The organism is Thalassospira tepidiphila MCCC 1A03514, from assembly GCF_001662875.1.
In the GTDB taxonomy this organism is placed as follows: Bacteria; Pseudomonadota; Alphaproteobacteria; order Rhodospirillales; family Thalassospiraceae; genus Thalassospira; species Thalassospira tepidiphila.
On sequence record NZ_JPVZ01000001.1, the window covers coordinates 230,686 to 288,356 of the forward strand.

45 protein-coding genes (2 of these 45 only partly in view) are annotated in these 57,671 nt (G+C 54.9%); 25 read left to right on the top strand and 20 right to left on the bottom strand.

Features of this window, described 5'->3' with window-relative positions; genetic code table 11:
- From TH4_RS01075 to TH4_RS01115, 9 genes are all read left to right on the top strand, one after another.
- Window positions 1–657, top strand: partial view of a cell division protein FtsQ/DivIB gene (locus tag TH4_RS01075; RefSeq protein WP_083996921.1) — the 3' portion only. It extends 207 nt beyond the left edge of the window; 657 of the gene's 864 nt are visible here — the last part of the coding sequence; its start codon lies beyond the left edge, outside the window; the stop codon is at window positions 655–657.
- Between the two features lie 272 nt (window positions 658–929).
- On the top strand, window positions 930–2,141 hold the full coding sequence (gene ftsA, locus TH4_RS01080; RefSeq protein WP_231959745.1) for a cell division protein FtsA: 1,212 nt from the start codon (window positions 930–932) through the stop codon (window positions 2,139–2,141).
- A 189-nt stretch (window positions 2,142–2,330) separates the two neighbouring features.
- Window positions 2,331–3,986, top strand: coding sequence for a cell division protein FtsZ (ftsZ, locus tag TH4_RS01085; RefSeq protein ID WP_064779601.1), 1,656 nt, complete (start codon window positions 2,331–2,333; stop codon window positions 3,984–3,986).
- 335 nt (window positions 3,987–4,321) lie between these two features.
- Entirely contained in the window at window positions 4,322–5,290 is a 969-nt protein-coding gene (lpxC, locus tag TH4_RS01090; protein ID WP_083996922.1) for a UDP-3-O-acyl-N-acetylglucosamine deacetylase, read from the top strand.
- A 223-nt stretch (window positions 5,291–5,513) separates the two neighbouring features.
- Window positions 5,514–6,338: an outer membrane protein assembly factor BamD gene (locus TH4_RS01095; protein WP_083996923.1), complete on the top strand. Its 825-nt coding sequence runs from the start codon at window positions 5,514–5,516 to the stop codon at window positions 6,336–6,338.
- Between the two features lie 260 nt (window positions 6,339–6,598).
- Window positions 6,599–8,269: a DNA repair protein RecN gene (gene recN, locus TH4_RS01100; RefSeq protein ID WP_064779603.1), complete on the top strand. Its 1,671-nt coding sequence runs from the start codon at window positions 6,599–6,601 to the stop codon at window positions 8,267–8,269.
- 49 nt (window positions 8,270–8,318) lie between these two features.
- Window positions 8,319–10,418 carry an NAD-dependent DNA ligase LigA gene (gene ligA, locus TH4_RS01105; protein WP_064779604.1) on the top strand — a complete coding sequence of 700 codons (2,100 nt, stop codon included), beginning with the start codon at window positions 8,319–8,321 and terminating at the stop codon, window positions 10,416–10,418.
- Between the two features lie 28 nt (window positions 10,419–10,446).
- Window positions 10,447–10,839, top strand: a complete 393-nt coding sequence (locus TH4_RS01110) for a hypothetical protein (protein ID WP_063088828.1) — start codon at window positions 10,447–10,449, stop codon at window positions 10,837–10,839.
- Window positions 10,840–10,846: 7 nt separating this feature from the next.
- On the top strand, window positions 10,847–11,398 hold the full coding sequence (locus tag TH4_RS01115) for a thermonuclease family protein (RefSeq protein ID WP_245227663.1): 552 nt from the start codon (window positions 10,847–10,849) through the stop codon (window positions 11,396–11,398).
- A gap of 12 nt (window positions 11,399–11,410) precedes the next feature.
- On the opposite strand, the gene TH4_RS01120 is transcribed toward TH4_RS01115, so the two are convergent.
- Complete coding sequence (locus TH4_RS01120) at window positions 11,411–12,418, bottom strand: DMT family transporter (RefSeq protein ID WP_064779606.1); 1,008 nt, start codon at window positions 12,416–12,418, stop codon at window positions 11,411–11,413.
- Window positions 12,419–12,558: 140 nt separating this feature from the next.
- Between TH4_RS01120 and TH4_RS01125 the strand changes: the two genes are divergently transcribed.
- Entirely contained in the window at window positions 12,559–13,467 is a 909-nt protein-coding gene (locus TH4_RS01125) for a LysR family transcriptional regulator (RefSeq protein ID WP_008889580.1), read from the top strand.
- 81 nt (window positions 13,468–13,548) lie between these two features.
- On the opposite strand, the gene mgrA is transcribed toward TH4_RS01125, so the two are convergent.
- Together mgrA and TH4_RS01135 are read right to left on the bottom strand one after the other, a co-directional pair.
- Window positions 13,549–14,601 (bottom strand): L-glyceraldehyde 3-phosphate reductase, encoded by a 1,053-nt coding sequence (gene mgrA / locus TH4_RS01130; RefSeq protein ID WP_064779607.1) that lies wholly within the window; start codon window positions 14,599–14,601, stop codon window positions 13,549–13,551.
- 109 nt (window positions 14,602–14,710) lie between these two features.
- Complete coding sequence (locus tag TH4_RS01135) at window positions 14,711–16,735, bottom strand: aminopeptidase P family protein (protein ID WP_064779608.1); 2,025 nt, start codon at window positions 16,733–16,735, stop codon at window positions 14,711–14,713.
- A 256-nt stretch (window positions 16,736–16,991) separates the two neighbouring features.
- On the opposite strand from TH4_RS01135, the gene TH4_RS20585 reads away from it, so the two are divergent.
- Both TH4_RS20585 and TH4_RS01145 read left to right on the top strand, forming a co-directional pair.
- Entirely contained in the window at window positions 16,992–17,186 is a 195-nt protein-coding gene (locus TH4_RS20585) for a hypothetical protein (RefSeq protein WP_143588658.1), read from the top strand.
- 198 nt (window positions 17,187–17,384) lie between these two features.
- Window positions 17,385–18,122 (top strand): SDR family oxidoreductase, encoded by a 738-nt coding sequence (locus TH4_RS01145; RefSeq protein WP_064779610.1) that lies wholly within the window; start codon window positions 17,385–17,387, stop codon window positions 18,120–18,122.
- A 49-nt stretch (window positions 18,123–18,171) separates the two neighbouring features.
- Here the strand turns inward: TH4_RS01145 and TH4_RS01150 are convergent, their stop codons facing one another.
- Both TH4_RS01150 and TH4_RS01155 read right to left on the bottom strand, forming a co-directional pair.
- Complete coding sequence (locus TH4_RS01150; RefSeq protein WP_083996924.1) at window positions 18,172–21,759, bottom strand: PAS domain S-box protein; 3,588 nt, start codon at window positions 21,757–21,759, stop codon at window positions 18,172–18,174.
- Window positions 21,760–21,778: 19 nt separating this feature from the next.
- Window positions 21,779–22,864, bottom strand: a complete 1,086-nt coding sequence (locus TH4_RS01155) for an HD domain-containing phosphohydrolase (protein WP_063088820.1) — start codon at window positions 22,862–22,864, stop codon at window positions 21,779–21,781.
- A 514-nt stretch (window positions 22,865–23,378) separates the two neighbouring features.
- On the opposite strand from TH4_RS01155, the gene TH4_RS01160 reads away from it, so the two are divergent.
- The gene (locus TH4_RS01160) at window positions 23,379–24,134 is read left to right on the top strand and encodes a sulfite exporter TauE/SafE family protein (RefSeq protein ID WP_063088819.1); all 756 of its coding nucleotides are present in this window, start codon (window positions 23,379–23,381) and stop codon (window positions 24,132–24,134) included.
- On the opposite strand, the gene TH4_RS01165 is transcribed toward TH4_RS01160, so the two are convergent.
- The 3 genes from TH4_RS01165 to wecB all read right to left on the bottom strand — a co-directional run bounded on the left by TH4_RS01165 (window position 24,131) and on the right by wecB (window position 28,677).
- The gene (locus TH4_RS01165; RefSeq protein ID WP_064779612.1) at window positions 24,131–25,012 is read right to left on the bottom strand and encodes a 50S ribosomal protein L11 methyltransferase; all 882 of its coding nucleotides are present in this window, start codon (window positions 25,010–25,012) and stop codon (window positions 24,131–24,133) included. The two genes, TH4_RS01160 and TH4_RS01165, sit on opposite strands and share 4 nt — an antisense overlap.
- A 75-nt stretch (window positions 25,013–25,087) precedes the next feature.
- On the bottom strand, window positions 25,088–27,448 hold the full coding sequence (locus TH4_RS01170) for an ATP-dependent helicase (RefSeq protein ID WP_064779984.1): 2,361 nt from the start codon (window positions 27,446–27,448) through the stop codon (window positions 25,088–25,090).
- Window positions 27,449–27,570: 122 nt separating this feature from the next.
- The gene (wecB, locus tag TH4_RS01175) at window positions 27,571–28,677 is read right to left on the bottom strand and encodes a non-hydrolyzing UDP-N-acetylglucosamine 2-epimerase (RefSeq protein ID WP_167351175.1); all 1,107 of its coding nucleotides are present in this window, start codon (window positions 28,675–28,677) and stop codon (window positions 27,571–27,573) included.
- A gap of 314 nt (window positions 28,678–28,991) precedes the next feature.
- On the opposite strand from wecB, the gene TH4_RS01180 reads away from it, so the two are divergent.
- Complete coding sequence (locus tag TH4_RS01180; RefSeq protein ID WP_064779614.1) at window positions 28,992–29,579, top strand: hypothetical protein; 588 nt, start codon at window positions 28,992–28,994, stop codon at window positions 29,577–29,579.
- A gap of 69 nt (window positions 29,580–29,648) precedes the next feature.
- On the opposite strand, the gene TH4_RS01185 is transcribed toward TH4_RS01180, so the two are convergent.
- A complete protein-coding gene (locus TH4_RS01185; protein ID WP_064779615.1) occupies window positions 29,649–31,442 on the bottom strand; it encodes a chloride channel protein in 1,794 nt (597 codons plus the stop codon).
- Window positions 31,443–31,738: 296 nt separating this feature from the next.
- Between TH4_RS01185 and TH4_RS01190 the strand changes: the two genes are divergently transcribed.
- Complete coding sequence (locus TH4_RS01190) at window positions 31,739–32,983, top strand: multidrug effflux MFS transporter (protein WP_064779616.1); 1,245 nt, start codon at window positions 31,739–31,741, stop codon at window positions 32,981–32,983.
- Between the two features lie 76 nt (window positions 32,984–33,059).
- Here the strand turns inward: TH4_RS01190 and metH are convergent, their stop codons facing one another.
- The 4 genes from metH to TH4_RS01205 all read right to left on the bottom strand — a co-directional run bounded on the left by metH (window position 33,060) and on the right by TH4_RS01205 (window position 38,828).
- A complete protein-coding gene (metH, locus tag TH4_RS01195; protein WP_083996926.1) occupies window positions 33,060–35,711 on the bottom strand; it encodes a methionine synthase in 2,652 nt (883 codons plus the stop codon).
- Window positions 35,712–35,749: 38 nt separating this feature from the next.
- Window positions 35,750–36,814, bottom strand: coding sequence for a homocysteine S-methyltransferase family protein (locus tag TH4_RS20430; protein ID WP_040822979.1), 1,065 nt, complete (start codon window positions 36,812–36,814; stop codon window positions 35,750–35,752).
- A 53-nt stretch (window positions 36,815–36,867) separates the two neighbouring features.
- A complete protein-coding gene (gene metF / locus TH4_RS01200; protein ID WP_008889564.1) occupies window positions 36,868–37,761 on the bottom strand; it encodes a methylenetetrahydrofolate reductase in 894 nt (297 codons plus the stop codon).
- 89 nt (window positions 37,762–37,850) lie between these two features.
- The gene (locus TH4_RS01205; protein ID WP_008889563.1) at window positions 37,851–38,828 is read right to left on the bottom strand and encodes an ArsR/SmtB family transcription factor; all 978 of its coding nucleotides are present in this window, start codon (window positions 38,826–38,828) and stop codon (window positions 37,851–37,853) included.
- A 300-nt stretch (window positions 38,829–39,128) separates the two neighbouring features.
- Here TH4_RS01205 and TH4_RS01210 point away from each other — a divergent pair, with 300 nt between their 5' ends.
- Together TH4_RS01210 and TH4_RS01215 are read left to right on the top strand one after the other, a co-directional pair.
- Complete coding sequence (locus TH4_RS01210; protein WP_245227664.1) at window positions 39,129–39,914, top strand: MlaA family lipoprotein; 786 nt, start codon at window positions 39,129–39,131, stop codon at window positions 39,912–39,914.
- Window positions 39,915–39,923: 9 nt separating this feature from the next.
- Window positions 39,924–40,562, top strand: a complete 639-nt coding sequence (locus TH4_RS01215; RefSeq protein ID WP_064779617.1) for an MlaC/ttg2D family ABC transporter substrate-binding protein — start codon at window positions 39,924–39,926, stop codon at window positions 40,560–40,562.
- Between the two features lie 129 nt (window positions 40,563–40,691).
- Here TH4_RS01215 and ettA read toward each other — a convergent pair whose 3' ends face one another.
- Window positions 40,692–42,371 carry an energy-dependent translational throttle protein EttA gene (gene ettA, locus TH4_RS01220; protein WP_064779618.1) on the bottom strand — a complete coding sequence of 560 codons (1,680 nt, stop codon included), beginning with the start codon at window positions 42,369–42,371 and terminating at the stop codon, window positions 40,692–40,694.
- A gap of 594 nt (window positions 42,372–42,965) precedes the next feature.
- On the opposite strand from ettA, the gene TH4_RS01225 reads away from it, so the two are divergent.
- From TH4_RS01225 to modC, 8 genes are all read left to right on the top strand, one after another.
- Window positions 42,966–43,223 (top strand): DUF4212 domain-containing protein, encoded by a 258-nt coding sequence (locus TH4_RS01225; RefSeq protein WP_008889559.1) that lies wholly within the window; start codon window positions 42,966–42,968, stop codon window positions 43,221–43,223.
- A gap of 24 nt (window positions 43,224–43,247) precedes the next feature.
- A complete protein-coding gene (locus TH4_RS01230) occupies window positions 43,248–45,014 on the top strand; it encodes a sodium:solute symporter family protein (protein WP_064779619.1) in 1,767 nt (588 codons plus the stop codon).
- 122 nt (window positions 45,015–45,136) lie between these two features.
- Complete coding sequence (locus TH4_RS01235; RefSeq protein WP_064779620.1) at window positions 45,137–47,005, top strand: DUF294 nucleotidyltransferase-like domain-containing protein; 1,869 nt, start codon at window positions 45,137–45,139, stop codon at window positions 47,003–47,005.
- A 5-nt stretch (window positions 47,006–47,010) separates the two neighbouring features.
- On the top strand, window positions 47,011–47,700 hold the full coding sequence (locus TH4_RS01240) for an exonuclease domain-containing protein (protein WP_063088810.1): 690 nt from the start codon (window positions 47,011–47,013) through the stop codon (window positions 47,698–47,700).
- 63 nt (window positions 47,701–47,763) lie between these two features.
- Window positions 47,764–48,282: a hypothetical protein gene (locus TH4_RS01245; protein WP_008889555.1), complete on the top strand. Its 519-nt coding sequence runs from the start codon at window positions 47,764–47,766 to the stop codon at window positions 48,280–48,282.
- Window positions 48,283–48,432: 150 nt separating this feature from the next.
- Entirely contained in the window at window positions 48,433–49,233 is an 801-nt protein-coding gene (gene modA / locus TH4_RS01250; protein ID WP_245227665.1) for a molybdate ABC transporter substrate-binding protein, read from the top strand.
- Window positions 49,230–49,922: a molybdate ABC transporter permease subunit gene (modB, locus tag TH4_RS01255; RefSeq protein WP_083952665.1), complete on the top strand. Its 693-nt coding sequence runs from the start codon at window positions 49,230–49,232 to the stop codon at window positions 49,920–49,922. Before modA ends, modB begins: the two co-directional genes overlap by 4 nt.
- Window positions 49,919–51,049 carry a molybdenum ABC transporter ATP-binding protein gene (modC, locus tag TH4_RS01260; RefSeq protein ID WP_008889552.1) on the top strand — a complete coding sequence of 377 codons (1,131 nt, stop codon included), beginning with the start codon at window positions 49,919–49,921 and terminating at the stop codon, window positions 51,047–51,049. The genes modB and modC overlap by 4 nt, the downstream gene beginning before the upstream one ends.
- A 63-nt stretch (window positions 51,050–51,112) precedes the next feature.
- On the opposite strand, the gene TH4_RS01265 is transcribed toward modC, so the two are convergent.
- The 6 genes from TH4_RS01265 to TH4_RS01290 form a co-directional block, all read right to left on the bottom strand.
- Entirely contained in the window at window positions 51,113–51,964 is an 852-nt protein-coding gene (locus tag TH4_RS01265) for an urea carboxylase-associated family protein (protein WP_008889551.1), read from the bottom strand.
- Between the two features lie 104 nt (window positions 51,965–52,068).
- Window positions 52,069–53,007, bottom strand: a complete 939-nt coding sequence (locus TH4_RS01270; RefSeq protein ID WP_008889550.1) for a 2-hydroxyacid dehydrogenase — start codon at window positions 53,005–53,007, stop codon at window positions 52,069–52,071.
- Between the two features lie 170 nt (window positions 53,008–53,177).
- On the bottom strand, window positions 53,178–53,729 hold the full coding sequence (locus TH4_RS01275; protein ID WP_008889549.1) for a sarcosine oxidase subunit gamma: 552 nt from the start codon (window positions 53,727–53,729) through the stop codon (window positions 53,178–53,180).
- 15 nt (window positions 53,730–53,744) lie between these two features.
- Window positions 53,745–56,738: a sarcosine oxidase subunit alpha gene (locus tag TH4_RS01280; RefSeq protein WP_008889548.1), complete on the bottom strand. Its 2,994-nt coding sequence runs from the start codon at window positions 56,736–56,738 to the stop codon at window positions 53,745–53,747.
- Window positions 56,735–57,037: a sarcosine oxidase subunit delta gene (locus tag TH4_RS01285; RefSeq protein ID WP_008889547.1), complete on the bottom strand. Its 303-nt coding sequence runs from the start codon at window positions 57,035–57,037 to the stop codon at window positions 56,735–56,737. Before TH4_RS01285 ends, TH4_RS01280 begins: the two co-directional genes overlap by 4 nt.
- 11 nt (window positions 57,038–57,048) lie before the next feature.
- Window positions 57,049–57,671: the end of a sarcosine oxidase subunit beta family protein gene (locus TH4_RS01290; protein ID WP_008889546.1), read on the bottom strand. The gene runs 631 nt beyond the window's last position; 623 of the gene's 1,254 nt are visible here — the last part of the coding sequence; its start codon lies beyond the right edge, outside the window; its stop codon occupies window positions 57,049–57,051.

Below are 57,671 nucleotides of genomic sequence, written 5' to 3' on the forward strand. Positions count from 1 at the left end.
GCCGCGTTTGGCATGACGGTCCAGAATATCGAAGTTTCTGGTCGGGAAAAAACCGATCCGAATGCCCTTTTGGCGGCCATCGGACAGAAACCAGGCACGCCGATCATTACATTTGATGTCGACGCCGCCCGCGAACGGATCGAAGAGCTTTCGTGGATCCGAAGTGCGACCGTCGAACGCCAGTTGCCCGACACCCTCATCGTTTCGGTTGTTGAGCGCAAACCACTGGCGATCTGGCAAACCGAGGGCCGCGACCATGTGTTGATCGATGGCGATGGCGAGCAACTTCAGAATTACGAACTTGGTGATTACCTTGATCTGCCGGTTCTTGTCGGTGACGATGCACCGAAAAGTGCGGCGGAGATGCTGACCACCCTGCAATCTATCCCGCACCTTTATGAACAAATCACCGGTGCCCAGCGCATCGGGCATCGTCGCTGGAACATCCAGTTGGCCAACGGCATGTTCATTCGCCTGCCCGAAGAAAACATGGAAAAGGCGTGGCAGCGCCTTGAAGTCCTTGATCGCGAACACAGTATCCTTGATCGCGATGTTCTGATTGTTGATTTGCGCCTGCCCGACCGGACATTTGTCCGCCTGACACCCGGTGCCGCGGAACAAAGGCGCAATCCACCAAAGAAGGAGGGCGCGGTCTGAACTGACCGCCCCGAAACCCTCCCCATCCTGCGCCCCGTTTCAGACGCATAAAGCACTGACTTGCGCAATATCATGATTGTTTTTCCACCTTCTTTGCGTAGTTTCGCATGAAGATGCGTTATGCGACGGTCTGCCTTAACCAAATTGCAACCGCTTTTGGTCGAAAACAGGCTTAATAAGGTACGGTCAAAAAAAGTCCGACCACATAACCCATAAAAATTCAGAGCATTCAATTGGCACGCGGCAAAACCAGATCAGGATTGATTGCGGCTTTGGACATTGGAACGTCCAAGGTCTGCTGCTTTATTGCACGACGTGAAAAGGACCAACCGCCGAAAATCATCGGCATTGGTCACAACATGTCCAAGGGCCTGCAAAGTGGATCAATTTCCAATCTTGATGCTGCACAGGAAGTCGTGCTTGCCGCGGTCAACGCCGCCGAAAAAATGGCGGGTCAGACCATCGACTCAGTCATTGTCAATCTGTCTGGCGGTCGACCGGAATCCGAAACCCACACGGTCGAGCTTCCACTTGGCTCCCGTCCGATTGGCAATCTTGAGATCCGCAAACTCAATGACCAGAAGGAAGCCCTTCTGCGTCAGGCCGGCGATGAGTTGATCCATACTGTCCCGTTGGGGTTCCGCCTTGACGGTGCGAACACGATGAATGATCCGCGCGGCATGTATGGATCGACCCTTGGTCTTGATCTGCATTTTGTCCGAACGCAAACCGCACCGCTGCGCAATCTTGGCACCCTTCTGGCACGTTGCCACCTTGCGATTGAGGAAACAGTCGTCACCCCGCTGGCATCGGGTCTTTCGGCCCTGACAGCCGATCAGCGCGATCTGGGCGCGACCGTGATTGATATGGGCGCAGGCACCACAAGCGTGGCGGTCTTTAATGCCGGTCAGGTGGTCTACACCACCTCGATCCCGGTCGGTGGCGCGCATGTCACGCGCGATATCGCCTATGGGCTCAATACATCGCTTAATCATGCCGAACGCATGAAAACCCTGCATGGCAGTGCTCTGACCTCGCCGTCCGATGATCAGGAAATCCTTGCGGTTCCGACCATTGGCGATGAGGACGAAAACAATTTCAACCATGTGCCGCGCTCGATGCTGATCAACATCATCAAGCCGCGTCTTGAAGAAACGTTCGAATTGATCCGCGATCAGCTGGAAGAACACGGCTTGTCGCAAATCGGTGGACGCAGCATCGTTCTGACCGGTGGTGCCAGCCAATTGAACGCGATTGCCGATCTGGCCAGTCAGATGTTTGAACGTCCGGCCACGATTGCCCTGCCGCACGGTGTTTCGGGCCTTGCCGAAGCCACCGCCGGACCAGCCTTTTCGGCCTGTTCGGGGCTCTTGTTGCGCGCTGTTGCCCAACAGAACGATCCGCTGAGCGAAGCCATGGCGCAAATCCGTCAATCGGGTGGGCGTTGGGGCCGTTTGGGTGCCTGGTTCAAAGAGAACTTCTAGTTCGCACGCCCAAACGCACTTTTTTATCCATTTTCCCGAAAACTTTTAGGCGCATTAAGAAGGCAATAACTCTTTGCCAGCTAAAACGGACTCGGAGGTCTTTGTGCCCGAAGCATTTCTGGCACGCACAGGCAAAGGGAAGGCCTGTGTGATCTTTAAGCTCTAAAGCGCGGAGAGGAAGAGCAAACAATGAGTACAATCAGTTTTTCCGTTCCTGAAACGGAAGAAAACCTAAAACCAAAGATCACCGTTATCGGTGTCGGTGGTGCCGGCGGCAACGCCGTTAACAACATGATCGCATCCGAACTTGAAGGATGTGACTTTGTTGTTGCCAACACCGATTCTCAGGCCCTGACCCAGGCAAAAGCAACACGCAAGATGCAGCTTGGTCGCAAGATTACCCAGGGGCTGGGTGCAGGCGCACGTCCGGATGCGGGTAGTGCCGCCGCCGAAGAATCCATTGAAGAAATTCAGGCGCAGCTTGAAGGCAGCCACATGGTATTCATCACCGCCGGTATGGGCGGTGGTACAGGTACCGGTGCAGCCCCGGTCATTGCACGTGCGGCCAAAGAAGCCGGCATTCTGACCGTTGGTGTTGTTACCAAGCCGTTCCATTTCGAAGGCACGCGCCGCATGCGCACCGCCGAACAGGGTATCGAACAGCTTCAACAGTATGTCGACACCCTGATTATCATTCCGAACCAGAACCTGTTCCGGGTCGCGAATGAAAAAACAACCTTCGCAGATGCCTTCCAGATGGCAGATGACGTTCTGCGCAACGGCGTGCGTTCGATTACCGACCTTATGATGGTCCCGGGTCTTGTGAACCTTGACTTTGCCGATATCCGCACTGTCATGAGCGAGATGGGCAAAGCCATGATGGGCACCGGCGAAGCATCGGGTGAAAAACGTGCACTTGAGGCTGCCGAAGCCGCAATAGCCAATCCGCTTCTTGAAGATGCATCCATGAAAGGTGCCCGTGCGGTCCTGATCAACATCACCGGCGGCATGGATATGGCGCTGTATGAAGTTGACGAAGCCGCCAACCGCATCCGCGAGGAAGTTGCATCCGAAGCCAACATCATCTTCGGTTCGACCTTCGACCCGACCATCGAAGGTGCGCTTCGCGTTTCTGTTGTTGCAACCGGTATAGACGCCGAAGAAGTTCGCCGTCCGCAGCCGACCACTGTTTCTGTTGCACAGCCTGTTTCCCAGAAACCGGCAGAACAGCCTGCCGCGGCACCGTCCTTCGCACAACATGGCGCAGGCAACGCAGCAGCCGCTGCTGCCCACAACACGGGTGCTGGTGACTATGCGGGTGGTGCGTCGGTTGATCACATTCCTGCTGATCGCTTTGCTGCAACCGGTAGCGCACAGCAGCCGGAAATCAGCCATCAGGCCGAAGCACAGGAAACCGGGTCGATTGAAATGGGCCAGACGGTCCTGAAACCGAAACCCGTTCTGCGTGCAGACAAGCCGGTCCAGAAACCCACCAGCAACGGCGACATGGCTTTCATTCCGCCACGTGCTGTAACGCCAAGCGAAGCTGAGCACGCTCAGCACAGCCCGGACGTATTCGAAGCAGCCGATGCCCAGAATGCAACCTCGCCGCGTTCGGTTCTGAGCAGCCTGTTTGGCAAAAACAAGACCGCCAAGGAACCGCACAACTATGCGGAGCCGAAAGTCTCGCAGCCGCAGGCACCTGCACCACGCCAGACCGAGATGCCACTTGGCGAGGACAGCGAACATGTCATGAAGAAGGAGCCTGCTTCCCGGGGCAAGACGCAAGGCGCGTCTGACGACCTTCTTGAAATTCCGGCCTTCCTTCGTCGTCAGGCCAACTGACGACGATCTCCGCGCGAAGATGGGGAAGGCTTAATGCCTTCCCCTTTTTTTTGGACGCACCAGCTTGGATGACGCTGCAAGTCGGTAATTGTGACCAAAGTCCGTAAGCCAAACGGTTACAACCGGCGCAAAATGCCCAGCAAAAATGCATTTTATCCATTAACTTCAAAGTACTACGAAGTTTACAAAGCGTAACAAAGAGTGATTTGAGTGATTGTTCGATCAACAGTAGTGTTCCAAACTAACAAAGCAGGGGCCATCTAATTTGAAGGTGGCTTTGAACATGCTTTGACGTTGATTGATGACAAACTGACTGACCTGATTTGGGGGTTCCCGTGAACAATATTGCCGATCTTGGTTCTGCTATCACGCAGACTGGCTTTTCCGGCGACGGTTATGTGCTCCAGCGCACGCTCAAAGCCTCTATCGGCTGTGCCGGTGTTGGTTTGCATTCCGGTCAGAAGATCCGCATTACCCTTCACCCTGCCCCTGCCGATCATGGCATTGTATTCCGCCGCACGGACCTGGATGACCAGCCGCTGTTTCCGGCACGTTACGATGGCGTGATCGATACCCGTCTTTGCACCTGCCTTGGTGATGCAGCCCGGGGCATCAAGATCGGGACCATCGAACATCTGATGGCTGCTCTTGCCGGTACGCGCATCGATAACGTCCTTATCGATATTGATGCCGACGAAGTTCCGGTCATGGATGGCAGCTCCGCCCCGTTTAACTTCCTGATTGATTGCGTTGGCATCGAAGAACTTGATGCCCCGCGTCAGGTCATCGAAGTCCTGAAACCGGTTGAAGTCGAATATAACGGCTGCACCGCACGGGTTGAACCGGCCAACGGGTTCGAGATCGATTTCGAGATTGATTTTGCCAGCAAGGCCATTGCCAACCAGCGCATGTCCGTAAAGTTCGATGACGGTGTGTTTGTTGCCGACATCGCACGTGCGCGCACCTTTGGCTTCCTGCATGAAGTTGAAGCCATGCGTTCTGCCGGTCTTGCCCGTGGTGGTTCGCTTGATAACGCGGTTGTTCTTTCCGGTGACGAAGTCATGAACGAGGAAGGCCTGCGTTACGAAGACGAATTCGTCCGCCACAAGATCCTTGATGCACTTGGCGATCTTTATACCGCCGGCAACCAGTTGCAAGGCAAGGTCACCGCGTACAAATCCGGTCACCATGTCAACAATCTGCTGCTGCAGGCGTTGCTGGCCGACGAGGACGCCTATCGTGTTGTTCCGCTGACCAAGGCGGCCTTGCGCGGCGTTTCTGAACCGATGCTTGCCACCGCCTGAAATCAGGTGTCACTGGCATCCAAATTATGAAAATGGCGGCCCACGTGGTCGCCTTTTTTGTTTTCGGTGTTGGTTTTCAGTCTTCTGATCCCTGTCACAGCATTTAACATGGAATAAAAGTCGGCATTTGACGACACAACTACTTGCCCAAGCACGCCCTTCGCATGATATAGTCCGGCGGATTTTACGGTGAGTGCGTCAAAAATTTCGAGGATACGTCACAGTGCTAAGTACCGTTCGCGCCAAACACGTCATTGCAACTCTCGGCCTGTCGCTGATGCTTGCGGCATGTTCAAGCAATGATGCGCCGGAATATGTCGAACGTCCGGTTTCCGAACTGTATAACGGCGCGCAGGATCTGCTTGACGCCAAGGAATACCAACAGGCTGCCGAGGCATTTGACGAAGTCGAACGTCAGCACCCCTATTCGGTCTGGGCGACCAAGGCGACCCTGATGTCGGCTTATGCCTATTATCAGGACAACAAATACGATGACGCGATCAACGCACTGGATCGCTTTATCTCGTTGCATCCGGCCAACCCGGATGTGCCATATGCCTATTACCTCAAGGCGCTGTCCTATTACGAACAGATTTCCGACGTCGGCCGCGATCAGCAGATGACCCAGCACGCGATGGATGCGCTTGACGACGTTATCCGCCGCTTCCCTGACAGCAAATATGCCCGCGATGCCAAGCTGAAAAAGGACCTGACGGTCGATCACCTTGCGGGCAAGGAAATGGATGTCGGGCGCTATTATCAGGACCGCAGCGAATATCTGGCGGCAATCAACCGTTTCAAAGCGGTGATCGAGAATTATCAGACCACCACCCACGTGCCAGAGGCCCTTGCACGCCTTACCGAATGCTATCTCGCGCTTGGTCTTGAAGGTGAAGCCAAACGGACCGCGGCCGTGCTTGGCCACAACTTCCCGGGCAGTGAATATTACAGCGAGTCTTATAGTCTCATGCTTGGTGAAGACGCACCGGAGCGCGAAGACAGCAGTTGGTGGGATGACACGACCAACGCCATCTCCAGCCTGTTCTGATTTCGATTAAGCAAACCCTCGCAAGACCAAGGGTTTGCTTGACAATCCGCCTTGCGATAATATAGAACAAAAAAAGAACAACTTGCGGTTAACGTCTGATATCACTGCATTTTGATCAAACGCCCTTCGGACGACAGGATTGAATGTCGTTTCGCCTTCGCAAGGCTTGCAAGGTAGGGCGGGATTGGGCACTCTGCACATTCACAAACAAGTTTGGCTGTACCTGTCTGCTGCTCCGTTAACAACATCAGTACCCAGCAATGCTTCGACGCCTCAGCATTCGGAATGTAGTCCTTATCGACAAACTGGATCTCGATTTTCACGACGGGCTTAGCGTGCTCACTGGTGAAACGGGTGCCGGTAAATCGATCCTGCTTGATTCCCTTGGCCTCGCCCTGGGTGCGCGCGCCGATAGCGGCCTTGTCCGCCATGGCTGCGACAAGTGCAGTGTCACCGCAACCTTCAATCTGCCGCAGGGCCACCCGGTTTTCGGACTGCTGTCAGATCAGGATATTGATCTTGAGGGCGAAGACCTTGTCGTGCGCCGTGTTGTCACGTCAGATGGCCGGTCTCGCGCCTATGTGAATGATCAGTCCGTCTCGGTCGGGCTGCTGCGCGATGTTGGCGATTACTGCGTCGAAATTCAGGGCCAGTTTGATCAGCACGGCCTTCTTGATCCCACCACGCATCGCGCAACGCTTGATGCCCACGGCAATCTTGGTACCCTTGCCATGACCGTGCGTGATCACTGGCGCGCCTGGCGTGAAACCCAAAAGGAACTCAATGCTGCCCGCGCCCGAATTGACAAAGCGCGTGAGGAAGAAGAATGGCTGCGCCACGCCGTCGATGAGCTTGAAAAGCTTGCCCCCGAAGAAGGCGAAGAAGAACGCCTTGCCGAGGAACGCCAGTTCTTGATGCATGGTGAAAAGCTGGTTGCCGCCCTGAATGATGCCGGCACGGAACTTTCGCGTGGCAAGGGTGCCGAAAGTGCCCTTCGCAGTGCACAGCGGTGCCTTGAGCGTGAACTTGAAAAGGCCGATGGCCGGTTTGAACCGATTATCGAGGCCCTTGATCGTGCCGCGATCGAGCTTGAAGAAGCCAACCGGGCGATCTCGGCCACCTTGGCCGATCTTAATCTTGATACCGGTCATCAGGAAAATGTCGAGGAACGCCTGTTTGCCCTGCGCGCAGCCGCCCGAAAATACAATGTTCCGGTCGATGGGCTGAATGCGCTGATGAAGGATTTCCGGTCCCAAATCGATCAGCTTGAATTCGGCGAGAAGGAACTGAGCCGCCTGACCGCCGCCGTAAGCGAATATCGCAAAGCCTATATCGAAGCCGGCGAGAAGCTTCATGCCGCGCGCAAGGAAGCCGCCGCCAAACTTGATGGCGCGATCAATGCCGAATTGCCGCCGCTTCGCATGGAAAAGGCGCGCTTTGTTACCGACATTGCCGAACTTGAAGAATCTGAATGGGGTCAGGACGGCATTGACCGGGTGCAGTTCACGGTTGCCACCAACCCCGGCAGTCCCCCGGGGGCGCTCAACAAGATCGCATCGGGGGGCGAGCTTTCGCGCTTCCTTCTGGCACTCAAGGTCGTTCTGGCGCGTGTTTCTGCCGTGCCAAGCCTGGTCTTTGACGAGGTCGACAGTGGTGTCGGCGGCGCGACGGCAGCGGCCATTGGTCAGCGCCTGCATCTTCTGGCTCAGGAACGCCAGATCCTTGTCATTACCCATAGCCCACAGGTCGCCGCCCGTGGTCGCACGCATTTCTATATTGCCAAGCGCGAGGCAGAAGGCACCATGGTGACCCGCGTCGATGCCCTTGTCGATGGTGCGCGGCGCGAAGAAATCGCCCGTATGCTGGCCGGTCATTCCGTGACGGCCGAGGCGCGTGCCGCTGCCGACAGCCTGCTTGAACAACCCAATTGATCCCGGCGCCAACACGTCGGCCCAACCTTGAATACGGAACAAAAAGAATATGAGCGCCGAACACGCGTCAAACATGTCCGAACTTCCCGAATTGCCCTCTTCGAGCACGGAGGCGCGCAAACAGCATGCCGAAATTTCGGAACGTATCCGGTCTTATAACGAGGCCTATCACGTTAATGACGACCCGCTGGTTTCGGATGCGACATATGATGCGCTGTTCAATCGCCTGATCGAACTTGAATCCCACTATCCGACGCTTAAGAAAAACAGCCCGACACAGGAAGTCGGTGCCGCTCCGGCCGACGGCTTTGCCAAGGTCAAGCATGCCCGCCCGATGCTGTCACTTGGCAATGCGTTTTCGCGCGAAGACATTGTTGATTTTCTTGCCCGCATTCGTCGCTTCCTGAACCTGACGGCACACAGCCCGGTCGAAGTGGTGGGCGAACCCAAGATCGATGGTCTTTCGCTTTCGCTGCGTTACGAAAACCGCGAACTGGTCACTGCCGCCACCCGTGGGGATGGATCGGAGGGCGAAGACGTTACCGCCAATGTCGCCCATATTGACGACATCCCCAAGACGCTTCCCGATGATGCGCCCGATGTGGTCGAAATCCGGGGCGAGGTTTATATGGCGCGCTCTGCATTTCAGAAACTGAACGCGACACAGGCCGAAACCGGCGGCAAAACCTTTGCCAATCCGCGCAACGCAGCGGCAGGATCGCTTCGCCAGCTTGATCCGTCGATCAGCGCCAAACGCCCGCTTCGTTTCTTTGCCTATAGCTTTGGCGAACTGTCCGAAAGCCTGGCCCAGACGCAGTGGAATTTCCTGCAAAAGGTTGAAGGATGGGGCTTTGTCACCAATCCGCTGACCCGGTTGCTTCATAATGCCGATGACATCATGGCGTTCTATGACGAACTGGCAACCCAGCGCCCGGACCTTGATTACGACATTGATGGTATTGTTTATAAGGTCAATGACTTCGAACTGCAGCTGCGCCTCGGCTTCGTCAGCCGGTCACCGCGCTGGGCGATTGCGCACAAATTCCCGGCCGAAAAGGCCCGCACCCGCGTCAATGCCATCGAAGTACAGGTTGGTCGCACCGGCGCACTGACCCCGGTTGCACGATTGGAGCCGGTCACCGTCGGCGGTGTGGTGGTATCCAACGCCACCCTGCATAACCGTGACGAGATCGAACGTCTTGGCGTTCGGGTTGGCGACATGGTGGTCATTCAGCGTGCCGGCGATGTCATCCCGCAGGTGGTTGAAGTCATCCTTGATGAGCGCCCGGAAGAGACCAGCGAATATCAGTTCCCTGACACTTGCCCAAAATGCGGCAGCCACGCCATGCGCGAAGAAGGCGAAGCCGTCACCCGGTGCACTGGCGGGCTGATCTGCCCGGCGCAGGCGGTTGAACGCCTTAAGCACTTCGTATCGCGCACGGCCTTTGATATCGATGGCCTGGGCGCAAAGAATGTCGAGGCGTTCTTTGAACTGGGTTGGCTGAAGTCGCCTGGCGATATTTTCCGCCTTGAAAGCGATCATGGCGATGCCATCCGCAAGCTTGAAGGTTGGGGCGAGAAATCCGCAACCAAGCTGTTTGACGGCATCAATGAACGGCGCACCATCGGGCTCGACAAGTTTATCTATGCACTTGGCATTCGCCAGATCGGTCAGGCAACCGCAAAGCTTCTGGCACGCCATTATGGATCGCTTGCCGAATGGCGTAGCGCCATGGTTGCCGCCAATGAAGCCGACAGCGAAGCCCTTCGCGAACTGATCAACATTGATCAGATCGGCCCAGGTGTCGCCAAGGACCTGATCGAATTCATGGCCGAAGATCACAACCGAGAGGTTCTGGATGATCTGCAAGGACTTTTGAACATCACCGATGTCGAAGCCCCGCAAGTCAGCGACAATCCGGTCAATGGCAAAACCGTTGTCTTTACTGGCAAGTTGGAGCTGTTTTCACGCAACGAGGCCAAAGTCAAAGCCGAAAGTCTTGGTGCAAAGGTCGCCGGATCCGTATCGGCAAAAACCGACTATCTGGTTGCAGGACCGGGTGCGGGCTCCAAATTAAAGAAAGCAGAAGAATTAGGTGTTACAGTGCTTGATGAACAGGGATGGCTTGATCTGATTGCCACGGAATAAAAATGATCTAATCGGGGAGTGTGTGCTGATGGAAGACCTTGGAAGTTTTTTTCGCCGTTATGTCGATGCCCATCTGAAGCTTGAAGAAAACGCACTTGATGATTTCTTCCACTTCCCGTGCCTGATCAATGATCTGTCCGGCGTGCAGGCCATTGGCAGTTCAGACGATCTGCACAAATACCATCACTCATTCTTTGATGAACTGAAAAATGCTGATCTTGCCATGGCAAAATCCATGGTGATTGAACAACACTCCGCCCTTCCCGGTGGGGCGCGTGCAATTGTTTCGTTCCGCTTTGGCAATTCGGAAAACAACCTGATCTTTGATTGCGACTATGCCTTCGCGCTGCTCAAGCAGGATGAAAAGTGGAAAGTCATCTTTGCCCAGCTTGATGAAATCAGATACAGCGACCTGTATTGAGGCCCGCATGGTGCCCGCCATCCCCCACCGCCTGATCACACTTGGTTTCACCCTGATGCTGGGATGCTTTCCAGTGGCATCACAGGCCGATCCGGACTTTGATACCCTGTCGGGCCCGGCACGTGCGGTTGATGCTGATACGCTTGAGTTCGGCTTCAAACGTGTTGATCTGTGGGGGGCGGATGCCATGAACCGTTTTCAGGAGTGTCTGATTAACGGTCAAAGCACGGCCTGCGGGGCAGAGGCATGGCAGGTGACCACCAACCTTCTGGTCGCAACACCGATCACCTGCGAAGTGCGTGGGAAAAACCGGTATCATCGCAACATGGCCGTTTGCCGAAATGCCAACGGGGTTGATATCGGACAAAGCCTGATTGTTCGGGGCATGGCGGTTGCCCGCCCCGATCAGATGCCGGAATACGAAACCTATGAAAATCAGGCACGACAGGCACGCACCGGCGTCTGGGCAGGGGAATTCATTGATCCGCTGAAATGGCGGCGCGGTGAACGTTTACCCGAACATGAAATTGAAGTTCGCCGCTGGCAACGCGACGAATAACATCAAACCCAATCAGCGTTGCGACGTCCCGCCCGATGCGAATGGCCGTGCCAGCAACCGTCCCAACCCCGCCAGCGTAAAGCTGTTTTTAAGTGACGCCACACCGAGTGTGACCACAACAAACCCAACCAATTGCGGCACTGTGAGCACCTCACCCAGGAACAGCCAGGCGGCAAAGAATGTCATGGCTGGCCCGGAAAGCGATATCAGCGATGCCTGAGTCGCACCGACCCTTCGAATGCCCTCGTACAGCAGGAAGAATGGAATAACGGTGCAAAAGATCGAAATGCCTGCCGTCCACATGATGCCGGCTACATTCAGGTTCAGCGGGTTTTGCACGATCATTTGGTAAATCACCATGCAAATACCGGCCATGGTGTTGATCAGGGCTGCAAAATGCATCGACCCGATGACGGTAATCATCCGCTGTCCGAAATAGAGATAAATCGCATAGGTCACAGCAGAACCGAACGCCCAAGCCGCCCCGTACCAGAGCGCCTGTGACACTTCGCCAAACCCGCCCGGTGCCAGTACCAAAACAAGTCCGACATAGGTTATGACAAAGCAGACAATCTGGCGAAATGGCGGAAAGCGCCGTTTATGGAGCGCCTCAAGGATCATCACAACAGCCGGGAACGTAAACAACACGATCCTTGAAACGGTGACTTCAATCAACGAAACGGCGGTAAAATCAAACAAGGCAGCAAGGAAAAACAGCCCGCCATAAAGCCCACCCCATGCAAGATCGACCGGCTTCATCTTGCGGTCGCCCGGCCGGTTCTTGCCAAACAAAACCACACCAAGCCAAAAGAGCGGCATCGCAATCAGAAACCGCAACAGCAACAAGCCATCCACTGTCATGCCCGTGGCATAAACAAATTTTGCCAGAAGGCCTTTCATGGCCAAGGCCGCTGTCGCAAGCAACACAATGGTGAGTGCGGAACCCGCAGGCGAAACGACAGGCGTAACAACCTGTTGCCCGGGCTCCGAAGGTGACGGTGGTGACGGTGGTGGCGTCATGGGTTTCTCCGATCCTCTATCGGTTGCCATAGTTACCCGTGAACTGCCATTATTCAATTCGAATTAATTGCTATCAGATATCAGCTTTGGCTATATCTAAAAGGCACATGGATGCGCAAAGCTGCTCAGGATCACGCCCGATGGATATCAAACAACTTCGAAGCTTTGTTCATATTGCCGAACTCGGAAGCCTGTCGCGCGCTGCAGAGCGGCTTAATTTGTCGCAACCCGCACTTAGTCGGCAGCTTAACCTTCTCGAAGAGGCCCTTGATACCAAACTGCTGGAACGCACCGGGCGTGGCGTCAAATTGACCGAGGCGGGCCAGATGCTTGCCGAACGGGCCCGCGTGATCCTGACCGATCTTGCCCGTCTTGAAGCCGATCTTTCGGCCCGCAGCAGTCAGGTGACAGGCCATGTGCATGTCGGCGTTCCGCCCAGCGCCGGGATCGTGATTACCGGGGCGCTGATTGAAACTCTGCGCGATCGGTATCCTGACCTTAACATCACCGTTGCCGAAGACCTGACCGGCGATGTGCAGGAAGGACTACTTTCGGGGCGGCTTGATATTGGTATCCTTCATGATGGCATGATTTCACGCAGCCTGCATGCCGAACAGCTATGGCGCGAAGATCTGTTTCTGATTTCCCACCCATCGCAGGTCGGCGAGCAGGAAACCGAAATCGCCTATGAAGATGTTTTGTCCCTGCCACTCATCATGCCGACCAACAAGCACGGGCTGCGCGCCATGATGCAGGAAGCGGCCTTTCGCGCCGGACGGCCGTTGACCCCGGTGGTCGAGGCCGATGCCCTTCGCGTTTTGGTCGATCTGGTGACGCGCAATGTCGGGCATACCGTCCTGCCACGCAGTTCACTGGTTCAGGAACTTTCGACCGGGCGCCTCAAGGCACGGCGCATCACCAACCCGGAACTGTCGCGCAAGGTAATGCTGTCCTGGTTACAGGATCGCCCGCTGAGTGCCGGGGGCAAGGCGGTTGTCGATACATTGCGTGATCTTGCTGGCACCGTTCCGATGGCCAACCAAAAATAAGTCAGCACTGGCTCTGATAAACAAAACCCCGACCGAAAGATGCTTCGGCCGGGGTTTTTATCATCGTATCAATCGTTGGGATCAGACCGGTGCCTGACTGTCCGACGATTTCTGCCAAAGATTGATACCGGCATCCCCGGCATATTTATCGATTTCGGCCAACTCGTCTGCGCTGAATTCAAGGTTATTGAGCGCATCAAGGCTGTTATCAAGCTGCTGAACGTGACGTGCCCCGATCAGGGCAGAGGTCACCTCGGGACGGCGCAGCACCCAGGCAATCGCCATCTGGGCTAAGCTTTGACCACGACGTTTGGCGATCTCGTTCAGCGCGCGAACACGATTGATGTTTTCCTCGCTCAGCATGCCTTTCTGGAAGGAGCCTTCGAGGGCGGCACGTGAATCTTCGGGCACGCCATTCAGGTACTTATTGGTCAAAAGGCCCTGAGCAAGCGGCGAGAAGGCAATGCAACCCATGCCAAGCTCGGAAAGGGTATCAAGCAGACCATCCTCGACCCAGCGATTGACCATCGAATAGGACGGCTGATGAATGACGCATGGTGTTCCCATGTCCTTGAGGATCGCATGCGCTTCGCGGGTCATTTCCGGCGAATAGGACGAAATCCCGACATAAAGCGCCTTGCCCGAGCGCACGATCTGGTCAAGCGCGCCCATGGTCTCGGCAAGCGGGGTGTTGGGATCAACCCGGTGTGAATAGAAGATATCGACATAATCCAGCCCCATCCGCTTAAGGCTTTGATCCAGGCTGGAAATAAGATATTTGCGCGATCCCCATTCCCCAAACGGCCCCGGCCACATGCGATAGCCCGCCTTGGTGGAAATGATCAACTCGTCGCGGTGCTTTTTAAGCTCCTGAGACAGGACCTTGCCAAAGTTTTCTTCGGCCGAACCCGGCGGCGGGCCATAGTTGTTGGCAAGATCAAAGTGGAACACACCGCGATCAAACGCGCGACGGATCATCGCCCGCTGGGTTTCATAGACATCCACGCCACCGAAATTCTGCCACAGACCAAGCGTGATTTTCGGCAGAAGCAATCCACTGCGCCCGCAACGGTCCCAGTTTTCGTCGTTATAGCGGTCCGGATTTGCCATCCACTGGGCTTCGACTTCAGCCATATATTCCTCCTGCTTTCAGAAGCGGTTTACCGCTTTTCTTGAATCGATCCAATGCAGTCTTAATAGGGCATTCGACCCTGTTTGTCAGTGCCAAGTACGCTGCGTGAAATCAGTCTGATTTCTTTTTGATCGGCGCTGTTGAGTTTTGCAGCCATTCACGATGATCATCATCAAGATCATCGGCATACATCGCATAGACCTGTGCGTGGTAATCGTTAAGCCACTGCAACTCGTCCCTGGTCATCAATTCCGGATCGATCAGTTTGCGGTCAATCGGCGAGAAGGTCAGCGTTTCAAAGCCAAGCATCTTGCGATCTGCCCCAATCGGCGCATCGATTTCAGTTACCGCAATCAGGTTTTCAATGCGAATGCCGTATTCGCCTTCCTTATAAAAGCCCGGCTCGTTCGAAAGGATCATCCCCGGTTTCAGGGCCACCGTGTTCGGCGCCTTGGAAATGCGTTGCGGTCCTTCATGCACACCAAGGTAGCTGCCAACGCCGTGGCCGGTGCCATGGTCAAAATCAAGCCCGGCTTCCCAAAGTGGCATGCGTGCCAGCGTATCAAGCTGTTGGCCCGTCGTTCCAACGGGGAATATGGCGCGGGCAAGGGCAATATGCCCCTTTAGCACGCGGGTGAAGCGGTCGCGATGTTCCTGCGTCGGGTTCCCGATCACGGTCGTGCGCGTGATATCGGTGGTGCCATCGAGATATTGCGCGCCGGAATCAATCAGGAAAATCTCGCCCGGGGTCAGATTGCGGTTGGTTTCCGGGGTATTGCGGTAATGGCAAAGCGCCCCGTTCGGGCCACTGCCCGGAATGGTTTCAAAGCTTGAATCACGGAACAAAGGATCTTCGGCACGCATCGACAGCAACATGTCGGCTGCCGCGCGTTCGTCAATATCACCGTTGGCAGCCGTTTCATCAAGCCATTTGAAATAGCGAATGATCTTTTCGCCGTCGCGTTTGTGGGCCTTGCGCGAACCTTCAAGTTCGACGTCGTTCTTGCAGGCCTTCGGAATGGCGACCGGATCACGCCCAACACGCACGGTGGCACCGGCGTCGGACAATTTCATGCGCAGCCAGTCGGCTGCAGTGGCTTCATCCAGACGCACCGCCTGATTGCCCATCGCGTTCAGGGCATCCCCGAGTTCGCCCGGTGCCCGCAAGGTTGCCTCACCCGACAGCCATTTGAGCGTTTCTGGCGCGATCTTGCGTTCGTCCATGAAAAGTTCGACCGAGGCATCGCCGTTGATGATCGCATAGCCAAGTGCAAGCGGTGTTTGCGGCACATCGGCACCACGGATATTCAAAAGCCACGCGATGCTGTCAGGTGCCGACAGAATGGCGCTGTCGCATGAAATGCGGGACAGGATTTCAGCAATCTGGGTGCGCTTTTCAAAACTGGATTTCCCAGCATATTCCATCGGATGTGGCCGAACCGGGCCAAGCGGCAGGTGCGGCTGGGCATGCCAGATGGCGTCAATCGGGTTGGTATCAATCGCGATCAGCTCTGCCCCAACGGCCTCACAGGCAGACCGCAGATGGGTCGCCTGTTGCACGGTATGCAGCCACGGATCATAAGCAAGCTTCTCGCCCGATTTCAGGTGGTCATGCAACCAGCCGACAACTGGTTCTTCGACAAGGTGGCGGTATTCGAACAGATCACGGTTAACTTGCTGGCGCACCTGAATGGTGTAACGGCCATCGACAAAAACGGCGGCCTTGTTGCGCAAGACAACAGCCGCGCCCGCAGATCCGGTAAAGCCGGTCAGCCACGCCAGACGTTCGGCCCGTGCTGGCACGTTTTCACCCTGATGTTCATCGGCACGCGGCACAATAAAGCCGTCAACGCCCTTGGCCGCCAGATAGGTGCGCAAGGCATCCAGTCGATGGGCGGCGTCAAAATCATCCTTGGCCATTTTAAAAAGCGTTTTACGCTCATCCCGCAGGGCCAGCAATTCGGCCCGAAGCGCATCATCCGGGGATTGGCAAATCAGATCAATCCAGTCTTCTCGCGTGCTGCCCTGGGCTGCGGCCAGAACACCGTCAATCAGGTCGATGACAGCGCTAACATCCTTGTCGACATTGGCGGCTTCAAGCAGTTTGGCAAGTTGAGCATCACCGGAAATGGCCATGAAGATCCTCTTTAAAACATGTGGGGCATTGGGCAGGTGGTAAGACCTATGTAAGGGTTTGTGCCGATGTCGCGCAAGCACCAAAGAACTTTCGGACATACTATGCGCTTTTCACCGCCCGAAACACCGGCGCATGCATCCCGCGTATGAATGCGTTGCAACCTTCGCAATGCACATTAGCCAAAGGTTAACGTATGACAGTCCCGCGACAAAAAGATGGCCCGTCGGGACGTCAATTTGCTGGAGACCATGAACGGTGATCCGTTTTCCTATTACTGCCTTGAGCGTCATACAATCCCGTCGTCGCCAGACGGCCTATGACGGCCTTGAGCGCCTGGCCCTTGGTCAGAAAACTGCGCTCGGTCTTGATACTGGCCCTGCCCATCCGGCAGACGACATTGCGGATCGAACTAAAAACGACCCGCAAGATGATGCCAAGGATACGGAATAACGGATCAATCCCGCCCGGGTTGGTCTGCATCAAAAGACGAAGCGCAGGATCACGGTTCATGATCCTTGCGGCATTTTTGTCTTTTCCCTCTGAAACGGCCCTGCTTCTCCACAGCAGGGCCGTTTCTTTTTGACCAGTCGCAGGCCAGCACGCCATAGTGCCCCAAACAGTAAATCATCATCACGATGCGGAGTGGAAATGACCAAGACAGTTCTGATCACCGGTGGATCACGCGGTATCGGACGCGCAACTGCTGTTCTGTTTGCTGCCAAAGGCTGGAACGTTGCGCTAAGCTTTGTTGGCAATCAGGAAAGTGCTGATGAAACATGTGCGATGTGCGAGCGCGCCGGGTTTACCGGCAATGTGATTGCCCGCAAATGCGATGTCCGCGATGAAGACAGCGTTATTGCCCTGTTTGAGGCCGCACGTGATCGGTTTGGCGCGATTGACGCCGTGGTCAATAATGCCGGCATTGTCGCCCGGCAAAGCACACTTGCGGATATGGATATTGATCGCATGAAAGCCGTGTTCGATACCAACGTGCTGGGTGCCTATCTGGTTGCACGCGAAGCAGCAAGAACCCTTCGTTCCGGTACCGCCATCGTCAATGTTTCGTCCATTGCGGCAAGGCTTGGCTCACCTGGCGAATATATCGATTACGCCGGATCAAAAGCGGCAATCGACACCCTGACCATCGGCCTTGCCAAGGAACTCGGTCCGAAAGGGATCCGTGTCAATGCTGTCCGCCCGGGCATCATCGAAACCGATATTCATGCCAGTGGTGGCCGCCCGGAACGCGCCCATGAACTTGGCCCGAATTGCCCATTGGGACGTGCCGGCGACCCGCAGGAAATCGCCCAAAGCATCTTTTGGCTTATCTCGGGCGACGCGTCCTATGTCACAGGCAGCATCATTGATGTATCCGGTGGCCGGTAGCGAGAGGGATCAAGCCTGATACCCGACGACTTTCCGGATTTGGTTGCTCTTAGGGCGTTTCAGGCGTTTCAGGCTTTCCCGGCAAATCGGCAGATGCCATCGCCACGTCCTTTGTTTCGCCAAACACCGCGGCCAAGCCATCATGCAATTCAATGATATCAAGTGGCTTGGCCAGTATGCGCGCAACCCCCAAAGCATTGAAGGCGTCGGTCACTTCGTCTGAGGCATACCCGGTCATCACGACAACCGGAATATCATTGCCAACCTCTCGCAGCTTTTCGATCAGTTTCTGGCCGGTCATGCCCGGCATGGTCTGATCGGTCAGAAGCGCATCAAAATGTGCATCCGGTGCACTCAGCGCTTCGAGCGCCTTGGCGGCCTCGTTAAACGTATCGACGGAATATCCGATCCGCTCCAACATCCGCGCACACAGCCTGAGGTTCTTTTCCTCGTCATCCACGACCGCAAGATGCCCGCCCGCACCTGCCGACAGGCTGCGGGTTTCGCGCTTTTCATCCGTGGCTTCGCGATCATGTTCGGGCAACAGGATCGCGAACCGGGTTCCCTGCCCCAGACGGCTATAAACCGATATCTCGCCCTTGTGCCCGGTCACGATGCCATGCACCGTAGACAGACCAAGACCAGTACCCTTGCCCGGTTCCTTGGTGGTAAAGAACGGATCAAAGATCCTTTTGGCTGTTTCCGGCTCCATACCGACGCCGTTATCCACGACGCTAATCTGGATATAGCGCCCGACCGTCAATAACGGATGTATTTCCAGACTGTCTTCGGTGACTTCGAAGCGGCTTGCCTTCACGCGAATTTCACCCTGATCGCCAACCGCATGACAGGCATTGGTGATCAGGTTCATCAAACACTGATCAAGCTGTGTTGCGTTGCCCATCACGGTCATCGATTTCGCCCCCAGTTCGACCTTGATCGAGACACTTGATGGCATGGACCCACGGGCAAAACGAACCGTGCCCGAAATCATCGACCCGACATCAATCGGAGAACGTTCGGTTTCTGAATTCCGGCTGAATGCCAGAATTTGACGGACAAGATCACGTGCCCGATCCGCCCCCTGGCGAATTTCCATAACATCTTCACGCAGCGGTGAATCTTCGGGCAAATCGGAATAAAGCAGTTCGGCATAGCCACTGATTGGCTGCAGGATATTGTTGAAGTCATGTGCGATCCCGCCCGCAAGAACACCGATGGTTTCCATCCGCTGGGAATGACGCAGTTGCTGTTCAAGTTTTTCACGTTTGCGTTCGGACTGAAGCCGCTGAAGTTCGGCAGACGCCCGTGACGCGAACACTTCGACAATTGATTTCGCCAGTTCCGGATCACCAAGTGGTTTATCCGATATGGTCACCAGAATACCGATCGGTCGTGCCTCACTGTCGTAAAGTGCGGCCCCGACATATCCAACGACATCAACGTCAGTGACCTTTTGGACATCCTTCATCAAAACGGAAAAATTGTCTTTGCAGACAAATGTGCCTTCCTTGATAACGCGTTCCGCAGCAGATCCAGCCAGGGCAAAATCAAGGCCACCGCGACTGCCATCCGGGGAATAGAATGCAACTGATTTCACCCGGTCACCGACAAGTTCGGCGATATGGCAATAGGTCATATCAAGTGTTTCACACAGAACCTTTGTCAGGTTTTCAAAGAACCCGGCACCGACCTGATAGCGGATACCACGATAAATGGATTCCAGTGTCTCCTGATGGCGTTCACGCTCTGTCACGTCCAGTGCGAAACTGGCGATACAATCCAGTTCGCCATTGGCATCAAATATCGGGCTTTCATACCATTCGCAGATGATGCGGCTGCCGTCGCTTTTGACATTCTCGAACCGGTTATTGACGCTGTTTTGCGTTTCCATGATCCGTTCGATCAGAGTACCAAGACGCGCCCGGTCTTCCTCGGGCACCAGAAGTTCAAGCTTCTTGCCGACCATCTCATCGGCATTGTAGCCAAACAGCTGACAGGCGGTTTCGTTCACCTCGATGATGGTTCTGTCCGGCGTCCAGTAAAACACCCCGATTTTCGCATTGTTGAAGTGCGCGCGCAGACGACGCTGGTTGGCCTCCAGATCACTTTTGGCAACCTCAAGATCCTGGCGATAGCGGATGCGTTCGGTGATATCGCGGCAACTGATCCTGATGCCGAGGTTCCCACCGTCGCTATCGGCAATCGGTTGCCATGACATGTCGATCCCGACCTTGCGGCCATCCTTGTGAACACCGGTGAATTCGCGGTCACTGCCTGACAGGCCATCAAGACCTTCGTCAATATAGTGGCGCACACGGTCACGATCCTCAGGCGCAATAAATGACAGCGGATAATCACCACACGCCATGCATTCATCGACCGTGTAGCCCAGAACGCGTTCAATCCCCGGGTTTACCCAGATCAGTTTGCCATCAGGCGCGATCCAGCTTTCCCAGCCGTAGGTATAGTTGGCAACCGCCTCAAAGCGACGGCGCGAGAAGCTAAGTTCGTCATTGGCTTCCATGACATTTTTCATGCCTGCGGCGGCTGCCAACAACCCACCTGCCATATGGGCGAAAACGATTTCCTCAGGCCGCCATGCTCTGGTCCGCCCGACAGACTCAAAGCACAATATCCCCATCCGACCCGCCGCCGAGATCAACGCAACATCAAGGATTGCCTTGATATTCATCGGGATCAGATAAGCGTCTTTAAGTTCGGAAGTACGCGGATCTTCAACGGCGTTGTCCGCATCGATAATCTGCCCGGTTTCCAGCGCTGCAAAATATCGCGGCAGTACCGCGCGTTTCAAAATCATGCCATCGTGTTTCGCCGACGGATCATTGGCATCAAACAGCCCGACGCACTCAACGTCACCATCATCTTTTTCCAACCACAGACTTGCCCGTTCACAATTCATCAGATTGGCAAAACGCTTCAATGTCGGGCGGAAAGACGCATTTTCGATGCGCTCAAGTGACGAGAAATGGTTGGCGACTTCGGACGCACTTTCGCGGATTTGTTCAAGAAACTTTTTGCCCGACATCAGTTCGTTCTGCGAACGCAACTGGTCCATGCTGGTTTGCAAAAGTGCCTGCCGCATCCAGACGATCCCGACAACAAGTGATGCGGTCATCCAGACATACCCGAACAGCGCCGATCCCCAAACCGGCAACGTATGGGGAACGGTGCCGCTATCGGTGATCAAGCCCCCGTCGAGGTTGAAAACACGCATCACGCCGACGCTTGCAATCGCGACAACGCAGAACACCGCGTATCGAATGGTCACGGAAAATCGCCAGAACAGCGCCACGATCACGGTTGACACAATCATCATCGCCATGCCGCTTGCGGGCGAAAATCTGACGATATAAAGCAACGACATGCTTGTCATTGCGGCGACAATCACAACCGACTTGGTAAAGGTCGATAAGCGCTTGCGCAGTACGAGACCGGCAACAACAGCCAGAAAAACCAAAAGATGGATGATCTCGACCGTGATCGAACGCTGGCTTGCTTCGCGCAACATCGAGGAAACCAGTGCGGGCAACCCGCCAATAGACATCACAAACAGCATAAAGTCTGCGATGCGGTTTCTTGTCCGGTCCAGATTGGCGCTTAATCTTTTTGGCATGAGTTATCGGGCCCCATTCTCAGACCAACTGGTCGGGCATGCTGTTGTAGATGCTTTCAAAGCGCAGATGATTATCGGCAAACAGTCCCAAAAGTTTCGGATCGAACATCTCCGGGGAGGTTCGCTCGTCACCTTTGGTGATGATATTGACGGCTTCCGTGTGGCCATAGGCCGGTTTGTATCGGCGCGCACTGCGAAGGGCGTCATATACGTCTGCCAGTGAGACGATCCGCGCAATCATCGGGATATCCGCGCCCGACAGGCCCACACAATAGCCCGACCCTTCCCAATGTTCGTGATGATAGCGCGCAATGATTGCGGCCTGTCCCAGAACCGGGTTGTCTGATGAATTGAGCATCGCAAAGCCGATCTCTGTGTGGCGCTGCATGACCTTGAATTCGTCGTCGGTCAACTTCCCGTTTTTCAGAAGCACCTCATCAGGCACACCGACTTTTCCAATGTCATGAAGGATGCCGGCCAGACGGATTGTCCGTTGAACATTCTGATCCAGACCGGCCATTTCTGCCAGCAATTGGGAATAAAGACCGACGCGAACACAGTGCTCTGCGGTTTCGATGTCCCGATACTGGGAAATCAGGCTTAGCCGATCGATCATTTCCTGTTCGGCACCGCCAAGTTTGCGGCTGATATCATCAAGGGTTTTCGACTGACTGATATTTTCAAGTTCGAGTTTGCGAACACGTTCGACTTCGCGGTCCCGTTCCTGCAGTCGTGCCTGCGCATCCAGTGCGGCGCGTTCAAGATCGGCACGTTCAATCGGCTTATCAAGAAATTCCCGCACACCAAGACGCAGTGCCGTCACGGCATCGGTCTTGTCACCATCCCCGGTCAACAGAATGAATTCGAAATCCCGCTTGTATTCGTTGATTGCCCGTTTGACGAAGTCCAGACCACTGCAATTTGGCATGCGCAAATCAGAAACAACCAGACGCAATGATGCGTCCGATTTTACTGTCTCAAGCGCTTCAAGTCCGTCAGATGCAACCACCACTTCAAAGCCGGCACGCTCCAAGATACGTGCCAGCAATTTTCGGATCGGCGGTTCGTCATCTACAACCAAAATGCGACGTTCAAGCTCACTCAATCACTCTGCCCCATGCCAGATACAAAATACTACGAGCGAATAGATAAAACCTATCCGTTGGTATTGTATATTGCAACATACGCAAAAAGTGTGAGATCGGTTCTCAGGCTATTTTTTGCCATGTTTCCAAGGGATTTCGCGGAAAAAGCAGTAAAAACCTTTGATTGAATTTTGATGGAGAAGTTCTGGTATCTCAGGGATTTCTATTCCGAAGGCTCGATTGCAATGCGAATCGGAGAAAAACGGCATACGGAAAATCGATCAAAGCAACCGGATCGTGTACCCGGTCATCATGCAACAGCGACCGACAAGGCGGTTTTGGCGATGGGCGTTTCCGCGTTCCAGTGCGAACCTGACAGGCATTGCCCGTTATCCGTGGGCACCTAATTGTCAAAAGTCTCGTGGCATTAACGCATAACGGCAATGCCACCCAAAAATCACAACGCAATATCACATTGCCGCCAACTTGCTACACTTTGCAGCATCGTATCCATGCCTGGAGCTTGCGGCGAAGATGGATGAGTTTTTCTGGTGGATCGTTCTGATTGGGTTTATCGCCCAATTGATTGATGGTGCCCTTGGTATGGCCTATGGCCTGACCTCAACTTCCCTGTTGATCACACTTGGCTTACCCCCCGCACAAGCAAGTGCGACTGTCCACGCCGCCGAGATTGCAACCACCGCTGTTTCCGGCACAGCCCACCATTTTGCACGCAATGTCGATTGGCGCATGGTCCGTCAACTGGCACTTGCCGGTGCAATAGGTGGCTGTGCCGGCGCTGCTCTTTTATCATCGGGGATCGGGGACTATCTGGCACCGTTTGTCGCGGTATATCTTAGTGCCCTTGGCGTTCTTGTAATTGCAAAGGCGCTTCGCAAAGTCCAGCCGCCTGCGGCGATCCGCGGGCTTACCCCGCTTGGCATGATCGGTGGATTTCTTGATGCAATCGGGGGTGGCGGCTGGGGACCTATTGTATCAAGCACGCTGGTCTATCGCGGCAATGAACCGCACCGCATGCTTGGAACGTCTGCCGCGGCCGAGTTTTTTGTAACCGTGACGATTACCGTTACATTTGCCGGATCATTCGGACTGGAAAGCTTCGGGATGGCGGCACTGGCGCTTGTAATCGGCGGTGTGCCGGCCGCCCCATTGGCGGCCGTGCTTGTCAAAATCATCCCGCGAAAGCCGCTTATGATTGCGGTTGGCGTCCTTATCGTCGGCCTTGGTCTTCTGGGGATATATCGCTTTGTCTTCGCCCTTATGGCTTAGCCGACAACAAGTGTTGTCCAGTTTTCGACCTTGAAGCGATTGATCAGGGAAAGCCCGACATCGCGATAGGCTGACAGAACAAACTGTTCCTGATGGGCAAGAAGGCCCGAGAGGATAACAACACCGTTTTCCGAAAGAGTACTGGTCAGGTCATGCGCCATGCCACGCAGCGGGCGGGCAAGGATGTTGGCACAGACAATGTCGTAATACCCGGCATCACGAATACGGGCATCCTGAAAACCGTTTGAATGAATGGCGGTGACAAGATCGGCGATCTTGTTGGTTTTGGCATTTTCGCGTGCAACCCGAACCGATGCGGCATCAATATCGGCCATCATCACCGGACACCGCCAGGTTTTGGCACAGGCCATGCCCAAAATGCCGGACCCGCAGCCCATATCAAGCGCATTCTGACGCGGTCCGCGTTTGGCCAGCCAATCGATTGCAGCAAGACACCCCTTGGTGGTTTGATGCTCGCCAGAACCGAATGCCAGACCAGCGTCGACCTGAAGCGCTGTTTTTGATACCGGGATTTCCTCGTTCCAGTGCGAACCATGGACAAAGAAACGCCCGACCGAAATCGGCTTGAAGCTGCGCAGGTTTTCGCTGACCCAGTCCTTTGGCTCATAGGTGCCAAAGGTCACGGTTGGCGTATCAATGCCAACTGCGGATGCCATGATCGACACCGCGGTCTCAACCGCACCCTTGTCAAACATCTCACCGGCAAAGCCTTCGATACGCCAAGGTCCGTCAGGATTACCATCACGCTCGAAATGCGAAAGCGCATCGCAATAATCAAACAGCGCGTCGGCAAACATCTGCGCATAGGCGCCATCAACTTCGAATTTGAAGTTATAGCAAAGGACGGGTTCGGTCATATCGCTTCTCGCTCGTGTGGGCGGCAAATGTGCTCTGCCCGGTTAAATCGGTCATCCGAAAATGTTGTCCGGGGCTTACCCCGGCAGGATGAAGCTGTCGACCACTTTCTTGGTGCCGACACTTTCGAAATGGATTTCCAGCTTGTTGCCATCGACCGCACGGACGGTTCCCGACCCGAACTTGCGATGGCGCACCGTATCGCCCACCTTGTATTTCGATGAATTTGAACTGGTGGAATAACTGGTTTCACCGTCGGGCTTCACATCAATCACGTTCTTGCGCACGCGATCCTGCCAACCGCTTGAGGCGAATTTACGATCCCCCGCGCCCGATACCGGATTGCGCGACGGCGTGCTGCCACTGTCGCTTGCCCAGCTTGGCATTTTCATCCAGTCATCGGCACCCCATGCGCCTGGCGAATGATTGCCGCCATGTCCGCCAAGACCGGTATCGCTGCTGCGTTCGATATGCTCGTCGGGCAACTCATCAACAAAACGCGATGGCAGGGCTGATTGCCACTGGTTATAGATGCGCCGATTGGCCGCATAACAGATGGTCGCACGTTTGCGCGCCCGGGTGATCCCGACATAGGCCAAACGACGTTCTTCCTCGAGGCCCTTGACCCCGCTTTCATCCATTGCGCGTTGATGCGGGAAGACGCCCTCTTCCCAACCGGGCAGGAAGACATAATCGAACTCAAGTCCCTTGGCGGCGTGCAGGGTCATGATGGTGACTTTTTCCTCATGATCGTTCTGCGCGTTTTCCATCACCAGCGAGACATGTTCCAAGAAGCTGGTCAGGTTCTCGAACTCGCCAATTGCGGATACCAGTTCTTTCAGGTTTTCCAGACGGCCGGGCGCATCAATTTCCTTGGATGTCCGCCACATATCGGTATAGCCGCTTTCATCCAGAACGGTCTCAACGACTTCGACATGGCTGCTGTTGCCAAGCATTTCGCGCCAGCGTTTGAAATCCCCCAAAAGGCCGCCGATGCTTTGGCGCATCTTGGGTTTGAGTTCTTCGGTATCCAACAAATCACGCGCCGCCGCCGGCAACGAAATCGCCTGGTCACGTGAATATTGATGCAATGTCTGAAGTGTTGCCTTGCCAACCCCGCGCTTGGGCACATTGACAATGCGTTCAAACGCCAGACTGTCATCGGGCTGCGCAACAAGCCGGATATAGGCCAGCGCATCACGGATTTCCTGACGTTCATAGAAGCGCGGACCACCGACAACGCGGTACGGGATGCCCAGCGTGATCAGACGTTCCTCAAACTCGCGGGTCTGGAAACCGGCACGCACCAGAATGGCAATTTGGGATGCGCCAACGCCCTTGCGCTGCAGGGCTTCGATATCCTCACCGATCAGGCGTGCCTCTGCTTCGCCGTCCCAGACACCTTTGACAAACACCTTGTCGCCAGTATCGATCTCGGTCCACAGCTCTTTGCCCAGACGGCCATCGTTAAACGTGATCAGTTTGGATGCAGCGGCCAGAATATGCGGGGTGGAACGATAGTTCTGTTCAAGCCTGACAACCTTGGCACCGGGAAAATCGGACTCAAAGCGCAGGATGTTGCCAACCTCGGCCCCGCGCCAGCTATAGATCGCCTGATCATCATCGCCAACGCAGCAAATATTGCGATGGACCATCGCCATCGCGCGCAGCCACAGATATTGGGCAACGTTGGTATCCTGATACTCGTCGACCAGAATATAGCGGAAGGTGTTCTGATACTGCTTCAGGACTTCCGGATGCTGCTGGAACAGGGTCAGGCAATGCAGCAACAGGTCGCCGAAGTCACAGGCATTCAGGACTTTGAGGCGTTCCTGATAAATCTTGTAAAGGTGCTTGGCCCCGCCATTGGCGAACTCCACACTTTCATTGACCCGTTCAGGTGTCAGCCCCTTGTCCTTCCAGCGCTGAATGATCCCCATAAGCTGCTTGGCCGGCCATTTTTTCGGATCGATCTGTTCGGCATCCATGATCTGCTTAAGCAGGCGCACCTGATCATCGCTATCAAGGATGGTGAAGTTTGACTTTAACCCGATCAGGTCGGCATGACGGCGCAACAAACGCGCTGAAAGCGAGTGGAAGGTTCCCAGCCACCAACCTTCAACCGGACGACCAAGCGCCTGTGCGACACGTTCCTGCATTTCCTTTGCCGCTCGGTTGGTAAAGGTAACGGCAAGGATCTGCTGCGGATGCAGGCGTTCGGTCTGTGCCTTGGTTTCCAGAAGATGCGCCAAACGCGTGGTCAAAACACGTGTTTTCCCGGTTCCGGCACCTGCAAGCACCAACAGCGGCCCGTCGAGCGTTTCGACAGCATCGCGCTGCTCGGCATTCAGATTGTCGAGATATGCCGGGGTCGGTGTATCGGCCAGACGCATTTCGGGGCTGGCGGCGAATTCATCAATTTCGAAGGGATCATCCATCATGACCGCATATATATCACGCTGTGCGAAGGGGGCCAGTGTCGTTCCATATTGACCCGACGATTTTTACATTCTGCACCACATTGCGGGCATCAACCAAGCCATTCGCGGGAACGTTTGTATCAACCGGCTCTGCCCGGCAGAAAGGCTTCGAGTTCCCGAATAACACGCGACGCTGTCATGCCGTTCCACAACGGGATATCTGCGGGCTGCCGCACGCGATAATCCGACGCATGTAGCACCGATGTCACCGTATCGGACAGCTGATGAAGTTCGACAAGCTGATTGGTTCCCAGCGTGATGGTGATTGGACGTTCGGTTGATGTGCGCAGCGTCAGGCATGGCACGCCAAGCAGGCTGGTTTCTTCCTGCACACCACCGGAGTCTGTTACTACAACGCCTGCGTCCTGCATCAAACTGGTAAACCCGACATACCCCATCGGCGGCAGCAAACGAACACCGGCAGTACGCAGGGGCACCATCAAACGCGACGCCTGAAGACGCTTTTCTGTCCGGGGATGAAGGACAAAGCAGATATCCGCTTTGGTGGCGAGTACCATCAAAGCATGGCATATCTGATGGAGCCGATCGAGATCATCGACATTGCCTTGCCGATGCAGGGTTACAAGCACATAGCGACCTTTAACGAGATCGAGCTTGCGGGCGGTTTCTTCCTGATCAATCCTTCCTTTCATCATTGCCAACGTATCAGCCATGATATTGCCGACACGCTTGATGCGGTCGGCCGTGATCCCTTCGGCCCGTAAATTTGCATCTGCATCCATCGACGGCGTCAGCAACAGACCTGCCTTGTGATCTATCTCGATACGGTTTTGCTCTTCGGGCATGTCGGGATCAAAGCATCTGAGACCCGCTTCCAGGTGAACAAGGGGCACGTTTATCTCAGTTGCAACGATGGCTGCGGCACGGGATGAATTCACATCCCCCACAACCAGAACCATGTCGGGCCGGTCTTCATGACAAAGTGCCTCATATGCCTGCATCATTCCGACAATGGGATCGCCATTTTCGGATGGCTCACAGTTCAGGACATGATCAGGGTCCGACAATCCAAGCCCCCGCCAGATCGTCGAAGACATCGCGTCGTCGAAATGCTGGGCCGTATGGACAAAAGACGGACGAATTGCTGGATGGTTCGCCAATCCGCGCAACAGCGGCGCGATCTTCATGAAGTTGGGTCTGGCACCGGCAACGAGATGAAGCTTCATCTTATATCGATACATCCTGCTTTTGGAAAAGCTTGGTCGTTTTCGCATAGCCTAATAGATAAGTCCGGCTTCCCATAACCCTCTTTGGTATCGGTATTTTTTGCCGCACGTCTTCACAGCTGCGGGATCAGAAATACCAAATAACATCATCAGCCTACTTCATGGTCTCTGTATGTGACTTGCTCCCCCGCGCTTTAAGCATCCATGGTCTGAAAATTGCTTTGATTTCCGATGGTAAGCATGTCTGACGCCCCCGGAGGTCTTCTGGGAGTGCCAGCTTTGCTTTGTGCATCCCAGAAGAAAGGTATCTCGAAATGAGTGCTATTTTTGGATTGGGCAACGGGTTGCCGATATCAACCCGGGCCAGTTCTGCGGAACGGTCAGGTGCACACGAAAGTATCGAAAGTTTTAGCGCAGGTAGCGCTGCACCTGTTTCAGGCGTTGCGGCAATCGGATCTGAGGGTGGCTCCTCCAAAAGCCAACTTTCGGACGCGGTTCAAGCCGTCATGCTTGAATTCCAGAATATCGGAAGCGGGTCATCAAGCTTTGCTGCGGCCATGGACGCAGTCAAAGCAAATGACAGCGCAAACGGTATCAAGACCACTGATGACCCGGTCTCGTCGAATTCCGATCCGGCAAAGGATGATCCTGCACTTGCAGAGCAGGATGCCGAGGAGGAATTCAAGTCTGCCGCTCGTGACAGTTTCAATCTACCGACAAAAGACAAGGAACGTAACGAACAGGCTAGAATTGAGAAACGCAAAGAACGTCAGGAAATTGACGATGCAGCCGAGCAGGCTGCAACGGATCTTCCAGAAAACGTTGCCGGTCTTGATAGCCGGGTTGCAGCCCAGGTCATATCTGGTCCGCCAGCACGACAGCAACCTGCATTGGCCGCCTGATTACATCGGCCTAAAAACCTTGAACGGAGCAGCGCACACAAGCGCTGCTCTTTTTCATTGCGGATCGGACTAGAACAGCTTTGGTGGTGCATCACCGCGTTCTTCGCTTTGCAGTTCCAGCAAGGCGTTGTTATAGGCCATCATAGCATCCTTTTCATGAACGAAACCGATGATATGGCGCTCCTCAGCGCTGTTAAGAACCGGCAGATGCTCTTCGCCGGTTTGCTCCATCAGTTTGATGGCCTTTTCGATATTGTCTGTCCGGTAAAGGACCGGCGGCTTTGATCGTGCGACCTCGCCGGCCGTGACTTCGTCGCCAAGATTGGGATCAAAGGCTGCATGGCGCAAATCGGTCAGTGTGATCGTTCCGTGCAGTTTGCCCTGATCATCAATGACAAAAAGTTCCGAATAGGGTGCGTTGATCAGCTTTTCGCGGACAGTCGTTAGCCCCTCGGTCAGCGGGACGGTTTCGTATTCGCGCTTCATGATCTCGTCCACCTTGATCGTGCGCAGCAAATTGACCTCCCTGCCCCAGCGCGTAGACAAACCACGGCATTTCAATTGCCACTGGAAAAACGATCCGCCCTGGAACTGATCCATCACCACCGTCGCCAGCACAGATGCCACCATCACCGCAACCGTCAACGCATAGTCACCAGTCAATTCAAAGATGATCAGTGTCGTTGAAATCGGTGCACCAAGGATGGCCGCGGCAACAGCGCCCATGCCAACAAGCGTGTAGGCCGAATAGCCAGATGATAGCTCGGGAAAGGCACTGGTTGCGATCATCCCGAATGCCCCGCCCAGCATCGCACCAAGGAAAAGTGCCGGGCTGAACATGCCGCCCGCAAAACCAAGTCCCATGCAGATCGAAACGGCAAAGCCCTTGGCAAGCAACAAGCCGATCAGGAAAGTCAGGCTGTAGCTTTCATTAAGTGCATCGTTCATCGCCCCATAGCCGACACCGACAATCTGCGGAAAGACCAACGCGATCAGGCCAACAATCAGCCCGGCAACCGCCGGTCGCAGCCAAAGCGGTGCATTGGTCCGATTTGCCGTTTTTTGCACGACCGGGATGGCACGCACGACCAGAACCGCCGCCACACCGGCAATAATGCCCAAAAGTGCGAAGGCCGGGAACTCCCAAAAAGACTGGATCTCATGCCCCGGGATCAGGAAGGCGACCTCATCACCGTAATAGATGCGTGTTATGACCGTACCGGTAACCGATGCCAGCACAATCGGCGCAAAAGCCGTCAGTGCATAATGACCCAGTGCAACTTCGTGGGCAAAAAGGGCGCCCGCCAGCGGCGCGTTGAACGATGCGGCCACCGCTGATGCCACGCCACAGCCCAAAAGTGTTCGGGATGCCGAACGGCGCAAATGAAGAATGCGCGCCAGCCACGCACCAAATGATGCGCCCATATGGACAACCGGCCCTTCCCGGCCAAGGGATGCGCCACTGCCAAGTGACACCGCACTGGCAATCGCACTTTTGATCCCGCAGCGGGTCGACATGCGCGCATCATGGAACGATGCCGCGTCGATCACATCGGCAACCCCGTGCGGTCTTCTTTCCGGAAGGAACTTGTAAATAAAAATCCCGACAATCAGACCGCCCACCGCCGGGGCCAGGATGAGTTGCCAGACGGGAATTTCACTGAGATGCCGGTGAAGGGCCTCTTCGCCAGTGCCGAAAAACAACGACTGGACAAGTAACAAGCCATCTCGAAACAAGATGGCGCCGCCCCCGGCCAGTGCCCCGACAATCATTGCCAAAATCGACAGAACCAGTTGCTCGCTTTTGACGATGCGACGCATGCGGTTCAAAAAGATGTTCGATTTCAAAAGCTTTTCAGCCATATCAGCAATACCGGGGTTGGCGAATTGATTGTGCGTATGATCTTAGGATCAGCTTTTCCTGCGAATAAAGGGTAAAGACAAGAACCACCATGTTTAATTTCGCATTCCTGACGCCCGTTGATTGATCAGGATAGATATGCCACAACAAGTGACCCGGATTCAGCGCACCCCCAGTGCCGCGATCCCGTTTCAGAAAACCGTCATTGCCAAAATCATACGAAATACAGCATTCTGCCCGTCTCGCGTGAAAGCAGGGCCAGAAATGCCACCAATCGTTCTCAACGGAACCAAAAACAATGAATGACCATCGACCAACGGGTATACAGGCGGCGCGGCCGCTGCCCGGTCTTGTTGAATTTATCTGTCTGATGGCAATCACCATCGGGCTTGTTGCCCTGTCGATTGACAATCTGCTGCCGGCCTTTGAACCGATCGCGCAAGACTTTGGCATCGAAGACGGCAACCGCATGCAAATGCTGATTTATGTCTTCATGATCGCGTTTGGCCTGATGCAGATCGTTTATGGCCCGCTTGCCGATAGTTTTGGTCGCCGCCCCACCCTGATCGCAGGACTTGGTATTTATTGCATCGGTACCGTGATGGCGATCTTTGCCGACAGCTATGAACACCTTCTTATCGCACGTTTCGTGCAGGGTCTTGGTGCGGCTGCACCGCGGGTTCTGACCATGGCGATCACGCGCGACTGTTTCGAAGGGCGCGAAATGGCCCGCGTCATGTCATTTGTCATGATGGTGTTCATCATCCTGCCTGTGTTCGCCCCGGCATCAGGCAGCCTGATTTTGGCGCTGGCCAACTGGCATATGATTTTCGTCAGCACCTTGGTCCTCGCGATTGCGATTGTCTGCTGGTACCTGCTGCGCATGCCTGAAACCCTGCATCCGGAATATCGGCATAAATTGTCGATGCGTCGGATCGCACGCGACATCAAAACCACCGTCACCAATCGTCAGACATTCGGCTATGCCACGGCGATGGGCGTCATGTTTGCCTGCCTGATGGCCTATATCGGATCTGCCCAGCAGATCTTCGAAACCGAGGTTTACGGGCTTGGTGTCTGGTTCCCGCTGGCGTTTGGCATGATTGCAGCCTGCATGAGTTTCTCGTCATTCATCAATGCACGACTGGTGCGCAAGATCGGCATGCACAAGATTTCTCATGTCGCGCTGTTCTTCCTGACCGCCAGCAGCCTGATCAATGTGCTGATTGCCCTTTGGTTTGACGGGCATCCGCCCTTGTTCGTCTTTGGCATCGGCCTGACAACGATCCTGTTCTGTTTCTCACTGACCATGCCGAACTTCAACTCGCTTGCGATGGAGCCGGTCGGCGCGATTGCTGGTACTGCATCCTCGATCACCGGCGTCTACAGCACGTTGATCGGCGTGATCGCCGGCGGGATTATCGGGCAGCAGTTCAATGGCACTGTCATCCCGCTTCTGGTCGGTTACTTCGCGCTTGGCCTGATTGGCATTGTGATTGTTGGCATCACTGAACGCGGCAAGTTCTGCCACGCAACCCACTAGGCACCGATATTCCTGGACACAAAAAAGCCCCGCAGAGTGCAGTCTGCGGGGCTTTTCCTTGCGACCGGACAGGCGATTATTTCGCCTGACGCGGATCGTAATTGAGGTTTGGTGCCAACCAGCGTTCTGCCTCGGCCAAGGTCATGCCCTTGCGCTCGGCATAGCTTTCCACCTGATCGCGTTCGATTTTACCAAGGCCGAAATACTTGGCATCCGGGTTGGCAAAGTAAAAACCGCTCACCGACGAGGTTGGCGTCATGGCATAGCTTTCAGTCAGAGACACACCAACATTCTTCTCTGCATCCAAAAGATCCCAAAGAATGCCTTTCTCGGTATGTTCCGGGCAGGCCGGATAACCCGGTGCCGGACGGATACCGCGATATTTTTCGGCAATCAGATCATCATTGCCAAGCGCCTCGTCCGGTGCATAGCCCCAAAGCTCTTTACGAACTTTTTCGTGCATATGCTCGGCAAAGGCCTCGGCAAAACGGTCACCCAGGGCCTTGACCAGGATGGCATTGTAATCATCATGCTCTGCTTCAAGCTTGGCAGAGATTTCTTCGACTTCCGGCCCGGCGGTAACAACAAAGGCGCCGATATAGTCGGTCTTGCCGCTGTCTTTTGGCGCGATATAGTCGGCCAACGCGCGGTTCGGACGCTTGTTGTTTTCACGATACATCTGCTGACGCAGGGTATGGAGCATCACCGGCTCATTCTTCTCCGGTGCCGGGGTAACTTCGATATCATCACCGACCGAGTTGGCTGGCCACAGACCGACAACCGCCTTGGGCTTGAACCATTTTTCGGCAACGATTTTTTTGAGCATTTCCTGCGCGTCCGCATAAAGGCTACGCGCTGTTTCGCCGACCTTTTCATCCTTCAGGATCTCGGGGAAACGCCCATGAAGTTCCCAGGTCTCGAAGAACGGCTTCCAGTCAAAACGCGACACCAGTTCTTCCAGATCGAAATCTTCAAACAGGGTGATACCGGGTTTGAGCGGAACCGGTGCTTCAAAGTTGTCCCAGTCAAGCTGAACCTTGTTTGCACGTGCATCGACAATCGAGAAACGCTTTTTCTGCAGTTGCTGTGCTGCATGCTTTTCAGCCATCGCGATATATTCGTTGCGAATTTCCTCAGCAAAGCGTTCGCCATTGGTTTTTGAAAGCAAATTGCTAGCAACACCGACCGCGCGCGATGCGTCGATGACGTACACTACAGACGATTTCAGATAGTTCGGCGCGATTTTAACCGCGGTATGGACCTTCGACGTCGTCGCCCCGCCAATCAGAAGCGGAATATCCAACCCCTCGCGTTCCATTTCGGCCGCGACATAGGTCATCTCTTCGAGGGACGGGGTAATCAGGCCCGACAAACCGATCATGTCGACCTTTTCGGCCTTGGCGGTTTCGATGATTTTCTGGGTCGGCACCATCACGCCAAGGTCGATGACCTCGAAGTTGTTACATTGCAGAACCACACCAACGATGTTCTTGCCGATGTCATGCACGTCGCCCTTAACTGTCGCGAGCAAGATCTTGCCGTTGGTTTCATGCTTGCCATCTTTTTCCTCTTCGATGAAGGGAATCAGATAAGCCACCGCCTTTTTCATCACGCGCGCGGATTTCACCACCTGTGGCAGGAACATCTTGCCGTCACCAAACAGGTCACCAACGATGTTCATGCCGTCCATCAACGGACCTTCAATCACATGCAGCGGCTTGTCGGCCTGTTGACGGGCTTCCTCGGTGTCTTCCTCGACGAACTCGGCAATACCGTTGATCAGGGCATGTGCCAGACGTTCCTTGACCGGCTTTTTACGCCATTCAAGGTCGGCCTTTTTCTCGGGTCCGCCGGTACCTTTGTATTTCTCGGCCACTTCGAGCAAACGGTCGGTCGCATCCGAACGACGGTTCAGGATGACGTCTTCGACGCGTTCACGAAGTTCTGCCGGGATTTCTTCATACACAACCAACTGACCGGCATTGACGATCCCCATATCCAGTCCCGCCTTGATGGCGTGATACAGGAAGACCGAGTGCATCGCTTCGCGGACCGGGTTGTTGCCACGGAACGAGAAGGAAACGTTGGAAACACCACCGGAAATCTTGGCGTATGGCAGGTGTTTTTTGATCAGCTTGCAGGCTTCGATGAAGTCGACAGCATAATTGTCGTGTTCTTCGATACCGGTCGCGACGGCAAAGATGTTCGGATCGAAAATGATGTCTTCGGGCGGGAAACCAACCTTATCGACCAGCACGTTATAGCTGCGCTTGCAGATTTCGAACTTGCGATCAACCGTATCGGCCTGACCTTTTTCATCAAAGGCCATGACAACGACTGCCGCACCATAGCGGCGCAGTTTTTTGGCCTGTTCGATGAAGGGTTCTTCGCCTTCCTTGAGACTGATCGAGTTTACAATACCCTTGCCCTGCAGGCATTTCAGACCGGCTTCGATCACGTTCCATTTGGAACTGTCGACCATGATCGGCACACGGGCAATGTCGGGCTCGGCCGCAATCAGATTGATGAACTTGACCATCGCCGTTTCGGCATCAAGCATCGCATCATCCATGTTGATGTCGATGATCTGCGCGCCGTTTTCGACCTGCTGACGGGCAATCTCAAGGGCTGCATCGTAATCTTCTTCGACGATCAGCTTCTTGAATTTCAGCGATCCGGCGACGTTGGTCCGCTCACCAATATTGATAAATCTGGAAATGTCGGTCATGGGTCTTTTCGATCTCTTTTCAGCTATCAATATCAGATTTACGCAGCATCAAACGGCTCAAGGCCGGACAGACGCATTCTTGGCTCAAACTTGGGCACAACGCGCGGCTTGGCATTTGCCACCGCATCGGCAATCGCCTTGATGTGCGGCGGTGTCGTGCCACAGCAGCCCCCCAGCAGATTGACCATGCCAGTATCGGCCCATTCCTTTACCAATTCGGCCATTTCGGCATCAGTCTGGTCATATTCGCCAAATTCGTTGGGAAGGCCCGCATTGGGGTAAACCGAAACGCGGCATTCTGCAATGCGCGACAGTTCCTGAACATACGGGCGCAGCTGCGCGGCACCCAATGCGCAGTTCAGACCAATCGAGAACGGCTTGGTATGGCGCACGGAGTTATAAAACGCTTCGGTCGTCTGCCCCGAAAGCGTCCGGCCTGACGCATCGGTGATCGTGCCGGAAATCAGCACCGGGACATCTTCACCACGTTCGTCGAGAACTTCGTCGATGGCAAAAAGCGCAGCCTTGGCATTGAGCGTATCAAAAATGGTTTCCACCAGCAGCGTATCCGCCCCGCCATCCAGCAAACCGGTTGTGGCTTCCTTGTATGCCTCTTTGAGCTGGTCAAAGGTGATGGCACGGAAGCCGGGATTGTTCACATCCGGCGAAATCGATGCCGTACGGTTGGTCGGGCCGATAGCACCATTTACAAAGCGCACATCCCCCGGATGGGCGGCTTCCCACTCATCACAGGCAGCGCGTGCAATCTTGGCACTTTCAAAATTGATCTCGTAGGCCAAGTCTTCCATGCCGTAATCGGCCTGGGCAATGGTTGTCGCGCTAAAGGTGTTGGTCCCGTTCAGGTCCGCACCGGCCGCGATGTACTGCAGATGGATGTCCTTGATGATGTCCGGCTGGGTCAGTGACAAAAGGTCGTTGTTACCTTTGACGTCCTGCTTCCAGTCGGCAAAGCGTTCGCCGCGGTAGTCTTCCTCGGTCAACTTGTGCTTCTGGATCATCGTTCCCATTGCGCCATCAAGGATCAGTATCTTTTCCTCGGCCCGTTTGCGCAGCAGGGCAATGCGTTCCTTGCGATCGTTCATCTTTTTCATCCAATCAATTCTTCATGCGTCCGGGTTACAGGGCAAAAGCACCTTCAGGCTGCAACCTGTTCGGTTCCGCGAATGCCCAGCGCATGGCAGATGGCATATGTCAGTTCGGCACGGTTAAGCGTATAGAAGTGGAAGTCGGTCACCCCTTCGCTGATCAAACCTTCCACCTGCGAAATGGCTTCGTGGAATGCGACCATGCGACGGGTATCGGGATCTTCATCAAGCCCTTCGAAACGCCAATGCAAACGCTGCGGCACAGAAGCACCACACATATCGGCAAATTTCAAGAGCGACGCAAAGTTTGTCACCGGCAAAATACCCGGAACGATGGGGGCTTCGATGCCCGCAGCCACACATTTATCACGGAACCGCAGATAGGTTTCGTTATCAAAGAAGAACTGGGTAATCGCCCGGTTGGCACCCGCATCAATCTTGCGTTTGAGATAATCAATCTCGAAATCGGAACTCGGCGCATCCGGATGGGTTTCCGGATAGGCTGAGACCGAAATATCAAAATCGGCAATTTCCTTAAGGCCGGCAACCAGATCAACCGCATAGGCGTAGCCACCCGGGGTCGGTTCATACTTGTCACCCGCATCCGGCAGGTCCCCGCGAAGAGCAACGATGGAACGGATACCCTCGTTCCAATAGCTGCGCGCGATCTGATCGATCTCTTCCTTGGTATGACCGACACAGGTCAAATGGGCCGCGGCCGGAATGCCGGTTTCACCCTGAATGCGGGTCACACTGCCATGGGTGCGATCACGTGTGGTGCCGCCGGCCCCGTAGGTCACCGAAACAAAAGACGGATTGAGTGGCGCAAGCCGATGGATCGACCGCCACATGGTTTCTTCCATCTTCTCCGTTTTCGGCGGGAAGAATTCGAACGAAACCTTGAGGTGTTTGCGTACTGCGTTGATTTCTGGAACCGTCATCATATCGATATCTCAATCCTGTCTTCGCTTTCCCGCAGGCTGAGCCCTTGGGTCGGTCTTTCTATCTGGTTATTGTCGATACATGCTGCGCGTTATTCCGCAGCCTTTTCTGAATTTCTTTGAACTTTGTCCGCTGCTTGTGCCGATGTCGGGCGAGCCATCCAGATCCGAACCGTCAGTGGCTTGCCCGGCAAACTGACAACGTTGCCAGGCTCAAGACCGCTGGCGCGGAACCAGTCATTGATGGACGCGTCATCAAAACCAAGACGTCGATGCGCATGTTCTTCGCGGAGTTCTTCCTGTTCGTGCTGGGCAAAGTCGACAATGACAAGCTTACCCCCGGGGGCCAAAACGCGCGCTGCCTCGGCAAGGGCCGCCTCGGGCTTTTCAGCGAAATGCAGCACCTGATGAAGGGTCACCACATCAAACATGCCGCCGGGATAAGGCAACTGATACATGTCGGCTTGTCGAACAAGGCAGTTGGACAGGTCTGCGCGCTGCAGACGCGCACGCGCAACAGCCAACATTTCGCGTGACATATCAACGCCAACGCCCTCTTCGGCGTTGCGCCCGAGAAGCTCAAGAATACGCCCGGTACCTGTTCCGACATCGAGAATCCGGCCACCGGTCAGGTCGCCCACCGCCTCAAGCAATGCTTTTTCAACAACCGCCTCGTCGACATGCAGCGAGCGAATCCGATCCCAGTCTTCGGCGTTGGCGCGGAAATATTCTGTCGCGATCTTTTCGCGTTCTGCCTTCACCTGATCGAGACGGGCACGATCAAGTGCAAGCGTCTCGTCATCTTTTGGCAGCAGATCCAGCACAGGCTGCACAAGGTCGGCACCCGGCCCGGAATGCGGCGTGCGATAGAAGACCCAAGTCCCTTCACGGAACCGGACAAGCAGGCCTGCCTCGCACAATAATTTAAGGTGTCGGGAGACGCGTGGCTGGCTCTGACCGATGATCTGGGTGATTTCGCTGACCGTCAATTCGCACTCGGCACAGATCGCCAGCAAGCGAAGCCGCGTTGCTTCAGCAGCTGCGCGCAATCTTGCCAGAACCTGTTCCATACCAATGCCCTCCACGTTGACAAGAAAGATATAAAGATATGTTTATATTTGTTCAAGCGCTATTTTCGCGTGAAAACTTGTTGCCTAAATGCCACACCTGAAAACTGCTTGATCCTGATCAACTTTTTGTATGCTGGTGTTTAATTTCACCCTATGCTAACCAAATGGATATCTGAGGCGTGCGCGTTACATGATCGCCCTTCGAGCAGGGGATTGATCGGTAACGTTTTTTGGTGTCCCGCATCAAAAGCGTTTCGGGTCGGGGAAGTCTGTGTATCGAACATCGGTTGGCTAAAAATAATGAAGTTTCGAACTTTGCTTTCGCTTTGTGCCGCAGGATCGCTGTCTTTGCTGACCGCGTGCGCATCGACAGAACCCGCTCAGGACACGAGTGATTATGATCCGCTTGAGCCGGTGAACCGCGTGGTTCACGGTGTTAACGGTGCGGTCGATTTCATGGTCCTGTATCCTGCTGCAATGTGGTACCGCGACATTGCCCCGGAACCTGTCAAAACCTCCGTCGCGAGCTTCGTGCGCAACATCAACGAACCGTTGAACTCGTTCAACGCGTTGCTGCAGGGTGATCCGGATCAGGCTGCTGCCTCGTTCCAGCGTTTCATCATGAACTCGACGCTTGGCTTCCTTGGCTTCAATGATGTCGCATCTGATTTCGGTATTCCGTACCGCCGTGAAGATTTTGGTCAGACCCTTGCCCACTATGGCATTGGCGGCGGCCCTTACATTGTGCTTCCGCTGCTTGGCCCGTCCAACCTGCGTGATACAGCCGGCATCGGTGTTGACTATGTTGCCAACCCGCTGACATGGGGCGCACAGAACAGTGACACCGCCGAAGCCCTTTATCTTGGGTCGGTCGGCCTTACCGCCCTGCATTATCGTTACGCGACGATCAATCAGCTGAACGAACTGCAAAAGTCGTCTATCGACTATTACGCAGCCCTGCGCAGCCTCTATCGTCAGCAACGCAATCAGATGATTCGCAATGGTGGCCCGTCACCAGAGTTCGCTGTTGAAGACGAAAGCGCATCTTTTGACTTCGACGATGCTGTCGAAGCGGCAAGCAAGTAAGAGCCGGTCATGGTAAACAGCAAAATCGCCATATCAACCGCCGCGATGATCGCCATCGCAGCCGCTTGGTCTGGTCCGGCGTCAGCAACGGGTTTGTCTTCAAACGTTGTTGCTGAAGTCGCTGTCGAAACCAGCGCAGCAAATGTCATTCAGAGCATGGCTGACCAGGCCATGAATGAACTGACCGATCAAAGCCTTGCTGACGACGTTCGCCGCAAAAAGTTCGTGTCCCTTATGGACCGCTATTTTGCAATGGATGTCGTTTCGCGCTTCGTTCTGGGGCGTTACTGGCGTTCGATTTCCGAAGCGGAGATCGAGGAGTTTTCGGTCCTGCTTCAGAACTATCTGGCGCTCAACTACGCAAACCAGTTCAAGGAATTCAACGGCGAACAGTTTGTCGTCGGTGATGAGACCCAGAAGAACAAGGACACCTTTGTCGATTCGCAGTTCGTCCGTCCGGACGGCCCACCGGTAAACATTGTTTGGCGGATGCGGATGTTTGATGACAGCTACAAGATCATTGATGTTTCCATCGAAGGTCTGAGCATGGGCATCACCCAACGCGATGAGTTCACATCGGTCATCCAACAGAACAATGACGATGTCGGCGCCCTGACCGCTGCCCTCAAGGCAAAAACCGGTCTCTGATTGAAGCCGCCTTAGTATCCGAATATAAAAGCCACCATCCTTGCGATGGTGGCTTTTTTTACATCTCGCATCCGGGCATCAAAAAAGGCCACCCGAAGGTGGCCTTTAATCTCAAAGCGCAAAACCGTCTTAGCGGGTCAGCGGCTTGTATTTGATACGGTGCGGGCGGCTTGCCTCTTCACCATAGCGACGTTTGTAGTCGGCTTCATATTCCTGATAGTTCCCTTCGAACCACTCGACATGCGAGTTGCCCTCATAGGCCAGAATATGGGTCGCAATACGGTCAAGGAAGAAGCGATCGTGCGAGATGACTACAGCGCAACCGGCAAACTCGAGAAGGCCTTCCTCAAGTGCACGCAAGGTATCGACATCAAGATCGTTGGTCGGTTCGTCAAGCAGCAGAACGTTCGCACCGGATTTCAGCATCTTGGCGAGATGAACACGGTTACGTTCACCACCGGACAACTGACCGACTTTTTTCTGCTGATCTGCGCCCTTGAAGGCGAACTGTGACACATAGGCACGTGACGACATCGGACGCTTGCCCAAAAGGATCTCGTCGAGGCCGTCGGAGACTTCCTGCCAAACGGTCTTGTTCGGATCAAGCGAGTCACGCGACTGATCGACATAGCCCATTTTGACGGTATCACCGATTTTGAGCGTTCCGGCATCCGGGGTGTCAGCACCCGTCAACATTTTGAACAGGGTGGTTTTACCCGCACCGTTCGGACCGATTACACCAACGATACCACCCGGCGGTAGACGGAAATCAAGGTTTTCAAACAGAAGCTTGTCACCATAAGCCTTGGTCAGACCTTCGGCGGTGATAACTTCGTTACCAAGGCGCTCGGCAATCGGAATAACGATCTTGGTTGAGTCCGGAACGGCCTTGGCGGCCTCGGCAACAAGATCGTCATAAGCGCGAACACGGGCCTTGGATTTTGCCTGACGGCCTTTCGGGTTCTGGCGGATCCACTCAAGTTCGGTGGCAAGCTGTTTCTGGCGGCTGCCTTCCTGACGGGATTCCTGTTCCAAACGCTTTTGCTTCTGCTCAAGCCAGGAGGAATAGTTGCCTTCGAACGGAATGCCCTGACCGCGGTCAAGTTCCAGAATCCAGCCCGTGACGTTATCAAGGAAGTAACGATCGTGGGTGACCAGAATGACGGTACCCTGGTAATCTTCAAGGTGGCGTTCAAGCCACGCAACCGACTCAGCGTCAAGGTGGTTGGTCGGTTCGTCAAGCAGCAGAATGTCGGGCTTTGCAAGCAACAGGCGGCAAAGGGCGACACGACGGCGCTCACCACCGGAAAGCTTGGTTACGTTCGCATCCTTGGGCGGGCAACGCAGGGCGTCCATCGCGATCTCAAGGGTGCGTTCCAGATCCCAGCCATTGGCCGCATCGATGCGTTCCTGAAGTTCACCCTGCTCTGCAAGGAGATCATTCATTTCGTCATCGGTCATCGGCTCGGCAAACTTGCCGCTGATTTCGTTGAAGCGTGCAAGATCGTCAACAATCGAGCCGCACCCTTCCATGACGTTGCCAAGAACGTCTTTCTCCGGGTTAAGCTGAGGTTCCTGCTCAAGATAGCCGACATTGACACCTTCGGCAGGCCAGGCTTCACCGGCGTAATCCTTTTCGATGCCGGCCATGATTTTCAGCAGGGTCGATTTACCTGCGCCGTTGTTACCGAGAACACCGATTTTTACGCCTGGCAGGAAGGACAGTGTGATGCCCTTGAAAAGTTCGCGACCGCCCGGAAGGATCTTGGTCAGGTCCTTCATGACGTAAATATACTGGTAGGATGCCATTAAATTCCCCATCCAAAAGTCGTTGGGTCCGCCCTGTTGGGCTGAGACACTTCGGCATACTCATACGCATGCCTGAAATACTGTGCCCGTTTGTAACCGACAGGCAGGCTCTTAACAACTTCAAACCGCAGACAGCTCACATGCTATCAAAACATGCCAGGTGGCGAGCTGAAACAAGGTGCATCAAGCAATCTCGCGTCGGCGACATCAATCGGGTTAGGCAAACGAAATTTGCGTCGATTTCAGTCAAAAAATAGCCGCGTCGGACCGTGATGGGTCCCTTAAGTTATAAAAACGTCACTTTTTAGGCACTTAGACGCAATGTTTTTCAACCTTAAAATGCTGCAATGCACACAGTGAAAACCGCCCGGATTCTGTCACTATTTTTATTCGACGTTGGGGCAGAACACCTTCTAACACCCTGTTCTATACGACTAATGATTAGCTTATGGCGACTCTCGAAAACTGGTATCGAGCTTTACAGGCAATGAGTGTGTCTTGATGCATTCAACGCCACGCATTCATGCGGCCGACAAACACAGCATAAAAATATGTCGGCAGGGAAAGTTATCATTTCTAGGAAGGAGACGCGCGATGGATGAACAAAGCGCAGCCTACTGGAAGAGAAACGTGAAGCTGGTCTCGGTCCTTATCGCGATCTGGTTCATCGTTTCCTACGGTTTCGGCATCTTGTTTGTCGATGCCCTCAACTCTATCGAAATCGCGGGCTTCCAGCTTGGTTTCTGGTTTGCTCAACAGGGGTCCATTTACGTCTTTGTCGCACTGATTTTCGTCTATGTGGCCAAGATGAACAAACTGGATCGCGAATTCGGCGTTCGTGAAGACGACTGACGCAGGATCAGGGAGACAGACAAGATGGATCTTACCACCCTTACATATATTGCCGTCGGCTTGAGCTTCGCGCTGTATATCGGCATCGCGATCTGGGCCAAGGCAAGCACCACCGGCGAATTCTATGTCGCTGGCAAAGGTGTTAACCCGGTCGTCAACGGCATGGCGACCGCAGCAGACTGGATGTCGGCTGCTTCCTTTATCTCTATGGCTGGCCTCATTGCCTTCCTTGGCTATGGCGGCTCGGTTTACCTCATGGGCTGGACAGGTGGTTACTGCCTGCTGGCGATGCTTCTGGCACCGTACCTTCGCAAGTACGGCAAATTCACCGTGCCGGAATTCATCGGGGATCGTTATTATTCCAGAACCGCCCGTATCGTTGCTGTTATCTGCCTGATCTTTATCTCGTTTACCTATGTGGCAGGTCAGATGCGCGGCGTTGGTATCGTGTTCTCGCGCTTCCTTGAAGTTGAACTCCTCACCGGCCTGATCGTCGGCATGGGCATCGTCTTCATCTATGCTGTTCTTGGCGGCATGAAGGGCATTACCTATACCCAGGTTGCACAGTATTGCGTTCTTATTATTGCCTACACCATTCCGGCAATCTTTATTGCCTTCCAGCTGACCGGCAATCCGCTGCCGCAGCTGGCATTTGGCTCGACCGTGAATGGCACCGGCGAATACATGCTTGATCGCCTTAACCAGGTTGTGACGGAACTCGGCTTCCTCGAATACACCACCACCAACAAGTCAACGATTGATATCTTTGCAATCACGCTTGCACTGATGGTTGGTACTGCCGGTCTTCCGCACGTTATCGTTCGCTTCTTCACCGTTCCGAAAGTCCGTGATGCACGTTCTTCGGCCGGTTGGGCGCTGGTCTTCATCGCGCTGCTCTACACCACTGCTCCGGCAGTTGGTGCAATGGCTCGCCTGAACCTGACCGACACCATCCAGACCGGTGAAGTGGGCGCAGAAGACGGTAACCTTGTCTATGAAGAACGTCCGGACTGGATGAAGCGCTGGGAAGCAACCGGCCTTCTGAAGTTCGAAGACAAGAACGGTGACGGCCGCATCCAGTATTACAACGATGCGAACGCAGAGTTTGCGACCAAAGCAGCCGAATATGGCTGGGCTGGTAACGAACTGAGCGTTGACCGTGACATCATGGTTCTTGCCAACCCGGAAATCGCACAGCTTCCGAACTGGGTCATTGCCCTGGTCGCAGCTGGCGGTATCGCCGCAGCACTCTCGACAGCTGCTGGTCTGCTGCTTGTGATTTCGTCGGGCGTTTCACATGACCTTCTCAAAGGCACGTTCACACCGAACATGACAGAAGGACAGGAACTGATGGCCGGGCGTGTTGCGGCTGCGGTCGCGATCGTGATCGCCGGTTATCTGGGCTACAATCCTCCGGGCTTTGTGGCACAGGTGGTGGCCTTCGCCTTCGGTCTTGCCGCATCCTCGCTATTCCCGGTTATCATCATGGGTATCTTCTCCAAGAAGGTTAACCGTGAAGGTGCTATTGCCGGGATGCTGGTCGGTCTGATCTTCACCATGGGTTATATCATGTCCTACAAGGGCATCTTTATCCCGGTGCTGATCGAGAACGTCGAAGCAAACTGGCTGTTCGGCATCTCGCCGGAAGGCATTGGCGTCGTTGGTATGCTCCTGAACTTCATCGTTGCTTTCGCTGTGTCGAAAGTCACCGCTGAGCCGCCAGAGCATATCCAGCACATGATTGAAGACATCCGCGTTCCGAAAGGAGCCGGTGGCGCAGTTGACCACTAATCGGTCAACTGGTTTGCCAGGAACTGTTGCAGGCCCCCGGATCATTGATCCGGGGGCTTTTCTTTTCGGCCTTAGTCAGGCAACAATGCACTCAGGGCATGCCCTTGCGGAGGAAAACAGTCATGAGCATCGAACTCGAAGAAATTGCCGAGTTTTTAAAACAGCACCACCCGTTCGATCTGTTACCTGACGAAGAAATCAACGCCTTGCCAAAGCGCCTCTCGGCCCGCTATTTCCGCGCTGGGACCAAGGTCCTCTCGCCCCAGGAACAATGCCTTCATCTTTACATCATCCGTACCGGCGGCACCGAAACCCGCGACCCGAACGGGCAATTGCTTGCCCGCCTTTCAGAGGGCGAATGCTTTGGTGTGCGCGCGATGTATCAGAATGGTCGCGCGGCAAATAACATTACAACTCTCGAAGACAGCCTGTGTTACTTGCTGCCCGAGAAGGATTTTCATGCGCTAACTGGCAAGTATCCGCAATTCAGCTATTTCTTCGCCCAGATGGGTGGCGAACGACTGCGCAGTGGCATGCAGTTGCTTGAAAGTCGCGATGACGATCAGCTCAAACTGATGAGTGTGAAGGTCAGTGACCTGATCGCCCGCGAACTGGTCAGCATCGACAAATCAGCCTCGATCCTTGAAGCTGGCCAGTTGATGAGCAAGGAACGCGTTTCCTGTCTGCTGATCACCGAAGGCGGTGATGGCGTTGCCGGGATCATGACCGACCGTGACCTGCGCAATCGTGTCATCGCCAAGGGCCGCAGTTATGATGAGCCGGTAACGGCCATCATGACCGAAAAGCCGATCTCGATCGATCCCGATCAGTACGCCTTTGATGCCCTTCTGACGATGACGCGCAATAATATCCGTCATCTGCCGGTGATGAAGGATGGCAAGGCAGTTGGCATGATCACCACCAACAACCTGCTGGCACGCCAGTCGCTATCGGCTGTTTACATGGCAGGTCGTATCGGCAAACTGACCGAACCCGAAGAAATGGCAAAGGTCATCGCCCAAGTCCCCGAACTTCTTAGCCACCTGATTGAAGCGGGCGCGACATCGCAAAATGCTGGACATATCGTAACGACCCTCTCGGATGCGGCGACCGCCCGGCTGCTGCAACTGGCAGAGGAAGAATTCGGCCCCCCGCCCGTTCCCTATGTCTGGATGGCGGGTGGGTCACAAGGCCGACAGGAACAAACAGCACTTTCGGATCAGGACAATTGTCTGATTATGGATGACGCCTATAACGCGGATCAGCACGGGGACTATTTCAAAAAGCTTGCCGACTTTGTCTGTGATGGTCTGAACAAGGTTGGCTATGTCTATTGCCCCGGTGAAATGATGGCCAGAACAGATGAGTGGCGGCAACCGGTGCGCACCTGGCAGCACTATTTCAACAAATGGATCGAACAACCCGAACCAAAATCATTGATGCTGTGTTCGGTCTGGTTTGATCTGCGCCCGGTCCACGGCACCAAAAGCCTGTTTGAAGACCTGCATCGCATGATCATCTCCAAGGCCAAGGACAACCGTATTTTCCAGGCCTATATGGTGGGCAATGCGCTGAGCCATCACGTCCCGCTTGGTTTCTTCAAGAATTTCGTCATGATCCGTGGTGGCGAACATGACAAGACCCTTGATCTGAAACATAACGGCGTGGTGCCAATCGTTGATGTTGCCCGAATTCACGCCCTTGCCAACGGTGTCGAGGCCGTAAACACCTATGAGCGGCTCAATGCCGTAAAGGCATTCCCATCCATCAGCAATCAAGGGGCGTCAGACCTTCTTGATGCCTTTGAATTCATCAGCATCACCCGCCTCAAACATCAGGTCCGTCAGATCCGGCGCGGCGAAAAACCCGATAACTTCCTGCAACCTGAAAGCCTGTCGGCCTTTGAGCGCAGCCATCTCAAAGATGCGTTCTCGGTGATCAAGAACCTTCAGGGCGCGCTTGAGCACGCCTTTGGCAAAAGCGGGACGTAAGCCATATGGGATTGCGCCAGAAAATCCTCGACAGTCGGCTGTATCGTGACTTCATCCAGCGCAAGGCAACCGGGCCTTTGCGGACCTATTACGATGTTCCGCCGGCCGATCCTGAAAGATCCGTGATGGAAACCGAATTCATCGCTCTTGATTTGGAAACCACCGGCCTTGATCCCAAAAAGGACGAAATCGTCAGCCTCGGCTGGGTAATTATCCGTCAGCTTTCGGTCGATTTTTCAAGTTGCGAACATATTCTGGTGCGGCCAACCAAGGAGCTCAGCGAAAGCTCGGTCGTGGTCCACCGGATCTTTGACAGCGATGTCGCCGATGCCCCCAGCATTGAAGCAGCCCTTGAGCATCTTTTGCCCCAGATGGCTGGCCGGGTTCTGCTATCCCACCATGCGCCGATTGAACTGGGATTCCTCGGCCAGGCCTGCAAACAGTTCTTTGGCGCGCCGCTGCAAATCCCGACGGTGGATACCCTGGTTCTGGCACTGCGTGACATCCGGCGCAGCGGTGAAACCATGAAATCCGGGGCGCTCAGGCTTGATACATTGCGCCGAAATCATAACCTGCCCCCTTTCCGGGCCCATAACGCATTGTCTGACGCGATTGCCGCGTCGGGCCTGTTTTTGGCCCAGATCGCCAAACGTGATCCGAAAGGCGAACTTGAGCTCGACCGGATACTGCGCTAATCGGTTATCAGGGCTCAAAAAATGCCCCACCAATAATAACAGCAGATCGGGAGCCACCAGCCTATGTACGTCTTTATCTTCTCAACCGTTGTTATCGGGTTTGCGTCGGCTGGCGTGGTCATGTTGCTGTTCCGGCTTTGGGGCCGCAAGGCACCGAAATATGTCATTCCGCTCGTCGCAGCGATTGCGATGTTTGGCTACATGATCTGGGATGAATACACATGGTTTGATCGCTACGAGGCCCGCCTGCCTCAAACCATCAGCGTCATTCAGACCTTTACTGACGAAAACATTTTCGCGCCATGGACACTGGTTTCCGCACCGACCAACCGCTTTACGGCGATTGATCGCGAAAAACTGGTATCCAATCCCCAAAACCCCGATGAAAAACGCGTCATGACCCTGCTGCTGCGCAAGGGCGGCGAAACCCTTGCCCTGACCCATCTTGTTGATTGTGCGCAAGGACGGCGTGGCTATATCACGCCCGATACGTCACTTGACAGCAACGGCTTCCCGACCGCGATGAATGAATGGTTTGATATGGATGCCGACGATCCCCTGCGCGCGGCGGTCTGTTCCTGAACGCTGTTTCCATCGCGAAATCGGATAACCTTTGGCCCGCCCTGTGGCGGGCCTTGTCATGTGTGGCAACAAAACTGATTTCGGCTATAGTGATGCAAACGCGCCCTTTTTCTTAAGTTACGGGTCCCTATGCCCCATTTTAGATCCCCATTGCCATCTGCAGTCGCCTTCTTTCTGATCGCGGTCGTATTCGTCGGCAGCATCTCAACAGCGGCCCGTGCGCGCGATATCACTGTCTTTGCCGCTGCGAGCCTGACCAATGCCATTGAAACTGCGGCCGCCACCTATGAAAAGGAAACCGGTGATACAATCCGCCTGTCCTTGGCAAGTTCCTCGACATTGGCGCGCCAGATCGCCGCAGGGGCACCGGCCGACATCTTCATCTCTGCCAACGAGAAATGGATGACCTGGTTAAATGATCAGGGTTTGCTTGTCCCCGGCAGCCGTCATGACCTGCTGACAAACCGTCTGGTTATTGTCGCCCCCAAAGATAGCAATCTTAGCCCGATTAAAATTAGCGATACTTCAGACCTGACAACATTGATCGGACCCAATGATCGCATTGCAGTCGGCGACCCGGACCACGTACCTGCCGGGATTTATGCCAAACAGGCACTGACATCTTTGGGGCAATGGGAAACGGTCGCACCAATGCTTGCGCGTACTGACAATGTTCGTGCGGCCCTGGCGCTGGTTGAACGGGGCGAAGCACCGATTGGCATCGTTTATCAAACTGACGCCGGCATTTCAGATAACGTCAAAAGCATCGGCACCTTCCCCGAAAACAGTCACCCGGTCATTACCTATCCTGTTGCCCTGACAGGTGATCAGTCCGAAACCAAAGCCATGAAATTCCTACTTTGGCTTTTGGGGGATGACGCGGGCCGCATTTTTGCCGACTATGGCTTTGAACCCGTTGCAACAACGCAAGCCAACGTGCCCGGAAAATGATCAGCTTAACCCCCGCCGAAATCGAGGCACTTCTGCTAAGCTTGCGCATCTCAGGCGTTGCTGTTGCTTGTGCACTGCCCTTTGCCATCATCGTCGCAACTGCGCTTGCCCTCGGTCGGTTTCCAGGGCGCTTTATTCTTGATGCGATTGTGCATCTACCGCTGATCCTGCCACCGGTTGTGATGGGCTATTTGTTGCTGATTGCCTTGGGCACACGGGCACCGTTGGGCGCTTGGCTGTATGAAACATTCGATCTGCGTTTTGTTTTTAGCTGGACGGGCGCGGCACTGGCATCGGCGATCGTAAGCTTCCCGTTTCAGGTCCGCGCCATCCGGCTGAGCCTGGAGAACGTCAATCCGGGTCTTTATCAGGCTGCCGAAACCCTTGGCGCCGGGCCGATTGACCGATTCTTTTCGCTGACACTACCCTTGGCACTCCCCGGTATCATTGCCGGTGCCATCACGGCCTTTGCCGCAAGCCTTGGCGAATTTGGTGCGATCATCACGTTCGTATCAAACATCCCAGGCGAGACCCGCACCCTGCCACTGGCGATCTATACTGCGATCCAGACACCGGGCGGTGAACTGGCCGCGGCACGTTTGGCGGCTCTTTCGATCGGCTTGGCCTTTGCCGGGTTGCTTCTGTCTGAATTGGCGCTCCGTCGTATTCGTAAGAGGGCCGCGTCATGAGCATCGGTGTCAATGTTGAACGCAGTCTCAAGACTTTCAGGCTTTCCGCCGAGTTCAATATTCCTGAACCGGGGATAACTGCCCTGTTTGGCCCTTCTGGCAGCGGCAAGACGACGCTCGTTAACATGATTGCCGGTTTGGTGCGCCCGGATCGCGGCCATATTCAAATCAACGACCATGTGCTTTTTGAACATTCGCGTGGCATCAACCTTCCGGTTCGAAAGCGTCGGGTTGGCTGCGTGTTTCAGGATAATCGCCTGTTCCCGCATAAATCGGTCCGCGACAACCTGTTTTACGGTGCACGCCGCAATCCCCACAAACTGCCACAGGATGAACAACAGGCCATCCTCGAGATGCTTGATATCTGGGATCTGATGGATCGCCGACCCAACCTTCTGTCTGGCGGGGAAAAGCAACGGGTGGCACTTGGGCGTGCGCTTTTGTCCAATCCGGACGTATTGCTGCTTGATGAGCCGCTTTCGGCCCTTGATCACGCCCGCAAACAGGAAATCCTGCCGTACCTCGAATGGTTGCGCGATCATCGCAAAATACCGATCCTGTATGTCACCCACGCGATTGACGAGGTCGCCCGCCTTGCCGATCACATGGTAATCATTGATCAGGGCAAAACACTTGCGACCGGGTCGGTATTTGAAATGCTGGGCCGCACGGACTTGGCGCCGCTTGCCGGGCGCTTTGACGCCGGAACGGTTTTGGCCGCCCGGATTGTCAGTCGTGATCCCAAGGCCGAGGTCAGCTTCCTTGAATGTGGCGGGCAACGACTTGTCGTGCCCTATCTTGGCCGTCCGAAAAGTGATCGTGTCCGACTGCATATTCGTGCCCGTGATGTGATGATTGCCCGCACCCCGCCGCACGATATCAGTGCGAACAACATCATTCCCGTCACCGTCACCAAAATCAGTGACGAGCCCGGTGACACCATCGATGTGACCATGTGCTTTGGTCAGGATGCGGACGCCACCCTTCTGGCGGAAACCAGTGGCCGTCCCAAAATTCATGCCCGCATCACGAAATGGTCGGGATCACGCTTAAAACTGCAACCCCATCAAAAGGTCTTTGCCGTGATCAAGTCGGTCACGGTCAATGGGCAGTTACGCGATCGCTAAAACTGACACACCAGGAAACGACAAACCCCCGTCGGTATCTTCGACGGGGGTTTGTTTTAAGGCTTAAGGGTGCTGATACGCACTGGGCGCTGGCCAATCCCATTTATCCTGCAAGGCCGGATCGGTTTCATAGATCTCGACCTTAAGCGGATAACAGGCGGCCTCATCACTTGAATGGCCGGTGCTGCAATCGCCACCCGGACAGGTCGACAAATTGCCCAGCAAATCGATCTCGGCAAACATTTCAAGATAGTCCCCCGGGCGTACCGGGCTTGCCTTCATGAAATACTGATGGGTGTCCTTGGTAAAGCCGGTGCACATGAAGACGTTCAACACATCATGCACATAGTGATCGGCTTCCTGCATCGACATGCCGGTCTCGTCCCTGAATGCCCGGCACAGGTTGGAATGGCAGCAATGGTGATAATCATTCCCTGACAGCAACCGGTTGGTGAACGGGTCGCAGCGCGTGCCAATCACGTCATGCACACTGCCGCCGTCCTCATCAAAACCATACCAATCAAGGGTATCTTCGCTGATCAGCGCCATCGAACGCAGATAGGGCATGTTGGACCACAAACGGTCGCCTGTGGTCAGGTGGGTCCGATGCAGGGCACGGGTTTTGCCGCTGAAAAACCGTTCCTTCAGGTCATTGGCATTCCAAAGGTTCAAATCACCGACTTGCGGCCCATCGACACTGACAATGCGGAAAAAGTATCCCTTGGGCACATGAAACGTGCGCGCATCGCGCGGCGGAACGATAACCTCGTTCACTTTCTTCATTGATGCCTTGAATTCGGCCAAGGTCGCAAAGTCAGGCTCGGGCAAGGTTCCGTTGGGATATACAACGACCGGCTTAATCGCGCGACGCTCGGCGGCGTCTGTAGGGGCTTGGTGCTGGGGCTTGAAAGTCATGGGGTGGCCTCGATAACAGGAAAATAGATGGGCGACAGAATGGCACAGTGACACGTTGACACAAGCCTGTTTCAACCTGTCCGACTGGCAGATCAACCGATCAACTAAACAAGCGGTGTGATCAATTCTTGGCGTTCGTCCCACGCATCAAGATTATCGACAACCAGTTGGCCCATGGCATCGCGGGTTTCCACCGTTCCACTCGCCAGATGCGGATAGAGCACAACGTTATGAAGATTGGCAAAGGCCGGATCGATATCCGGTTCATTTTCGAACACATCAAGTCCCGCGCCGGCAATCAACCCGTGCTGCAACGCCCGAATCAAAGCCGGTTCATCAATCACCGATCCCCGTGCGATATTGATCACGACACCCTCTTTGCCAAGGGCATCAAGCACCGCTTCATTAACGATCCCGTTGGTCGCGGCCCCACCGGGGCACGACAACACCAAGATATCCGACCATGTCGCGAGTGCAGTCAGATCGTCGAAGAACCGGTACTCGACATCCTTCTTGCTGCGTCCGAAATAGCCGACCTCGACACCGCTTGGAACTGCGCGTGATGCGATTGCCTGTCCGATCCGGCCCAGCCCGACAATGCCGAGCTTCTTGCCGCGTATACTTCTGGTCAATGCCATCGAACCTTTTGCGGCCCATTTTCCACTGCGTACCCAGTCGTCGCCCAAAACAAGCTTCCGCAAGGTTGCATGCATCAACATGATCGCCGTGTCGGCAACGTCTTCGGTCAGAACGTCAGGTGTGGTTGAAAGACGAATGCCGCGGTCACGCAGTGCCTTAAGATCAAACACATCATACCCAACGCCAAAGCTTGTAATGACTTCAAGGTTCGGTAGTTGCGCCAACAAGTCTTCCGGAACACCAAACCGCGCGGATGTCACAACGGCTCTGATCTGATCGCCCATTTCATCAAGAAATTTCTGCTTGTCCGGAACCAGGTCATAACGATGCAGATCGTGGCGTTCTGCCAACATGGCCGTGTAGGCCGGGCGAATATCAAGAAGGGCAAGGACGGAACGTATCATTGGGGCTTCTTTCGGTGGCTGCGTTTGCAGCAAACACTAGCGGCCTCAATCACCTGAGACAAGTTGATGCGCAGTTTCGTATCACCAGGACACCACATTCAACCTAATACGTTTGCCTGGATACAATAAGGGCGGGGATGGCAATCACCAAAACCCCGCCCCAATGCAGATTATTCTGCCGCGAATTCCTTGCAGCCGGTACACAGCAGATCAATGATGTGCAGGGCGAACGAACGCCAGATATCCATGCGGAAGCTTTGCTCGGCATCCCGCCAAAGAACAACCGTAACACCGTCAATCACTGTGCGGCAGCCACCACCAACAGGGATGCTGTCGATATCGCGCGGGCAACCGATGGTCAGCAACTCGCTCGCACGTTCGCCTTCGATGCGTACCGTGACTTCACGGGCTGACACCTCGGTCAGGCTGTGGGTTGCCGATGCATAGACATCCGCGCACACCTTCGTCACTGTGTCGGCATCATCCGGCTTGGCAATAATCAGCCATTCATCCGGGCCGAGACAGATGGACTCAGTCGTGCCATTGGCCGCACGTACGCCAACTGTGGTTGCCAGATCAACACCAATCGCCTTGGATACGGCCGGAATATTGGCCGCCCGCAAACGTAGCGAGAAACGGGCAACAGGTGCCATCAGGGTCAGTTTAACCTGCCCGGAAGCAACGATCGGACCTGGCGTAAATGCGTGTGTAAGTACCGTCATTTTTCTGTTCCCCGCCTAGAGTTTCAACCGTTCGCCTTCGGGATCGTAAAACACGGTCCCGGTGACGGTCGCCTTGATCACACGATCTGGCATCGGAATGTAAATGGTTTCACCCATACGATTGAAACCGTCTTCAAGCAGCGCCATGGCAATCGGGCGACCTGCGGCATCGCTGTGATAGCTTGATGTCACGTGACCAACCATTTTCATCGGCTTGGGCTGGTTCGGATCAAGAACGATCTGCGCCCCTTCCTCAAGCTTGGTTTTGCCATCTTCGGTGAGAAGACCAATCAACTGCTTGCGGCCTTCGGCAACGAGGTCCGGACGCGCGAGACCGCGCTTGCCAACGAAGTCTGGTTTCATTTTACCGATTGCCCAGCTCAACCCGGCATCATGCGGGGTGACTGTGCCATCGGTGTCCTGACCGACAATGATATAGCCCTTCTCGGCACGCAGCACGTGCATGGTCTCAGTCCCATAGGGGCAGATATCGTATTTCTTGCCTGCTTCGAACAGCATTTCCCAAAGGGCGCGACCGGCATGGGCCGGAACGTTGACCTCAAAGCCGACTTCGCCGGTAAAGCTGATGCGGAACAAGCGCGCCGGGAAGCCACCCACGCGGCATTCGGCAACTGACATGTGCGGGAAGGCCTCATCAGACATATCCAACCCTTCGACAAACGGCTCAAGCACCTTGCGCGCATTTGGGCCGTTCAGTGCAATGGTCGCCCACTGCTCGGTCGTTGAAGTCAGCCAGACATCAAGGTCCGGCCACTCGGTCTGAAGGTAGTCTTCCATCATGTTCAGAACACGCGCCGCACCACCGGTCGTGGTTGTGACATGGAAGCGATCATCGGCCAGACGACCAATGACACCGTCATCACGGATAAACCCGTCATCGCCCAGAAGAAGGCCATAACGTGCCCGCCCCGGTGCCAGCTTGGTCCAGGGGTTGGTGTACATGCGGTTCATGAATTCAACCGAATCCGGGCCAACCACCTCGATCTTGCCAAGGGTCGATGCATCAAAGATGCCGACACTCGCACGCGTCGCAAGGCATTCGCGCGACACGGCTGCATGCATGTCTTCGCCGTCTTTAGGGAAGTACCATGCACGGCGCCACAGGCTGACCGGCTCGTAAGCGGCACCGTTTTCTTCGGCCCAACTATCGATCGGGGTTTTACGCGTCACTTCAAAGTGACTGCCCTTGTGATAACCACAGAAGGCGCCAAAGGTCGTCGGGGTGTAAGGCGGACGGAAAGTCGTCAGACCGACTTTCGGCTGCGGCACACCCAATGCGTCAGAGGCAATATTGAGGCCGTTGATGTTTGACATCTTGCCCTGATCGGTTGCCATGCCGTTGGTGGTGTAGCGTTTGACATGTTCGATCGAACGCATGCCTTCGCGTACCGCCAGACGAAGGTCCTTGGCCGTCACGTCGTTCTGGTAATCGACAAAGGCACGTGCCTTGCCAGCATCCAGATCGGTCGGCAGTTCCTTGTGGCTGACACCGGTTCCCGAACGGTCATTGGCAACGCCGTAGCTTGCCGCCTTGGCCTTTTTGCCAAGGCTTTTGGCCACAGCCGCGCCCATTTCCGCACCGTCATTCAGGACCGCTTCAATGCCCCACAAGCCACGGCCCGCACCGGCGATTTCGCATTCTTCTGCCTTGTGATCGGGCAAGAAGGTCTGGCGTTCGTCGTCCCACTTAAGCGTTCCCTTGGTGTGGGAAAACAGATGCAGCGACGGCGTCCAGCCCCCCGACATCAGAAGGCAATCACATCCGATTATTTCAGCCTGACCGACCGTCGATCCGGTCACCGGGTTGACCCGAACCGATTTGACACGCAGGCGGCCTTCGGTGCCGGTCACGGTATGACCGGCCATGATGCGAATGCCGCGTTTGGTGGCCTCGGCAATCAGATCGGCATTCGGTTCGGAACGGGTATCGACGATGGCAGCAATGGTGGTGCCCGCATCGGCCAGATCAAAGGCTGCGTACCATGCGCTGTCATGGCTGGTGACGATGACAGCCTTGTTGCCAACCCGCACACCATAGCGGTTGATGTAGGTCTGGGCCGAACCGGCAAGCATCACTCCCGGGCGGTCATTGCCATCAAATACCAGCGGTTTTTCCAGTGCGCCTTGCGCCAGAACAACCTGCTTGGCGCGGACACGCCACATGCGTTCACGCGGGGTTTCTGCATCCGGGCTGGCCAAGTGATCAGTCAGTTTTTCACACAGACCAACCATGTTCTGGTGGTAATAGCCAATCGCCGTCGTGCGGGTCATGACTTTGACGCCAAGCTCTTTGAGTTCCGCCACGGTTTTGGCAACCCAATCCCATGCTGGCACATCTTCAATCACGGCCGACGGCTCAGACAGAAGCGAACCACCCGCTTCGGGGTTTTCGTCAACAAGGGTCACTTGCGATCCGGCACGTGCCGCCGTAAGGGCAGCAGCAAGACCGGCAGGACCAGCACCAATGATCAGAACATCGGTATGCAGGTAGCGCGAAGCATAGTGATCTGGATCCGGTTCGGTCGGCGAAACGCCAAGACCGGCCGCCGCACGAATAAACGGCTCATAGACCTTGTCCCAGAAGGATTTCGGCCACATGAAGGTCTTGTAATAGAACCCTGCCGAAAACAGCATATAGGCCTTGTCATTGATCGCACCAATGTCGAATGACAGACTGGGATAGCGGTTCTGGCTGTTGACCTGAAGACCGTCCCAGATTTCCTGAACAGTCGCACGGGTGTTTGGCTCAAACCGGCCCGGACCACGGCGCGTGCCGACCAGTGCGTTCGGTTCTTCCGAACCGGCCGTCACGGCACCACGCGGGCGGTGATATTTAAACGAGCGACCCATCAGGTGAATGCCATTGGCCAGCAATGCCGATGCAATGGTATCGCCTTTGAAACCTTTGATCTTCTTGCCGTCAAAGGTGAACTGGATGGGTTGGGTGTGATCGACGCGACCACGCCCGGAAACGCGGAAGCTGCTCATTTCGATTTCTCCAACAGTTTGGACAGTTCAGGACGGGGATCATCGGTTTTATAGGTGATCAGGAACCGGTCACTGACAGTGTCACGCACGGCGTTGAAATATCGACCGCAGCCATGGAAGTGGCGCCAGCGTTCATAATGCGGGCCCTTCACGTTGGTGCGGATGAACAGGAAATCACGCCATTCTTCGTCACTGACCGACGACGGATCGGCCGGACGTGCAATATGCGCTTCGCCGGCATAGGTAAATTCCAGTTCCGGCAGGGTCTGATTGCAATAGGGGCAATGGATCAGAAGCATGTCCGGTCTCCTTAGTGCGCAACAGCGGCAGCAGCGGCTTCGTCAATCAGACGGCCGGTGCTGAAACGTTCAAGGGTGAAGGGCGCGTTGGCCGGATGCGGATCATCCTTTGCCACGGTCCATGCCAGTGTATGGGCGGCACCCGGGGTTGCCTTGAACCCGCCGGTACCCCAGCCACAGTTGACATAAAGACCCGGTACCGGCGTCTTGCCAAGGATGGCTGAACGGTCCGGGGTCACATCGACAATACCACCCCACTTACGCAGCATGCGCATGCGGTTGAAGATCGGGAAGATCTCGCAGATCGCGGCAACCGTATGCTCGATCAGAGGCAGGCCGCCACGCTGGGAATAACTGGTGTACTGGTCGGTGCCCGACCCGATCACGAGCTCGCCCTTGTCAGACTGGCTGATATAGGCATGCACGCTGTTGGACATGACCACACAGGGGAAGATCGGCTTGATCGGCTCGGACACCAGCGCCTGCAACGGATAGCTTTCAAGCGGCATGCGAACACCTGCCGTATCCATCACGACCGAGGTATGACCGGCGGCCGAAACAGCAACCTTTTTCGCACCAATGAAACCCTTGGCGGTTTCAACACCGGTGACACGGCCATCCGGGCCACGGCGAA

What these genes read in the sequence shown, in the direction of transcription:
- TH4_RS01210 (WP_245227664.1), top strand. Translation starts at nt 39,129, where the DNA reads ATGAAGTTTCGAACTTTGCTTTCGCTTTGTGCCGCAGGATCGCTGTCT.
- TH4_RS01110 (WP_063088828.1), top strand. Translation starts at nt 10,447, where the DNA reads ATGGAAGACCTTGGAAGTTTTTTTCGCCGTTATGTCGATGCCCATCTG.
- TH4_RS01190 (WP_064779616.1), top strand. Translation starts at nt 31,739, where the DNA reads ATGAATGACCATCGACCAACGGGTATACAGGCGGCGCGGCCGCTGCCC.
- ettA (WP_064779618.1), bottom strand. Translation starts at nt 42,371, where the DNA reads ATGGCATCCTACCAGTATATTTACGTCATGAAGGACCTGACCAAGATC.
- TH4_RS01170 (WP_064779984.1), bottom strand. Translation starts at nt 27,448, where the DNA reads ATGGATGATCCCTTCGAAATTGATGAATTCGCCGCCAGCCCCGAAATG.
- TH4_RS01115 (WP_245227663.1), top strand. Translation starts at nt 10,847, where the DNA reads ATGGTGCCCGCCATCCCCCACCGCCTGATCACACTTGGTTTCACCCTG.
- TH4_RS01215 (WP_064779617.1), top strand. Translation starts at nt 39,924, where the DNA reads ATGGTAAACAGCAAAATCGCCATATCAACCGCCGCGATGATCGCCATC.
- ligA (WP_064779604.1), top strand. Translation starts at nt 8,319, where the DNA reads ATGAGCGCCGAACACGCGTCAAACATGTCCGAACTTCCCGAATTGCCC.
- TH4_RS01160 (WP_063088819.1), top strand. Translation starts at nt 23,379, where the DNA reads ATGGATGAGTTTTTCTGGTGGATCGTTCTGATTGGGTTTATCGCCCAA.
- TH4_RS01235 (WP_064779620.1), top strand. Translation starts at nt 45,137, where the DNA reads ATGAGCATCGAACTCGAAGAAATTGCCGAGTTTTTAAAACAGCACCAC.
- TH4_RS01230 (WP_064779619.1), top strand. Translation starts at nt 43,248, where the DNA reads ATGGATCTTACCACCCTTACATATATTGCCGTCGGCTTGAGCTTCGCG.
- TH4_RS01285 (WP_008889547.1), bottom strand. Translation starts at nt 57,037, where the DNA reads ATGCTTCTGATCCATTGCCCCTATTGCAATCAGACCCTGCCGGAACTG.
- TH4_RS01205 (WP_008889563.1), bottom strand. Translation starts at nt 38,828, where the DNA reads ATGGAACAGGTTCTGGCAAGATTGCGCGCAGCTGCTGAAGCAACGCGG.
- metH (WP_083996926.1), bottom strand. Translation starts at nt 35,711, where the DNA reads ATGACCGACATTTCCAGATTTATCAATATTGGTGAGCGGACCAACGTC.
- TH4_RS01270 (WP_008889550.1), bottom strand. Translation starts at nt 53,007, where the DNA reads ATGATACGTTCCGTCCTTGCCCTTCTTGATATTCGCCCGGCCTACACG.
- modC (WP_008889552.1), top strand. Translation starts at nt 49,919, where the DNA reads ATGAGCATCGGTGTCAATGTTGAACGCAGTCTCAAGACTTTCAGGCTT.
- TH4_RS01165 (WP_064779612.1), bottom strand. Translation starts at nt 25,012, where the DNA reads ATGACCGAACCCGTCCTTTGCTATAACTTCAAATTCGAAGTTGATGGC.
- ftsZ (WP_064779601.1), top strand. Translation starts at nt 2,331, where the DNA reads ATGAGTACAATCAGTTTTTCCGTTCCTGAAACGGAAGAAAACCTAAAA.
- TH4_RS01275 (WP_008889549.1), bottom strand. Translation starts at nt 53,729, where the DNA reads ATGACGGTACTTACACACGCATTTACGCCAGGTCCGATCGTTGCTTCC.
- modB (WP_083952665.1), top strand. Translation starts at nt 49,230, where the DNA reads ATGATCAGCTTAACCCCCGCCGAAATCGAGGCACTTCTGCTAAGCTTG.
- recN (WP_064779603.1), top strand. Translation starts at nt 6,599, where the DNA reads ATGCTTCGACGCCTCAGCATTCGGAATGTAGTCCTTATCGACAAACTG.
- TH4_RS01265 (WP_008889551.1), bottom strand. Translation starts at nt 51,964, where the DNA reads ATGACTTTCAAGCCCCAGCACCAAGCCCCTACAGACGCCGCCGAGCGT.
- TH4_RS01240 (WP_063088810.1), top strand. Translation starts at nt 47,011, where the DNA reads ATGGGATTGCGCCAGAAAATCCTCGACAGTCGGCTGTATCGTGACTTC.
- TH4_RS01135 (WP_064779608.1), bottom strand. Translation starts at nt 16,735, where the DNA reads ATGGCCATTTCCGGTGATGCTCAACTTGCCAAACTGCTTGAAGCCGCC.
- TH4_RS01185 (WP_064779615.1), bottom strand. Translation starts at nt 31,442, where the DNA reads ATGGCTGAAAAGCTTTTGAAATCGAACATCTTTTTGAACCGCATGCGT.
- mgrA (WP_064779607.1), bottom strand. Translation starts at nt 14,601, where the DNA reads ATGGCTGAAGTCGAAGCCCAGTGGATGGCAAATCCGGACCGCTATAAC.
- metF (WP_008889564.1), bottom strand. Translation starts at nt 37,761, where the DNA reads ATGATGACGGTTCCAGAAATCAACGCAGTACGCAAACACCTCAAGGTT.
- TH4_RS01280 (WP_008889548.1), bottom strand. Translation starts at nt 56,738, where the DNA reads ATGAGCAGCTTCCGCGTTTCCGGGCGTGGTCGCGTCGATCACACCCAA.
- TH4_RS20430 (WP_040822979.1), bottom strand. Translation starts at nt 36,814, where the DNA reads ATGAACGATCGCAAGGAACGCATTGCCCTGCTGCGCAAACGGGCCGAG.
- TH4_RS01125 (WP_008889580.1), top strand. Translation starts at nt 12,559, where the DNA reads ATGGATATCAAACAACTTCGAAGCTTTGTTCATATTGCCGAACTCGGA.
- TH4_RS01180 (WP_064779614.1), top strand. Translation starts at nt 28,992, where the DNA reads ATGAGTGCTATTTTTGGATTGGGCAACGGGTTGCCGATATCAACCCGG.
- TH4_RS01225 (WP_008889559.1), top strand. Translation starts at nt 42,966, where the DNA reads ATGGATGAACAAAGCGCAGCCTACTGGAAGAGAAACGTGAAGCTGGTC.
- wecB (WP_167351175.1), bottom strand. Translation starts at nt 28,677, where the DNA reads ATGAAGCTTCATCTCGTTGCCGGTGCCAGACCCAACTTCATGAAGATC.
- TH4_RS01145 (WP_064779610.1), top strand. Translation starts at nt 17,385, where the DNA reads ATGACCAAGACAGTTCTGATCACCGGTGGATCACGCGGTATCGGACGC.
- TH4_RS01245 (WP_008889555.1), top strand. Translation starts at nt 47,764, where the DNA reads ATGTACGTCTTTATCTTCTCAACCGTTGTTATCGGGTTTGCGTCGGCT.
- TH4_RS01150 (WP_083996924.1), bottom strand. Translation starts at nt 21,759, where the DNA reads ATGCCAAAAAGATTAAGCGCCAATCTGGACCGGACAAGAAACCGCATC.
- TH4_RS01120 (WP_064779606.1), bottom strand. Translation starts at nt 12,418, where the DNA reads ATGACGCCACCACCGTCACCACCGTCACCTTCGGAGCCCGGGCAACAG.